The organism is uncultured Chitinibacter sp. (assembly GCF_945957625.1).
Taxonomy (GTDB): Bacteria; Pseudomonadota; Gammaproteobacteria; order Burkholderiales; family Chitinibacteraceae; genus Chitinibacter; species Chitinibacter tainanensis.
Genome location: NZ_CAMFLP010000011.1, coordinates 57,546 through 114,693 on the forward strand (window position 1 = coordinate 57,546; position 57,148 = coordinate 114,693).

The following is a 57,148-nucleotide window of genomic DNA, read 5'->3' on the forward strand; positions in this document are numbered from 1 at the left end:
GCACCCCCAGCAATTTGGCATAGGGTATCTGCTCCAACGCCTTTTCCAGATTATCGCAGGACACGATACCCCCCCTAGTTGTCTGTTGGTGATGAAGTTCGCGCAAAGGTCGCCACGCTGTGTGCCACCGGCTTGGTCGGATCATCCTGATAAGCCGTAGCCCGGGTAAAGGCCACCGATTCGGTCAGGCGATAACATTCTGCCGTGCAATACAGCGGTAGATCCGGCTTGGCCGGGCGCAGATAATCGATGCGCAAATCCAGTGTCGCGGCAGCTTCTGGTTGCATCAGCAAGGTATACAGAGCCACACCGCTACTGGTGTCGATTAGCGAAGTAACCACCCCACCATGCAAGACGCGCGTTTCCGGGTTGCCGATCAGTTCGGGCTTGAAAGGCAATTTGAGCGTGACTTTGCCCTTTTCGGCCGCCACCAGCTCCAGCCCCAAGGTTTTGCAATGCGGCAGCGCCATAAACCAGGGGCCGACTTGCGCAAAGAAAGCCGGATTTGCTACGGGTAACCACAAATCGTTCATCACCACCCCTTGTTAGCGCCGCCTGCGAGGCGGCCGATCAGATTACTCGCCGCTGGCTGGTGCCTCGTCAGCACCTGCAGTCGGCGCTTCGCCGTCCAGTGGCAGCTCGTCGCCGTCATCATCCGGCTCGCAGACTTTTTCCAGACCCGACAATTGCTCGCCATCATCCAGATTAATCAGCCGCACACCTTGGGCCGAACGGCCGGTTTCGCGGATTTCCGCCACTTTGGTGCGGATCAGCACGCCGCCGGTGGTAATCAGCATCACGTCATCGGTTTCATCGACCAAGCTCGCCGCAACCAGCTTCAGGCCGGTTTTGTCGGTGAGATCCATCGCGATCACCCCTTGGGTGCCGCGACCAGACAGACGGAAATCGCCTACCGGCGTACGTTTGCCATAACCGCCGTTGCTGGCGGTAAGTACCATTTGCTGATCTGAATTGGCCACCAGCAGAGAAATCACTTTCTGCTCGTCACCCAGCTTCATGCCACGCACGCCTTTGGAATTACGACCCATCGGGCGTACTTTACTCTGGCTAAAGCGGACCGATTTACCCGCATCCGAGAACAGCATCACTTGATCATCGTCGATGCTCAAGCTTTCCACGCTTTCGTCTTGGTTATCGTCATCCAGTACCGCATCGTCGTCAGCGGCCTCATCATCAATGACAGCCCCACCCGCGCCACGGGTTAGCGCTACGCCGACCAGATAATTACCTTCTTCCAGATTGATCGCAATAATGCCGCGCTTCATTGGGCGAGAGAAATCGGCCAATGGCGTTTTCTTCACTGTGCCGTCCGCCGTAGCCATGAAGACGTATTTGTCTTCGCTAAAATCCTTGATCGGCAGGATGGCGTTGATTTTCTCATCGTCTTCCAGCGGCAACAGATTAATGATCGGTTTGCCACGGCTAGTGCGACCGCCTTGTGGCAGTTCATACACCTTCAGCCAATACACGCGGCCGCGCGAGCTAAAGCACAGGATGTAGTCATGGGTATTGGCGACAAAGAGACTATCAATGAAGTCATCATCTTTGGTGGCCGCCGCCTGCTTACCGCGCCCGCCACGTTTCTGCGCCCGATACTCTTCTGCTGGCGTGGCTTTCATATAGCCACCGTGGGTTAGCGTAACCACCATGTCTTGCGGTGTAATCAGGTCTTCCAGGCACAAATCTTCACCATGAGCGATGATTTCTGATTTACGCGCATCGCCATATCCAGCTTTGATTTCGCTTAATTCGCCCTCAATGATGGCGGTGACACGCTCGGTGCGTGCCAGGATATCCAGCAAGTCGAGGATCTTATCCATGACTTCTTTATATTCACCAACGATTTTGTCTTGCTCAAGGCCAGTCAGGCGCTGCAATCGCATTTGCAGAATTTCTTGCGCCTGCACATCCGAGAGGCGATAGCCGGTGGCGGTCAAACCAAAGTCGGCACTCAAGCCATCCGGGCGTGAAGCGTTGATGTCGGTGCGCGAGAGCATGTCTTCCACCAAGGCGGAACGCCATTCGCGATTCATCAAGGCGATTTTGGCTTCCGGTGGGGTTGCGGCGGCTTTGATCAGCGCGATCATTTCATCAACGTTAGACAGCGCAACGGCCAAGCCTTCGAGCACATGGCCACGCTCACGCGCTTTGCGCAGCTCGAATACCGTGCGACGCGTCACCACTTCGCGGCGGTGCTTGAGGAAGCATTCCAGCACCTGCTTCAGATTCAACAAGCGTGGCTGGCCATCCACCAGCGCCACCATATTGATACCAAAGCTATCCTGCAGCTGAGTGTGCTTAAAGAGGTTATTGAGCACCACATCGGCAACTTCACCGCGTTTAAGCTCAATTACGACGCGCATACCGGATTTATCCGATTCATCGCGCAGATCTGAAATCCCTTCCAGCGTTTTTTCCCGCACCAGCTCGGCAATTCGCTCGAGCAGGCGGGCTTTGTTCACTTGATATGGCAGCTCATCCACGATGATGGCTTGACGGTCGCTGTTTTTACCGCAGTCTTCGATGTGCGTACGGGCGCGCATCACCACACGGCCACGGCCAGTACGATAGCCTTCGCGCACCCCCGCCACACCATAAATAATCCCAGCAGTCGGGAAATCAGGCGCCGGAACGAAATCAATCAGCTCATCAATGCTGAGCTCAGGATTAGCCAGCAAGGCCAAACTGGCATCGATCACTTCGCTAAGATTGTGCGGCGGAATATTGGTCGCCATACCTACGGCAATACCGGACGAGCCATTGACTAGCAGGTTTGGAATGCGGGTTGGCAGGACGGTAGGCTCGAGCTCTTTTTCATCATAGTTGGGCGTGAAATCGACCGTTTCTTTGTCGATATCAGCTAGCAACTCGCTCGATACTTTTTCAAGCCGACACTCGGTGTAGCGGTAGGCTGCGGCGCGGTCACCATCGATCGAACCAAAGTTACCCTGGCCATCAATCAGTGTGTAGCGCAGCGAGAAATCCTGCGCCATCCGCACCAAGGCTTCGTACGCAGCGAAGTCGCCATGCGGGTGATATTTACCCAGCACATCCCCGATCACCCGAGCGCATTTAACGTAGGGGCGATTCCAGACATTGCTGCTTTCGTGCATCGCGAACAAAATCCGCCGATGAACGGGCTTCAAACCATCCCGCACATCGGGAAGTGCCCGGCCTACGATGACGCTCATCGCATAGTCGAGATAGGAATGCCGCATTTCCTCTTCGAGGCTAACCGGAATCGTTTCTTTCGCGAAGCTAAATTGTTCTGACATTCGTAAGTGGCAACTTCAATAGGTGATCAAGATAAATGGTGCAAAAGGTATGCGGGCTTACGCCCCCTGCAGCTTGACACTGCTGCAGTAAGAGCTGGCGCTGAATAGTTTTTGCTAGCTGATTCTATCACAGCCCCGCGACACGACCAAAAAGGCTGTAGATGTAAGGAAATTGTGCATTTGTTTACAGAAATACCCTTGGCGTAAACAATGCGAAACCACTAAAATGACATTTATCTGAAATCAAGCAGAAACAAGCAACCTTGGATTCGGTGGCAAAGCCACACAGCCTGAAGCGTTGTGAATATTTATTTTGAATAAGTACTTCGATACTGCTAAATTTCGACGGTGTAGTCTATAACCGGCCAAAAGCCCACATAGGCCTTACTAAATTACAAATTTGAGCTTTACAAACGGAGAACCACTCATGATCAAGCAATCTATCGCTTCACTGGCCATCGTTGCTGCCTTTGCTTCATTCGGCGCTCAAGCTGCAACCGACGCTTATGTGACCAACAGCCAAACTAAATCTGAAGCCAATCCAGAAGGCGTGGTTAAAAACAACAAGGGTGAGTGCTGGCAAACCGGTTCTTGGACTGCTGAAAAAGCAAAAACTGTAAAAGGCTGCCCAGGTTATGTTGAGCCAACAGTTGCTGCTCCTGCGCCAACTCCAACTCCAGTTGCACCAAAACCAGCTCCTGTTGCAGTTAAGAAACAGTTCACTCTGAAAGCTGACACTCTGTTCGCCTTCGACAAAGCTACCCTGACTCCAGCTGGTAAAGACGCGCTGGACAAACTGGTAGGCGAAGTGAAAGATCTGGATCCAAAAGATGGCTCTGCTGTAATCGTTGGTTACACTGACCGTCTGGGTTCTGACAAATACAACCAAGCGCTGTCTGAGCGTCGTGCTGAAGCTGTGAAAGCTTACCTGGTATCGAAAGGTGCTCCAGAAGCGGCTCTGAAAGTTGAAGGTCGCGGTAAAGCTAACCCAGTGACTGGCAACGCTTGCGACGAGATCAAAAACACCAAGAAAACTCGCGCTAAACTGATCGAGTGCCTGGCTAACGATCGCCGCGTTGAAATCGAAGTGAACGGTGTTACCGTTGAGACCGTACAAGCTAAATAATTTTTAGCCTGCTATGCCAAAGGCCCCGCACTGCGGGGCTTTTTTTATGTCACAACTGCTCTATCCGTTTTTTGGAGGCTCTATGCGCCTTAGTTTGCTTGCCCTCAGCGCCGCATTAATACTTCAACCCGCTTTCGCTGACAATATTAGCGATCTGCAAAAATACCTCGCGGACACGAAAACGCTTGCTGCCAGTTTTAATCAGGTGGTGCGCAATAAAAATGGTAAACAAGAACAATCCAGCGGCCAGTTTGCCCTGCAGCGCCCGGGTAAATTCAAGTGGAGTTACAGCAAGCCATACCAGCAGGACATCATCAGCAATGGTCAATCGGTGTGGCTGTATGATGTCGATTTGGCGCAAGTCACCATCAAACCAATTGGCAAAGCACTGGATGCCAGCCCTGCGGCGATTCTCACCGGCAGCAATAACCTGGCCGCCAGCTATCAACTGCAAAATTTACCAACCCGTGGTGGTGCCGAGTGGGTTGCGCTCACCCCCAAAAGCAAGGATGGCAGTTTTGCACAGATTCGGCTGGGCATGGTCAAAGGCCAGCTTGAGCGGATGGAGCTGGATGATCACTTCAATCAAACCACCACCATCAGCTTGCAACAAATTCAGCGCAATGGCGGCCTCAATCCAGCGCAATTTACATTTACCCCCCCCGCGGGCACCGATATCATCCGTGAATAAGCAGCAGATCAATCGGATATGAGTGATTTATTTTCAGCGCCGCCTAGTGCGCCACTAGCTGAGCTATTACGCCCACAAAACATCAGCGAAGTGATCGGGCAAAGCCACTTGCTGGGGCCGGGCAAGCCTTTGCGACTCGCTTTTGAATCTGGCCGGCCGCATTCAATGATTTTGTGGGGGCCGCCCGGCGTAGGTAAAACCACGCTGGCACGCTTAACCGCCACGGCCTTTGCCTGCGAATTTATTGCGCTGAGCGCGGTATTTTCCGGGGTGAAGGACATCCGTGCCGCCATGGAGCAAGCCGAGCTGAATCTGCAGCTGGGTAAGCCCACCATTTTGTTTGTTGACGAGATTCATCGCTTTAATAAATCGCAGCAAGATGCCTTACTGCCTTACGCCGAATCCGGGCTGATTACGCTGATTGGCGCCACCACCGAAAATCCGTCTTTCGAGGTGAATTCCGCACTGTTATCCCGCGCGCAGGTGTATGTGCTGCAAGCACTTAGCTCGGCCGAACTGCGCAAGCTGATTGCTCGAGCGCACAGCGAAGCACTGAGCGACTTAAATTTGGCCGAGGATGCCATCGAGCAACTGATCACCTATGCAGATGGCGATGCGCGCCGCTTGTTGAATTTACTGCAGCAATGCCAGGCCGCCGCCCAGGCGGCGGGTACCACGGCCGTCGATGGCGAGTTTATTCGCAACGCCCTCAGTAGCGCGATGCGCCGCTTTGATAAAGGCGGCGATCAGTTTTACGACCAGATTTCCGCCCTGCATAAATCGGTGCGCGGCTCGCATCCCGATGCGGCACTGTATTGGTTTTGCCGCATGCTCGATGGCGGCGTGGATGCGCGCTATCTAGCGCGGCGGATTGTGCGCATGGCGTGGGAAGACATTGGTTTGGCCGATCCGCGCGCCTTGCAAATTGCCAACGATGCCGCCACCACCTTTGAGCGCCTAGGTTCGCCCGAGGGCGAACTGGCGCTAGCGCAGGCGGTGCTGTATCTGGCGGCGGCGCCAAAGAGTAATGCCGGCTATCTGGCCTATAAACAGGCCATGGCTTTTGTGAAGCAGGATCGCAGCCGCGAGGTGCCGGTGCACCTACGAAATGCCCCCACCAAGCTGATGAAAGAGCTGGGCTATGGCCATGCCTATCGTTATGCCCACGATGAGCCGCATGCCTATGCCGCGGGGGAACAATATTTCCCGGATGGCATCGCCGAGCCGGGCTGGTATCAACCGGTCGAGCGAGGGCTGGAAAGCAAAATCGCCGAGAAGCTGGCATTCTTACGTGAGTTGGATCGCAAGGCCGGCCAGAAGTAGGGGTATATTGCTGTAGAGCCTATATAAAATAAGCCAGCAGGCAATACCCCTACACATCTAGTGGATCGACATCCACAATCCAGCGCGCCCGCGCAGTTTTAATCGCCTCAACAAAAGGCATGGCCTGATGCAAAGCGCGCTGTAGCTGATTTTTATTTGCGGCGCTCAGCAGCCATTGCGCACGCTCCACTCCGGCCTTTTTCACCATGGTGGCCAGTACCGGCTGATTCAGAGTGAGGCCATCTAACTGCGGCGCCGGCAAACCCGCAAAGCAGGCGCGAATTTGCTGCAAGAGCGCCAGTGCTTCTTCTGCTTGCGGGGCTTCGGCCCGAAATAGCACCCAGGCAGCGGCCGGTGGTAAGGCTAACTCTTGCCGCTCGCGCCAGGTGCGCTCAGCAAAGGGCGCGTAATCCCGCCCGAGCAATTGATGGTAAAACGGGTGATCGGCAAACGCGGTCTGGATCATCACTTCGCCCGGCGTTTCGCGCCGGCCAGCCCGCCCAGCCACTTGGGTGAGTAGCGCAAATAATCGCTCTTCCGCGCGAAAATCAACGCTATATAAGCCTGTATCGGCATTGAGCACCACCACCAAATTTAGCCGGGCAAAATCATGCCCTTTGGCCAGCATTTGCGTGCCGATTAAGATATCGGCCTCGCCGGCATGCACTTGCGCCAACACCGCATCCAGCTCACCTTTGCGGCGAGTGCTATCGCGATCAATCCGCAAAATCCGTTTACCCGGAAAATGCACCGCCAAGGCGTCTTCCAGCCGCTGCGTACCCTGCCCGACTGGTTTGAGATCCTGATTGCCACAATCCGGGCAGCTGGCATCAATCTGCGCTTCGTGCCCGCAGTGATGGCAGCGCAAGCGCCGATCGCGCAAATGCAGCACCAAGCGCGCCGAACAATGCGGGCAGGCCGCCATCCAGCCACATTCCCCACACTGCATCACCGGCGAATACCCACGCCGATTGATAAACACCAACACCTGCTCATCGCGCGCCAATGCCGCATGCATCGCGGCCAACGCCATGCGATTCAGGCCATCGATCAAGCCAGCTTTTTTGACAGGCAACAGCGTAATTTTGGGCAAAACCGCACCCGGCACCGCCCGCTCCGGCAGGGCCAGCGTGGTATATCGCCCGGCGCGGGCATTGGCCCAAGTTTCGATGCTTGGGGTTGCGCTGCCCAACACAATCGGCACCTGCGCCTGCCGCGCCCGATACACCGCCACATCGCGCGCAGAATAGCGCAGACCCTCTTGTTGTTTGAATGAAGGATCGTGCTCTTCATCGATCACAATCAGCCCGAGCTTGGGCATGGGGGTAAAGACCGCTAGGCGCGTACCCAGCACAATTTGCGCTTCACCACGCAGCGCAGCCAGCCAGTTACATGCGCGCTCAGTGTCATTAAGCCCGCTATGCAAGCTGGCCATCTGCACGCCAGGAAAACGCGCCCGAAACCGCCCTTCTAGTTGTGGGGTTAGGTTGATTTCCGGAATCAGCACCAGCGCCTGCTGGCCGCGCGCCAACACGGCGTCGATGGTTTGCAGGTAGACCTCGGTCTTGCCACTACCGGTAATGCCGTACAACAAAAAGGCGGCAAAGCCGCGTGCTGCGCTCAATGCCGTGACCGCGGCCTGCTGCCCGGCATTCAGCGGCAAAGTGGAGCTCGCAGCGGCCAGCTGGGTAGATTCGGCGGCTACGGTAACCCAGCCCGCGTCGGCCCAGCGTTTGGCCCACACCACGCCCTGTGCGTGCACGCGCCGCAGGGCGGCGGCCGAATGCGGCTGCGCGAGGGCTTGGGCCACGCGGACTTGGGCGTGGGCCCGGCTCGAAAGCTGCGCCAATAGCCGTGGCACATCGGCAGCAAAATACACCACTGCCGGTGCGGGAGGCTTAAACGCAGGTACCGCGCGAAACACGGTGGGCAAAGCACTGGCAATCGCCGCGCCCAATGGATGATGATAGTAATCAGCCACAAACTGACACAGCGCCAAGGTGCTACTGGGCAAAGCCGGCAAATCATCGCGCACAGCCAGAATACTGCGCAGCTTTTGCCCATACTGGCCGTCGTTGGCCACCAGCGCCACCACTATCCCCGATAGCTGCCGCGGGCCGAATGGCACAATCACCCGTTGCCCGACCACGACCTGATGCTGTCCCAGGCTGTAATCAAAAACGCGGTTCAGTGGCACATCCAGCGCCACCTGGGCGAGTAGTTCAGTCATGCGGCCTTGGTTTGCGGTTTGGCACTGCAGCGCAGCAAAAGCATGCTTGGCGCGGCCTGCCCATTAGTAATATCCACGACAAAATCCGCCTAAAACGGTTATTCACATTTTCTGTGGATAATTTTGTGGACTAAGTGCTAAAAACTAGAAAAAACCCAATCGGGGCTTGATGATGTTTAGGTTGCACAAAAATTAAGCTAATACAAAATATATATAAAATTCAATAGCTTATATTTTGTCAATCTTTTGCAACTTTATTTTCCGCCCCTATTGACAAGGACAAAAACCATGCCAAAACAGTGTGCATAACTTGGCTGGCGTTCCCGCCCCATTACCTGAGAAAAACCAGCCAAGTCATTGATCTAACAACACATTACAAATCAATGACCATCTGTAAGCTTGTTAGTTTTTACCTGATAAACGATGGACGGCAGACACCAAAGCGGCGGCATGCTCAGGGTTGGTGTATTGCGATATACCATGCCCCAGATTGAAAACATGGCCGGTTTTAATCCCACTGCCATCATCGTAACAATCCAGAATGCGCTTAACCTCAGCCTCAATCGCCGCGGGCGGTGCAAACAGCGCCACCGGGTCAAAATTACCCTGCAGTGCCACTTTATCGCCCACGCGGCGGCGCGCTTGGCCGATGTCGGTGGTCCAATCCAAACCAATCGCGTCACACCCCGTTGCCGCGATGTCTTCCAGCCACTGGCCACCGCCTTTGGTAAACACAATGACTGGCACTTTGCGGCCTTCGTTTTCGCGTTTCAGGCCAGCCACGATGCGGGCCATGTATTGCAGCGAGAATTCTTGGTATTTGCCAAATGGCAGCGAGCCACCCCAGCTATCAAAAATCTGCACCGCTTGCGCGCCCGCTGCGATTTGCGCATTAAGGTAATCAATCACCGTGAGGGTATTGACCTCCAAGATACGGTGCAGCAGGTCTGGACGCGCATACATCATGGTTTTAATGTTGCGATAATCATCTGAGCTGCCGCCTTCGATCATGTAGCAAGCCAAGGTGTATGGGCTGCCGCTAAAACCAATCAGCGGTACGCGGTTATCCAAGCCCTTGCGAATCGAGCTCACCGCATCCATCACGTATTTCAGCTCAGTGCCCACATCCGGCACAAACAGCTTGGCGACGTCGTCGTCGGTGCGCACCGTGCGCTCAAATTTCGGGCCCTCACCTTCGGCAAAGTACAGCCCCAAACCCATCGCATCGGGAACGGTCAAAATATCCGAGAACAAAATCGCGGCGTCGAGCGGGAAACGATCCAGCGGCTGCAAAGTCACTTCGGTGGCGAGCTCGGTGTTTTTGCACAGCTGCAAAAAAGAGCCTGCCTGTTTGCGCGTGGCGCAGTATTCCGGCAAATAGCGACCGGCTTGGCGCATCATCCACACGGGGGTGTAATCAACAGGCTCACGCAAAAGCGCGCGCAGGAAAGTATCATTTTTCAGCATGGTATTCTCAGTGGCCCGTGGTAACGGGCATTTATTTAATTAATGCACTTGCTTATTCGAGTGGCGTTGACTCACAAGGGCTGCAGCGACCAACGCCCTTGGCCCAGACAATCCAGCGCCTGTTGGTGATATTCCACCAGCCCAGTGCGATGGCCAACGCTAATCATCACTCCTGCCCGCATCGCTTCGCGTACCGCCTGATACAGCTGCGCTTCGCCATCGGCATCCAGCGCTGAAGTCGATTCATCGAGGAATAAATAATCTGGCTTGAGCAAAATCGCGCGCAGGAGCGCAATTCTTTGCTGCTCCCCTAGGCTTAATACATGCGACCACGCATCGGTTTCATCCAGCCGCGGTAGCAAATGCGTCAAGCCAGCCAGCGCTAGCAGCTGCCGGATCTGCACCTCATCGTGCCCGACATCTTGCGGGTAAAACAGCGCCGCCCGGAGGGTACCTAAAGGCATATAGGGCTTTTGCGATAGAAACAGGGCCCGGGTATTGCTCGCCAGGCCAATACTACCTTGGGCATAGGGCCATATACCCGCAATAGCACGCAAAAGCGTCGATTTGCCCGCGCCTGATTTACCGCGGATTAACAAGCTATCGCCCGGCTGCAAAGTCAGCGCCAGATCGTCGAGCAAGACTTCACCATCGGGCTTACTCACCCGCAGCTGCTGAAAGCTTAAACCCGCAGCCTGCGCACTTGGCTGCAAACGTGGCAATTGCTCGGCGGCAGCCATGCTGTGCTCAAAGGTGGTTAAACGATCAATCACCGCTTTCCATTTGGCCAAGGTAGAAAAGCTGCTGATGATGAACTCCAACGAGTCATACACTTTGCCAAACGCTGAGTTAATCTGCATCAGCCCACCCAGCGGGATTTCCTTGGCAAAAAAGCGTGGCGCCGCCACGATCAGCGGGAAAATAATCGCCAGCTGCCCCCAGAAAGAGGTAAACCAGCTAAGGCGCTTATTCATGCGCATCAGCGACCAATAATTGCTCACCACCTGCACAAAACGCTGGCGCAGGCGCAGCTCTTCATCTTGCGCGCCGCGATACAAGGCCACAGATTCAGCATTTTCACGCACCCGGATCAGCCCAAAGCGAAAATCCGCTTCATAGCGCTGCTGCATAAAATTGAGCCCCACCAATGGGTAACCCAGCCACAACGTGATACCCGTACCCACTGCGGCATACACTAGCGCCACCCATACCATATAACCTGGGATGGTAAGCTGAGTGTTTCCCAGCATAAAGCTTAAGGGGCCAGAGAGCGTCCACAAGATGCCCACGAACGACACCAGCGTCACCACCGCACGCAATAAGCCCAAAGAGAGCGACAGCGAATAGGAAATAAACTGATCGACGTCTTCGGCAATCCGCTGATCCGGGTTGTCGGTGTTTTTGTCGGTCAGCTGCATGCGGTAAAAGGTGTTGTCACGCAACCAGCGCTGAGTGAAATAGGCGGTGGCCCATTTACGCCAGCGAATTTCCAGCATTTGCTGAAACCAGATCGCGTGCACGGCAATCACGATATAAGCCGCAGCCAGATAGCCAAACTTCCACAATGCCGCTTTAAACGCCGGCAGATTGTAGTCTTGCAGCGAGTTGTAAAACTCGTTGTTCCACTTATTAAACTGCACATTCATGAACACCACGCCCAGAGATAGGCAGATGATCACCAGCAGCAGCCCCCAGGCATAGTATTTGTCTTCCGACACCCAGTAGGGTTTGGCAATGCGCCAGAAATTACGGAACAAATGGCGCACGGTCGGCGCGCGTTCAACGTGGTCGGTCATGCGTAGCTCCGGGTGGCGAGATTAGCGGCAGGGTTTTTGCGTCCAAGCCTTTTTATTGCCCCGGCGGCATTGCCAGTCTTGGGTCACACTATTAATCAGCCACACCCCGGCCTGCGGCTCGAAATTAAGCACAAAGCGATAACGCTGAGTCGCCACGCTATCATCCAGCAGGCCCTCTTTGGTGAGGGTCAGATTCACCTGATTAAACTCTTCCGCGCTGGGGCTTTGCTGCTGGATATTCAAGCGCTGATATTCACCGATGCCATATTCATTGGCGACGCGATCGAGCAAATAGTCATACACCACCTGCACCGGCGCCTGGCCCTGTTTGCCTTTGGCAATGACCACGGCAGGGGTTGTGGCAGATTCAGCCGCCATGGCAAGACTAGACACACATACACAAGCGGCCAACAGGGAAGCGCGTAATACGTTCATCATTACTCCTTGGTCAATGGCAAACACAGGCCGGACAGCGATACGCTGCCCGGCCTTGAGGGAAACACCAGCGGTTTACTTCGCCCAGCTGTCTTTCAGGGTTACGGTGCGATTAAATACCACTTTTTCACCCGGCTGATGATCATAGCGATCGGTCACAAAATAGCCCAAACGCTCGAACTGATAGCGGGTTTCCGGGGCCGCATCACGCACGCACGGCTCCACAAAGGCCGTAACCGTCTTCAATGATTCAGCATTAATAAACTGCTTGAAATCGACATACTGGCCATCTTCACCGCGCACAGCATCCGGGCGTGGCTCGGTAAACAGGCGCTCATACAGGCGCACTTCGGCCTCGATGGCGTGCTCGGCCGAAATCCAGTGGATCACGCCTTTCACTTTGCGACCTTCTGGGTTTTGGCCCAGGGTATTCGGGTCGATCGAACATTTGAGCTCAATCACTTCGCCGTTGGCGTCTTTCACCACTTCATCGCACTTGATCACGTAGGAGTAGCGCAGGCGCACTTCGCCGCCCAAGGTCAGGCGTTGCCAGCCTTTCGGGGGCTCTTCGGCAAAATCATCACGCTCGATCCACAGCGTCGGTGCAATCGGGATTTCACGCTCGCCCATTGCTTCGTGATGCGGATGAAATGGCGCGCTGCGGCTACCGGTGACGCCCGGCTCGAAATTCGTCAGCGTTACTTTCAGCGGGTTCACCACCGCAATCACGCGTGGGCTTTCGCCCTCCAGCGTTTCGCGCACTGCGCCTTCCAGAATGGAAAAGTCGATGATGTTTTCACCTTTGCTCACGCCGATGCGCTGCGCGAACAGGCGAATACCCGCCGGGCTGTAACCACGACGACGCATACCGCTGATGGTGGTCATGCGCGGGTCATCCCAGCCATTAACCAGCCCTTCGGTTACCAGCTGATTGAGTTTGCGCTTCGAGGTAATCGAATACAGCAATTCGAGGCGCGAAAACTCGATCTGTTGTGGATGGCAGTCAATCGAAATATTGTCCAGCACCCAGTCATACAGCGGACGATGGTCTTCAAATTCCAGCGTACACAGGCTGTGCGTAATGCCTTCCAGCGCATCGGAAATACAATGCGAATAGTCGTACATCGGGTAGATGCACCACTGATCGCCGGTTTTGATGTGCGTGGCGCGTTTGATGCGGTAGAACACTGGGTCGCGCAAATTCAGGTTCGGCGAGCTCATATCGATTTTCAGGCGCAGAGTTTTGCTGCCGTCTTCGAATTCGCCGTTTTTCATGCGCTCAAACAGATCGAGATTTTCTGCAACCGAGCGATCACGGTAAGGGCTGTTGCGACCTGGCTTTTGAAAATCGCCACGGTATTCGCGCATTTGCTCGGCATTAAGCTCGCACACATAGGCTTTGCCAGCTTTGATCAGCTCGATGGCAAAGGCGTGCAGTTGCGGGAAATAATCCGAGGTATGACGCACATTGCCATGCCAGTCAAAACCCAGCCAGCGCACATCGGCTTCGATGGCTTTGGCGTATTCGTCGTTTTCTTTTTCCGGATTGGTGTCATCCATGCGCAGATTGCAGCGCCCCTGATAATCCTGCGCAATGCCGAAATTCAGGCAGATCGATTTGGCGTGACCAATGTGCAGATAGCCATTGGGCTCGGGCGGAAAACGGGTCTGGATGGCCTGATGCTTGCCACTGGCGAGATCACTATCAATGATTTGGCGAATGAAATTGCTCGGCGTCGCCGCTGCTTGTTCTTGGCTCATAGCACTCGGAAAGTCAAAAGTAGATTTAACCCGTGATTCTACCAAAGCCGCCGCTGCCCTGCCGAGCTGATCGCATCGGCGTGCACATTGGCGCGCGCAAAGCCGACGCTCCGGGCGGCTGTAGGCAAATCACACGGGCATAAAAAATGGCGGGCTGGGCCCGCCACACAGATACCACACAGGGTATCAACCCCAAGCGCTTATCTAATAAGCGCCACAGGGCTATACCCAACAGATTTAGATTTCAGCTTGCGGATCTTCCGGCACTTCGGCCGGCAGCACTAAATTGAGCACCATGGCCAGAATACTCACCAAGCCCACACCGATCAGGCTGAAATTACCCACCTGCACCATCAAACCACCAATCCCGCAGGTCAGCACCACCGACACAATCACCAGATTACGTGGTGCCATCAGGTTCACTTTGGCGTCGATCAGGGTTTTGAGGCCAATTGAAGCGATGGTGCCAAACAGCAGCACCATAATCCCGCCCATCACCGGCAGCGGAATCGACGTCAGCACCGCATTAAATTTGCCAAAGAAGGCCAGAATCACCGCCAGCACCGCGGCATAGGTCATGATTACCGGATTGAAATTGCGGGTAATCATCAGCGCACCGGTGACTTCGGCATACGTGGTAATCGGCGGGCCGCCGATCAGGCCGGCAAAACACACCCCTGCGCCGTCGCCACTCAGGGTGCGATGCAAACCGGGTGATTGGGTGTAATCAGTGCCGGTGACTTTACCCAGCGCCATCACACCGCCAATGTGCTCGATACACGGGGCAATTGCTACCGGCAGCATAAACAGCGCCGCGGCCCAATTCACCTCGGGCGAAACAAAATGCGGCATGGCAAACCAGGGTGCATTGATGATCTGCTCGAAATTCACCACGCCCATGAAGCAAGCGGCGATATAACCCACCACCACACCCGACAGAATCGGCACCAGTCGCAGCATACCGCCGGCAAATACCGACACTACAATCGTCGTCGCCAGCGAAATCGCCGCCAACAGCAGTGAGGTCGCATACGGCACCAGCTGTTTACCGCCGCCCTGCCCCATGGCCATGCCCGAAGCAGCCACCGCCACGGACAAACCAATTACCATAATCACCGGGCCAATCACCACCGGCGGCAGCAATTTATGAATAAAGCCCATGCCGCGCCAGCGAATCAGCCCCGCCACCACGAAATACATAAAACCGGCGAAAAACAGCCCGAACTGCGTCGCGCCCTGCCCCCAGGTTTGCATCGAAAAGATGATGGGGCCAATAAAAGCAAACGAAGAACCCAAGAAAATCGGCACTTCCCGGCGGGTAAGAAATTGGAACATCAAGGTGCCAACGCCAGCCCCCAGCAGGGCCATGGCCGGATTGAGGCCGGTGAGCAATGGCACCAGCACCAGCGCGCCGAAGGCCACAAACAGAATTTGCGCGCCGGAGATAAATTGTTTGAGTTGGGCGAACATGCTCAGTCCTTGTTGATGGTGCCGAAGATTTTATCGCCGGCATCACCCAGCCCCGGAATAATGTAGCCTTGCTCATTCAGATGCGAATCCAGCGAGGCCGCCACAATCTGCACATCGGGGTGAGCTTCATTCACCAGCTTCACGCCTTCTGGTGCCGCTACCATCACTACCGCAATAATCTCTTTGCAGCCTTTGCGCTTAAGCATATCGATGGTCGCCACCAGCGAGCCACCTGTGGCCAGCATCGGATCGATAATCAGCGCCAAGCGATCGTCAAGGCTACCGACAAATTTTTCGAAATACGGCACCGGTTGCAGGGTTTCTTCATCACGCGCCAGACCCACCACGCTGATCTTGGCCGAAGGCACCAGATCGAGCACCCCATTGAGCATGCCCAGACCGGCCCGCAAAATCGGCACCACGGTCAGTTTTTTGCCCTTGATCTTTTTCACCTGCACGTCGCCACACCAGCCTTGAATCGTGACGTCTTCCAGCGCCAGCTCACGCGTGGCTTCATAGGCCAGCAAACGGGCCAGCTCTTCGGTCAGCAGCCGGAATTTATTGGTCGAGACATCGGCTTCCCGCAATAGGGCCAGCTTGTGCTGCACCAGCGGGTGTTTCACTACGGTGATTTGCATGATTTTTATCCTTGTTTTGATGCCGCCATTGTAAGGATTTACGGCCGGAATACTATTGAGGAAATTCCTGTCATTGCAGGGGATTTGCGCCACATCAAGCCCGCCTGCGCCACCCTGCCAACTCAGCGCGCCAACCCCCAGCTCATCTTAGCAGGCGGCTTTGGCTCTGCCTGCGCTGGCGGCCAATACCCAATAAAAAACCTCCGCAAGCGGAGGTTTTTTATTGATTACAAGCCCCGCTCGCGCAGTGAGGCTCCCCGCAAGGAGGGGGCGGGTGTAGAACATCAAGGCTGCAGGGCACAGCCATATTTCCTAGGCTCGGCTTTGCCAAGACTTGATGAAGATTGCGCTTCCACTTTGGCCGCAGCCTGAAACCTCTGCCAGCGGAGGTTTGAAAGGCGATGAGATTAACCGTTGTGATCCAGTCGCTCGGCCAGCGGAATTTGGCTCGCCAAGACTTTATCCACCCGATGCCCATCCATATCGACCACTTCGAGCGACCAATCTGCCCACTGCGCAATATCGCCGGTACGCGGCAAACGGCCCAAGAGCAGCATTAACATCCCGCTCAGGGTGTGGTAGCTATTTTTGTCTTCATCCGGCACGCTGGCCAGTTGCAGGCGATCTTTCAATTCGGGCAGCGGGATCAGGCCATCGAGCAGCCATGAGCCGTCGGCGCGCTGTACTGCCCACGCGTCTTCCAGATTGGCTGGGGTAAATTCGCCAGTCAGGACTTCCAGTACGTCCTGCAAGGTCACCAGCCCTTGCAATTCGCCATATTCATCCACCAGAAATACCATTTCCACGCCCGAGGAGCGCATTTGCGCCAAGAGTTCCAGGCCCGTTAGCGTTTCCGGCACGAACACGCAGGGTTTGAGCTGCGCCGATAGATCTACCGCTTCGCCATGCAATACTTTTTTCAGGATTTCGCGGGTAGAGAGCACCCCCAGCAATTGCTCCAGCCCACCGCGGCACACCGGAAAGCGCGAATAATCGGCTTGCGCCACTTTGGCGAGGTTGTCTTCCAGCGGGTCGGCCAGATCCAGAAACACCATATCGCCGCGCGGGATCATCAGCGACGTCACCATCCGATCATCCAGCCGCAATACATTGCGCACCATTTCATGCTCATGCGCTTCAATTACGCCGGCTTGCGAGCCCTCCACCAGCACGGCATCGATTTCATCTTGGGTCACCGCTTGCCCGCCCTGCTGATCAGCGCCGAGGATTTTCAACACACTGGTAGTCGAGAAAGACAGCAGCCGCACAAACGGCCGGGTAATCAGGGCCAAACCGCGCAGTGGGCGCGACACCAGGCAGGCGATGGCTTCGGGGTTGAGCTGGCCCAAGCGCTTGGGCACCAGTTCGCCCAAGATAATCGAGAAATACGTCACCGAGACTACCACGCAGATGGTGGCGCTGTTGTCGGCCAGATGCTCCGGCACGCCAAAGGTCATCAGCCAATCGGCAAACGGTGCCGCCAGGACCGATTCACCGACAATACCACTCAGGACGCCAATCGAAGTAATGCCGATCTGCACGGTGGACATGAATTTGGTAGGGTCTGCGCCCAGCTCGAGCGCGACTGCTGCGCCGCGATTACCGCCTTCTGCCAGTTTGCTCAGCCGCGCCTTGCGCGCGGTGACCAGCGCGATTTCGGACATCGCAAACAGGCCATTCAGGACAATCAGGCCCAGCAGAATAAAGATTTCCATACGGGATATTCAATTAAACGAAGACGGAGTGGATATTGTTGCAGAAGTTCCCGTCTTCAAGTTTAAGTGGGCGCCAAGCGCCTAGATCTCACCCCATTTGCGCAACAGATTGTGATACACGCCCGTAAGGCCGATGGCGGTGGCGTTATCCCCCTGCTCCAGCCGCAATTGCCGGATGTGGGTATCGAGCTCAAACAGCAAGCCGCGCTCGCCCTGATCGCGGATCATGCTTTGCATCCACATGAATGAGGCCACCCGCTGGCCGCGCGTAATCGGCTCCACCCGGTGCAAGCTACTGGATGGATAAAGCACCATATCGCCGGCAGCCAGTTTCACTTCGTGCAGGCCATAGGTGTCTTCAATCACCAGCTCGCCGCCATCGTATTCTTCCGGCTCGCTAAAAAACAGCGTAGCCGATAAATCCGAGCGCACCCATTCGCCGGTGAGCGTCATACGGCGCATGGCGTTATCCACGTGCATGCCAAAACTCATGCCCTCGCCATAGCGGTTAAACAGCGGTGGGAAAATCCGCTTGGGCAAGGCAGCCGAGAAAAACAGCTCGTTTTTTTCCAGCGCCGCCAGAATAATCGCCCGCACAGCCTCGGCGGCCGGCTCGTCATTAGGCAATTGTTCATTGTTTTTTACCTTGGCCGACTGGCTACCCGCCGTGATCCGGCCATCCAGCCAGGCGGCGTTGTCCAGCAACTGGCGACAATGGCGCACCTGCTCGGCGGTGAGGACTTGCGGAATATGCAGCAACATGATGATTCTCCAATTTTTAAACTGTTTTTCTCAAGGCCCGCGCGCGCGGCAGACATTCAGAAAAACAGACCGGGAATGCACGCATTCCCGGCTGTGATTCAAACATACCTAGGCATGTATACCTAGATAACGCTTGATTTATATAGGCTTAGAACTTATACCCAACAGTCACACGCGCTGAGCGACCGGTACCTGGCACAGCAAAGCCAGCATACAGACCTTCATAGTGATCGGTATCAAACAGGTTGTACACGTTCAGCTGTACGCTCAGATCACGGTTAGACCATTCGGCCATCGCATCCCAGCGTACATAACTTGGCAGATACACCACATTATCCGTACCGGTATAGCGTTTACCCATGGCATTAAAGCCGCCGCCCAGTTTCCAATTGCCATCGATTTGATAAGTCGTCCAGACATTACCGGTATAACGCGGCGCATTATCCGGCATATTGCCTTCGCGTGATTTCGGCGTTGTACCGGCCACTTTATCAATTACCGGATCCATCAGTGCCACACCGGCAAAGACTTGCCATTTATCCGTCAGGCGACCGGCGGCTTCCAGCTCAACCCCGTCGGTATGGCGTTTGCCAGACAGCAGGAAAGGCTTGGGCACGCCGACTTCAATGTCGGTTTGCCGCTCGTTGGTTTTCACCGTGCGGAACAGCGCAGCACGCAGGGCTAAATCGCCATCAAACAGATTCCATTTCCCGCCCAACTCGTAGTTGGCGTTCTTTTCTGGATCGGTTTTCTCGCCGCGTGGATCGGTCGAGTAGGCTTCAGCCGATGGGTTGAACGAGGTACCGTAAGACAGGTAGTACGATTGCTGCTGATCTGGCTGGTAGATCAGGCCGGTACGCCAGCTCCATACATTGTCGGTACGGCCCAGACGGCTGGTTTGCACGCCGTTTGCATCGCGGTTTTCGGTATGGGCTTTGAAGTTGTCAAAACGAGCGCCCAGCAGGATCTTCCATTTGGTATCCAGATCAATCATGTCCTGGAAGTAGAAGGCCACGGTGTCGGCGGTGGATTCAGCTTCACCGGTTTTCACTGGCGCAGCGCAATTGGGTACGCCACCAGTCACCGGGTTACCCACCGTGGTGCTTGGTAGGGTGCAGTTGGAGGCAGTTCCATTCATAAGTTGGGCACGGCCTGTGCTCAGCAGGGTTTCACGGGTCAGCTCAACACCGGCCAGTACATTGTGGCGAATGGTGCCGGTTTCAAAATCCCACAGCAGATCCGTTACGTTGGAGAGGATTTCCTGCTCACGCTGACGCAGCTTGCGACCACGAGTAATTTTGGTGCTATCGCTGAGGACTTCATTTGGATTTGCAAACGAGAGGCCTGGCGCGCTCGCGCGCAGATCGAGATCATACTGGCCGTAGCGTGTGCTGTTTTTCAGCACCATATTCGGTGCCAGCTGATGCTGCACAATCGCGCTCAGCACATCGGTACGGGTTTTCTCGCTATCAAAGTCTTTCAGACCATAGAAAGTATCAACGCGATCGATTGGCTTGTTCGTACCATGCAATGACTCACTTGGCACGGGCTGCTGTACTGGCTTGCCATTCTTATCGAGTACGGTGCGAACGCCCGGTCCTTGTCGATAGTACGGCACGCCGTAGTCTGGCACGTTGTCTTCTTGATAGTGCAGGTAAGAGAGCGTGATTTCGGTTGGCTCACCGATGCCAATTTTCACCGAAGGCGCGAAACCCCAGCGATTCATCTCGGCGCCTTCGCGGAAGCTACCCGCTTTCTGGCCCATGACCGTCAGACGTGCGGCAGAGCTTTCACCGATAGCGCGGTTAAAGTCGCCTTCGGCACGATAGAAGCTATCAGTGCCAATGGTCGTGCTCAGCTGATTCAGATCGCCACGGAATGGCGCTTTGCTAACTTGATTAACAATCCCGCCGGTTGAGCCACGGCCATACAGCATGGAGGCTGGGCCACGCAATACTTCCAGCGTATCGGTGTTAAAAGTATCGCGGTTGTATTGCGCTGAATCGCGGAAGTTATCCAGATACAGATCATTGGAAGCACCAAAGCCGCGGATACGGATACCATCGCCGCTGGCGCCGCCTTCGGCCGCATTAAAAGTCACACCCACGGCATTGCGCAGCGCTTCTTTCAGGGTGTTGGCATCCTGATCGTGCATCACCTGATTCGTTACACTGGTCACCGACTGCGGTACATCGCGGGCTTCTTGCTTGGTGCGGCCCACGCTCACGGTTGGCGCCACATAGGTATCAGCAGTGCCATTTTGGCTGGCTTGGGTGGCTTTAACTTCAACCGTTTTCAGCTCAACCTCAGCAGCATGTGCAGTACCGGCAACAACGCCAAACAGGGCCGCAGCGGCCGGATATTTGGCCAGATGGCGGATACCCGCCGGTTTTTTCTTCGTGTCTTTCATGGTCATTTTGAGTTGTAGTTAGAGTGAATAAAACGGAAGCAGAGAGCACTTCCGGGTGATGAAAAAAACAGCAGCGCTAGAAACGACAATGGCGGGGTGAACCCGCCATGTCAGTGGTCTAGCGCTGAGATTTACGGCGTAGCCGCCCCCTACTCGCCTGGCCAATCGACCGGGATAGCAAAGTCAAACTCAGCGCATAGCCAGCCCCGACAGGCAGATTCACCGCGGTTCAAGCGCTTTGAACAGGAGCGCATGGCTATTTACCGCTGGCGGCCGTAGGCTCACCACTGGTCATCAGGCCGATGCGGGTCAGACCGGCGCGTTGCGCGGCGGCCATGGTTTGGGCAATCCGCTCGTATTGCACCGTTTTGTCGGCATATAAATGCACTTCGGTCAGCGGGTCGGCGGCAAAGGCAGCCGCAAAACGTGCATCGAGGCTGGCCGGATCCACCAACTGCTGTTCATCCAGCAGGCCGCCATCCGCCTGCAGCGTCAGCCGGATCGGTTGCTTGTTTTGCTCAACCACCGCTGCAGTGGCTTTGGGCAATTCCACCCGCACCGCATGCGTCATGACCGGCGCCGTAACGATAAACACCACCAACAGCACCAGCATCACATCCACCAGCGGCGTGGTATTGATTTCGGCCATCGGCGCGGCGTCTTGCTGATTAAAACTACCGAACGCCATGACCACCCTCCGTCAGCAACTGGGCATGCAGATCATGGGTAAAGCCATCCAGCTCTTGGCCAAAGCGGCGGTTGCTGCGCACGAAAGCGTTGTAGGCAATCACCGCCGGAATCGCGACAGCCAGACCGGCTGCCGTGGCCACCAGCGCTTCACCGATTGGCGCTGCCACCGTCGACAATGACGCATTGCCCGCAGTCGCGATACCGACCAGCGCGTGATAGATACCCCACACGGTGCCAAACAAGCCAATAAACGGCGCCACCGAGCCAGTCGTTGCCAGCCAAGTCAGACCACGTTCCAGCGTGGCGGTTTCCTGCCCCAAGCGGGTACGCAGTTTGCGTACCAGATAATCATCCAGCGACACCGCCTTGCCCAGGCCACCTTCCTGATGCGCGCGATAGTGACGCAGGCCATCGGCGCCAGCCCAAGCCAGTTTGGCCGCCGGCGCTGGATGTTTGCTGGCCAGATTTAAGGCTTCCTGCCAGTCTTTGGCTTCCCAGAAAGACTGCATAAATTGGGTTTGGTGGCGCTTAATTACCCACAGCTGCCGCGTGCGGGCCACGATCACCACCCAGCTCACAACCGACATCAAAATCAGCAGACCAAACACCGACTGCAAAATCGGGTCGCCTGAGTGCAATACCAGCGATAAATCCATTGCTTCAATCCTTACGACTTCTCAAGTGAAAAATTCATCGGCACGATCACGGTACCTACCACCGCTTCATCGCCCCGTTTGGCCGGCACAAACCGCCATTTTTTGACCGTAGCTTCGGCCACAGCATCCAGACGCTGGAAACCACTACTCTTATCGACTTCCACTTTGCTAGGCTGCCCGTCTGGGTTTACTACCACTTTCAAGCGCACCAGGCCTTGCTCACCCAACGCCCGCGAGGCCGGCGGATATGGCGGCTTGGGGTTATTAAGATAATTGGCGTGAAAACTGGGAGCGCTCACTACCGGCTCGGCATCGCGGGCCTTGCCTTCACGCCCCGCACTGGCTGCACCGGTATTGGCTTGCTCACTCGGCGCTGGCGCCGGCAGCTCTTTCAGCTCTTTCGTGCCTTCTTTCGCGGCCGAAACTTCAAGGGTGGCGGCTCGCTCGGGCGTGGCGGCCATGGCTTGCTTCACTACCGGTTTGGTGGGCTTGGCGATTTTTTCCTGCACTTTTTGCCGCACCTGCTGGATTTTTTCTTTCAGCTTGGGCAAAGGTGCCGGGGGTTTAGGTTCGGTTGGCGCGGCTTCCTGACCCATCGGCAGGGGGACCGCCTGCAAAAACACCGGCTGCGGCTCGGCCTGTGGGCGCTGCCAGTGGGCTGCGCCATACAACAAAACCCCGTGGGCCGCTAGTACGGCCAGCATTGTTTTTGAGTTATCGAGAATCATTCCCAAATATTACCGAGTTTGATTCTCATCTGCAACAGTTTTTGAGAATTATTACCATTAGCAAATAAAGACATAGCCATGCAAGCATACCGTCAGCATATGCCGGGTATTGCCCGCTATCGCTGATTGATATTAGTCTGGAAGCTTATACCCAGTGGGGGCAAGGTAGGCTGATTAGTGCGCTTGCAGCAACACCTGCTGCGCCACTTCCACCAGGCGCCGCGTGAGCCGTTCCAGCCGCGGGGATTGCACTTTCCAGTGATGCCAATGCAGCATCACATCGGTGGGCTGATCGGGCGCCAAATCAATCAGCTCACCCCGCGCGATCAGTGGATCGGCCTGCAGATGCGGCACCATCCCGCAGCCTAGCCCCAACAAAATCGCCTGCAGATACGGCTCGCTCGCCGGCACATGATGCTCAGGGTAAGCCCCGGGGCGCAGGCCAAAGCGCTGCTGCAGAAAATCGGCTTGCAGCGCATCCTTGCGGTTAAACACCATCACCGGCGCCAGCCGCGCCGCTTCGCGGCTGTAACCGCCAGCAAACCAGCGGGCATGAAACTGCGGCGAGGCCAACATGCGATAGCGCAAAATACCCAGCGGATGCACCAAGCAGCCTTGCATCGGTTGCGGCTCGGAGGCCACGCAGGCCAAGGCCTGCCCTTCCTGCATCAGGGCATGGGTGTGATCCTGATCGTCCACCGTAAGGCTGAGCAGCACATTCTCGCTGATCAAAAAATCACTGATCGCGGGCAATAACCACGTACTGAGCGTATCGGCATTCACCGCCAGCGGCACACTCAAGGTCGCCGAGGCGGCCCCAGAAAACCCGGCCAGAAAATCTTGCTCCAGCAAACGGGCGCGGCGCAAATATTGCACCAGCTGTTGCCCGGCCAAGGTGGCCCGACAGGGCCGCGAGCGCACCAGCAAGGGCGTACCCAACGCGGTTTCCAGCTGACGCACCCGCTGCGAAACTGCCGACGGGGTGAGATGCAGCTTGGCGGCGGCCTGCTCAAAGCTGCCGCTATCCATCACTGCCAGCAAGGCTTCGGTCTGTTTGTGATCAAACTGCATAGCGGCTCCGGCTGGGCTTAATATTTAATTATTTTAATGGTAAACAAAGAAATTTAAATATTCTTCATCTTTGGCCCGCCCTTGCGCACAATCATGCCAATTGGATCAAACAAACAATGTGTGTAGATGATGAATAGCAGTGTGTTTTTTCAAGGCATGGGCCTGTGCGCCAGCCTGATCATGGCCATCGGCGCCCAGAATGCCTTTGTGCTGCGCCAAGGAATTACCCGGCAATATATTTTCGTGGCCGCCATCACCTGCGTGCTGTGTGATTTCGTACTGATGGCCGCGGGTATGTTGGGCATGGGGAAAATGCTGCAAATGCTGCCGGGCCTGCAAGCCTGGATGGCGCTGGGTGGCGCACTTTTTGTGTGGTGGTTTGGCTGGGGCGCCTTGCAAAAAGCCTTTCGCCCCACTGCGATGCAGCTGGATACGCAAACCGAGCAGCAGCAAACCACCAAGAGCGTGATTTTGGCCGCACTGGGCTTTTCGCTGCTGAACCCGCATGCGATTCTCGACACAGTGGTGCTGGTCGGCGGCATTGGCGCGCAGCAAGCGCCGGCCAATCAGCCAATGTTTCTGCTGGGCGCGGTGAGCTTTTCCTGCCTGTGGTTTTTCTCATTGGCCTTTGGTGCCAGCAAGCTGGCCCCCCTGTTCGCTCGACCGCTGGCCTGGCGCATTCTGGATGGCCTGATTGCGCTGATGATGGGCGCGATCGGCTTGTCGCTACTGCGTTTAAGCGGTTTCTTCCCCTTCCTCGCCTAAGCCCTCGCGACTGAACCCGCACGACCAGCCCACAGCCCGCTGACCAAAATTTAGGCAGCGGGCTTTTTTTATTCCCAAACAAAGGTTTAAGCGGCTTACCCACAGTTTGCCCACGCTGGCATACCCGCTTTTTGTGTACGGCGGGGATAAACTCCCCTCATTGCCACCGGCCTTGAGCAAGGGCATATGCTATGCACTACTCTCCGACCGCCTAAAATCCGCACCAAACAACCTAACCCGGCCAGATCCAGCCGCTTGTTGGGCAAAAACACAGCGACCACACTCAGCGCCTAAAATTTAAGCAAGATCAAGATAAGCTGCCACATCAGCGACTTACCGCATTGCTCCACAGCTTATGCCCGCAACTGTGCCCGCTAGGCGGGGATAAAACGCAGGGCTTGGTGTTTAACCCCCTGATGCCGAGCTAGCCTCACAGCAGCCGGCGTCGGCTTGGTACGACATCACGCACACTGATTAAAAAATAGGCGCCACAACTAAACATCAAGCAATCAATCACTTAGCCCAACTACCCACAGCTTGCCCACCTGCCTGTGCCCGGCCGGCGTGGATGAATTGCTGCAGAGTGATTTCGTTGCCCATTTTTTAGTCAGAAGCATTTTATGCCAACAGATCAAGCTATTAGCTGGCTCATCCACAGCTTGTGCCCGCAGCTGCCCCCGTCTAGCGGGGATGAATTGCTCAGCAAGCTGGGCGCGGCTTAGTTTGCGGCGGGAATAAAGTCACCAGCGCGGCCGGTGGATGATCAGAATGAACATGACTGCATCCTCAATCCAGCCCAATTGCTTATTTTTTAATCACCAAACTTTTTCATTCTGGATTCAGCGGCTTAGCCTAGTTGCCCACAACTTACCCTATGCGCTATGCCCGCTGCGGGTGAGTAAATCACGGCGTACTGCCCGATTTTGCACCAATCTAGCACTTTTCCGGCAGATCAAGGGCTTAGCAACACTATCCACAAGCGCGGGCGCGCTTTATCCACGCGAGGGGTGGATAATTCACGATTTTGGTGGCCAAGGTTGAACTCCCGTCAGGGCTCGGCCACAATGCATACCAATAGCAGTATCGGGCGCTAAGCCCGCTAATCCGCCATTTCACAGCCATACCCCCGCGCGAGCCTTGCCATGAATATTGAAAAAGTCATTTTCGGTTTTTTTATCCTGCTGGCCTGCACGTTAAATTTCGGCTTTGTGCTCGGGCAGATCGATGTGCCGCACCAGCATGATGTGTTTGAGCTATTTGCCGCGATTGTGGTTAATTTCATCGCCACTGCGCTCAAGTTTGGGGACCGCACTCAGGTCGGCGCGCTGCATCTGGCCACGAGCCTAGTTGCCGATCTGCAGCTGGTGACGGCGGCGCTGGTATGGGGCCATGCCGAATATGTCAGCGGTACGGGCATGACGCCGGGTGTGACCTCAATGGTGGTCTCGCTGGCCGCTGGTGCCCTGGCCGCCAATGTGGTGTCGGTGGTGTTGCTGATCGGCGAAACGCTGCAACATCGCCGCTAAGTGGGTTAGCACGGCATGGATGGCATTTTCTTTTTAATGCTGCGGCGCTTGCGTGCGCCCATCGTGATGCTGATCGCGATTTACGGCATTGCCGTGCTGGGGCTGGTTTTGATTCCCGGCGTGGATGATCAGGGCCGGCCCTATCACATCGATTTTTTCCACGCTTTTTACTTTATTAGCTACACCGCCACCTCGATTGGCTTTGGCGAGATCCCCTACCCGTTTACTTATCAGCAGCGCTTGTGGGTGTTGTGCTGCATTTATCTGGCGGTGACCGGCTGGGCCTACGCGATTGGCTCGATCTTTGGGCTGATGCGCGATGAAACGCTGCGCAAAGCGATTGCACAGGCGCGCTTTCGCCGCAAAGTGCGCCAATTGGCCGAGCCGTTTTACCTGATCTGCGGCTATGGTCAGACCGCCCGCCTGCTGTGCAAGGTACTAGATGATCTGGATATCCGCTTTGTGATCATCGAGCAGCGCGAAGAGCGGGTAAACGAGATTGCGCTGGCAGATTTTCGCTTTGATACCCCCTGCTACGCCGGCGATGCGGCCAACCCGGAAATATTAAAAATCGCCGGCATTGAGCACCCGCAGTGCATAGGCATTTTGGCCATTACCGGCAACGAAGAGGCCAATCTGGCGATCGCGATTGGCGCTTATGTATTACGACCGAAATTACTGTCGATTTGCCGCAGCCGTAATCAATCGGTGGCAGACAATATGGCCTCGTTTGGCGCCAACAAGGTGATCAATCTGTTTCAAACGGTGGGGCGCAAATTCAGCCGCCGCCTGCAGCAGCCGCAAGTGACGCGGGTATGCGATATTCTGGCCGACTTTCCCGGCAACCCGATTGTGGAAGAGCCCAGCCCGCCGGTGGGGCATTGGGTGATTGTCGGCTACGGGCGCTTTGGCGCCGCCGTGCATGGCTCGCTGCTGCGCGCGGGCTGCACGGTCACGGTGATAGACCCAGAGCCGCAGGCGCAACTGGCGCCTGCCGAATTTATCCAGGCGCTGGGCGTAGAGGCCGCCTCGCTCAAAGCGGCTGGCATCGAGCGCGCGGTGGGGCTGCTAGTCAGCCATGATCACGATGCGAATAATCTGTCGGCGCTGGCCACCGCACGGGAAATCAACCCGCAGCTCTTTACCGTGGCGCGGCAAAACCTTACCCACAATCACCTGCTGTTTGAAGCCTTTAAACCCAATATCACCTCGATCCGGGCGCAGATTATTGCGCACGAGTGCTTGCGGGCGATGGAAAACCCGCTGCTGGCGGAGGCGATGGCGCTGATTCTGCAGCAAAGTGAAGACTGGGCGGCCGAGTTTTTGCCGCAGCTGCACCAGCTGTGCGCAGGCCAAGTGCCGGAAATCTGGCGGGTACGCTTTAATGCCCAAAACACCTCAGCCGTGCACGCCATGCTGGCGCAGCCCACGCCGCCACTGCAGATCGGCCATTACACCCACGATGCGCTCAATCATGGTGATACGCTGCGCTGCGTGGCGCTGTTGCACCGGCATGCGGGGGTGGATCAGCTCTTACCCGCCAGCAGCACGCGGCTGCAATTTGGCGATGAAGTGCTGTTTATTGGCGATCACCATGCGCGGCTAGCCCACACGGCAGTGCAAGAGAACATTGGCCTGCTCGATTACATCCGCACCGGCGAAGAGCAACCGCAGGGCTGGCTGTTCCGCCGCTGGGCCCAGTGGCAACAAGAGCGGCGGCGCGAACGGCAACGGAACCGCGAGCTGGATCAGGAACGGGATCCGGCAGCGGCTGCCGCCAACACACCGCCGAACGAAAATGCCTAAAAAACAGGCAGCGGCGTTTTCCCCTTGCAGATCAGGCCACTAAAGCGCTTGTCCACAACTTACCCCAGCAGCTGTGCGCAGCCCACGGGGATAAGCCGATTTTGCTGGGCGCACCTGCACAAAAATTAGGCACCATTAAAAAACATCACTGGCACAAGGGCTTAGCCGACTTACCCACAAGCTATACCAAAGCCTATGCACGCGGGCTGTGTACAGGGCCAGTGGAGCGCTGAAAAGCGCCATCTCAGCAAGCCTTTCGCCCACCTAGCGCCCGTGGGCGCATCTGTGAAAACGGTGGGCTTTCACTTTAGCGCCAGCCGCAGCTGGCCCCATAATTCACCACTGTTCACAACAAATTACGCGGTGCGCCGGTGAGATAACCAGCGATATTGTCGATCAGCTGATCGGCCAAGGTTTGCATGGTTTCCACGCTGGCCCAAGCCACATGCGGCGTGATCAGTAGATTCGGCAACTGCACGTCCAACAGTGGATTGCCCTGCCGCGGTGGCTCGCTACTCAGCACATCCAGCCCTGCGCCGGCAATTTGCCGAGTTTGCAGCGCAGCCAGCAGTGCCGCTTCATCCACAATGCCGCCGCGCGCGGTGTTCAGTACAATCGCCGAAGGCCGCAACAGTGCCAGCTCTGCAGCGCCAATCAGGCCGCGGGTGCCGTCGGTGAGCGGGCAATGAATGCTCAACACATCAGCGGTGCGCAGTGCCTCCTCCCAGGGCAAATAGCCGGGGCGGGTTTCGGGCTGGCCTTTGCGGCCAGCAAAAAACACCTGCATGCCAAAAGCCGCGCCCAATTTCGCCGTGGCCTGCCCCAGCGCCCCACTGCCCACCAGCACCAGCCGGCTTCCGGCCAGATCATGCGGCGGCTCCAGTGCCGGATTGGCGGGCAGGCAAAAACCGCTGGCGTTTTGCCACTCGCCCGCTTGCACCCGCTGCCGGTCGCTGAGTAATTGCCGCCGCAAAGCCAGCATCAGCATCAGGGTATGCTCCGCAACGCCATGAATGGCGTAGTCTCGGATATTACACACCCCCACCGTATGCGCGCGGCAGGCGGCGAGATCGATATTGTTAAACCCGGTGGCCGCCACGGCGATCAGCCGCAGCTGCGGCAGCTGGCTTAACATCTCGGCCGTGATCGCAACTTTATTGGTTACCGCCACCGTCGCCCCTTGCAAGCGCGCCACCACTTCATCGGCGCGGGTGTGGGCATGGTTGACCCAGCGATGGGGTAGCGGTAAGGATTTAAGCTGCACCGGCAAAGTAGCGGCATCAAGAAATACAATCAGCGGTTCGGTCATCGGGCATCCTGTCGGCGCGGCGGCGCCGAACTTAAAAATCGACAAGTGCACATTATTGCGCCGTTACCGGCTGCAAATGCTGCTGGGCAAAGGCCTGCAGCGCGGCGCCCAGTGCGCGGGCGGGGCGAGTTTGCCGCGCCCAGTGATGCCAATACAGCGGCACATTGGCCGCCAGCTCGGGCCAGGCTTGCAGCTGGCCGGCGGCCAAGCCGGCGGCTGCTTGCTGCCGTGGCACCACGGCGTAGGCCAGGCCCGCCTGCGCGGCGGCAAAGAGGGCATTACTTTCGGGAATCACATGGCAGGGATATTGGCCTTCCAGCAGGCCCCATCGTTCGCGTAGCAGGCGGCGGTGCAGGCTTTCTTTATGCCCAAAGACGGCTGCCGGCGCGGCGGCCAAGGTGCCGCTGCTAAGGCCCGCACTGAAGTAATCATGGCTAAAACCCGGCGTAGCCACGCCGATGTATTCCATACTCCCCAGCGGTATCACCCCACAGCCAGCCACCGGGCCTGCTTGCGTGCTAATACACCCAGACACTTCACCCGAGCGCAGCAGATCAAGCGTATAGGCTTCATCATCGACCACACAATCGAGCAAGAGCTGCGCCTCTCCCAGCGCCAGCGCCAAAGCGGGCAACAAACCCAGCGCCAGCGTATCGGCATTCACCCCCACCCGCAGGGTGAGCCAGCTACTGCTGGCAGGCTCGGCGCGTAATTGCTCGCTCAGCTCGCCTTCCAGTGCGCGCACTTGCCGCACATGGGCCAGCAGTTTTTCGCCGGTGGGCGTGGCCGAGAGCGGCGTATCGCGGCGGAGTAGCACTTCGCCGTGGCGCTCTTCCAGCTGGCGAATGCGCTGCGAAATGGCCGAGGGCGTCAGATGCAGGCGTTTGGCGGCGGCCTCGAAGCTGCCACAGCGCAGCACCATATCCAGCGCATCGAGCAATTTGTAATCCAACATAAGCCAATTTCGGGTGGGCAGAGAATTTATCGTTTTACCACGGATAAGGGCTCTGTTTGAATAGCCGCATCACCACTTGACTGCAATGATCTGGAGTTTGCCATGAAACCGCTGAATGGCCCGCAACTGGCCCGCCTCGCTGCCGAACACGGCACCCCCTTCTGGACTTACGACGCGGCAGTGATCCGCGAGCGCATCAGCCAGCTGCAGGTGTTCGACACCATTCGCTTTGCGCAAAAAGCCAACTCCAATACCCATATCCTGCGCCTGATGCGCGCGCAGGGCGTGAAGGTGGATTCGGTATCACTGGGCGAAATCGAGCGCGCACTGGCTGCCGGTTTTCAGGCCGGCCCCGACAGTGACGACATCGTGTTTACCGCCGATTTGCTGGATCGCGCCACATTAGCCCGCGTGGTTGAGCTGGATATTCAAGTCAATTGCGGCAGCCCGCAAATGCTGGAGCAGCTGGGGCAAGCGCATCCGGGCCACCGCGTGTGGCTGCGGATCAACCCCGGCTTTGGCCACGGCCATAGCCAGAAGACCAATACCGGCGGTGAGCAAAGCAAGCACGGCATCTGGCATGAGCAGCTGCCGCAAGCGCTGGCGCTAATCGAGCAATACCAGCTCGATCTGGTGGGCCTGCATATGCACATTGGCTCCGGCGTGGATTACAGCCATTTGCAGGAAGTATGCGCAGCGATGGTGGCGCAAGTGAAAGAATCGGGCCGCGATATTCGTGCGATTTCCGCTGGCGGCGGCTTGTCAATTCCGTATCGGGTGGGCGGCGAGCGCATTGATACCGCGCATTACTTCAGCCTGTGGGATGCGGCGCGTAAAGAAATCGAAACCCATCTGGGCCACCCTGTGCATCTGGAAATCGAGCCAGGCCGTTTCTTGGTGGCCGAAAGCGGCAAGCTGGTGGCCGAAGTGCGGGCGAAAAAAGATGTTGGCAATAATCATTTTGTGCTGGTGGATGCCGGTTTTTCTGATCTGATGCGCCCGGCCATGTATGGCAGCTACCACGAGGTGAGCGTACTGTGCGCCGATGGCAGCGCCGCCACTGGCGAGCTGCGCGCTACTGTCCTGGCTGGCCCTTTGTGCGAATCTGGTGATGTATTTACCCAGGAAGAAGGCGGCGTGGTCACCCCGCGTGCCCTACCTACCGCCGAAATTGGCGACTTAGTGGTGTTTCACGATGCCGGCGCCTACGGCGCGAGTATGTCGAGCAACTACAACACCCGCCCATTGATTGCCGAGTTGCTGCAAGAGGGCGATACCGCACGGCTGATTCGCCGCCGGCAAAGCATTGCCGAGCTGTTGGCGCTGGAAACCGAGCTGGCGGCCGACTAAGGCAAGGGCATTAATTAATAGCGGCCACGCGCCGCACTCCCCTACAATGGCTTGCATTATCTGCAAGCCATTGTCATGTCTACGGCCCGGTGGGCCGTTTGTTGGGAGTTTCTATGCCACCTATTTCGATTGGCCTTTATGGCACGCTGGTTGCCGCCTCGCTGGTGCTACTACTGGGCCGGCTATTAGTGGAAAAAACCGCACCGCTGAAAGCCTTTACCATTCCCGAGCCGGTGGCCGGTGGCCTCCTGGTGGCGGGCCTATTGCTGCTGGCCCAGCAAGTAGCCGGGGTAACCGTCAAATTCGATACCAGCATTCAAACCCCGCTGATGCTGGCCTTTTTTGCCACCATTGGCCTCTCGGCTAATCTCGCTAGCCTGCGTGCCGGCGGCAAAGTGATGATGAAATTCCTCGGCGTGGTGCTGGGCCTACTTTTGCTGCAAAACATCATCGGGATTAGCCTGGCCAATATCTTGGGTCTGCCCGGCCATTTGGGGCTGCTGGCCGGCTCGATTACCCTCTCGGGCGGCCACGGCACTGGCGCGGCTTGGAGCAAGGTCTTTAGCGAGCAATTTGGTATCAATGGCGCGACCGAGCTGGCGATGGCCTGCGCCACGTTTGGGCTGGTTTTGGGCGGGCTGATCGGTGGGCCGGTAGCGAAAATCCTGCTTAAAAAAGTTACCCCACCCGGCGCCGAGCATAATCAAGATCAAGACCCGGGCATGTTTGAAGAGCCGCAAGCCACGCGCCTGATCACTGTGAATTCCTTTATCGAATCACTGGCACTGATAGTCTTAAGTCTGGCCGGTGGGCATATGTTGGCCGAAGCGCTGGCCGGCACGGCATTTGAGCTGCCCACCTTTGTGTGCGTGCTGTTTAACGGCGTGTTGCTGCGCAATGTACTGTCGGGCCTGGGTTGGTATCAGGTCTTTGATCGTGAAATTTCGGTGCTGGGCAATGTAAGCCTGTCGCTGTTTCTGGCCATGGCGCTGATGAGTTTGCGCCTGTGGGAGCTAGCGAACCTTGCCTTGCCGATGCTACTGATCCTGCTGGTACAAGCCCTGGCGATGGGGGCCTACGCGATGTGGGTCACTTTCCGGGTAATGGGCGCCAATTACGATGCGGTGGTGCTGGCCGCCGGACATTGCGGCTTTGGACTGGGCGCCACGCCGACCGCGATTGCCAATATGCAAGCCGTTACCCATCGCTTTGGGCCTTCGCATTTAGCCTTTATTGTGGTGCCGATGGTGGGCGCGTTCTTTATCGATATTGCCAACGCCATCATCATCAAGCTGTTTATGGCTTTGCCAATTTACTAAACTGAGCACGATCCGCACTTTCACCGCTATCCCGCTAGGAGTACGCCATGCCTTTGGCTCATGTGTATGTGGCCCCCGGTTTTGAAGAAGTTGAGCTGATCACCATCGTGGACATCTTGCGCCGCGCCGACATCAACACCCATCTGGTCAGCACAGCTGCCGCCGGGCTGGTGGCTGGCGCGCACAATGTGGGTATTGCCGCAGACCTTAGCTTTGATGAGGCTGCCAGCGAGATACCCGATCTAGTGGTGCTGCCGGGGGGCGGACCGGGCACACAGCATATGCTGGCGCATCCTTTGCTCGCTGGGCGGCTGCACAGCCAATTTGCCGCCGGCCGGCGCGTGGCCGCTATCTGCGCCGCGCCAATGGTATTGGCCAAAGCTGGGCTGTTGCGCGATTTGGCCGCCTGCTGCTTTCCTGGTTGCGAAGCAACATTGAGCGAACATGGCGCCAAAGTTAGCGCCTTTAATGTGGTCACCGATGGACTGATCACCACCTCACGCGGCCCGGCGACCGCGGGCTTATTTGCGCTTGAGCTAGTTCGCCTGCTGCGCGATGACGCCACCGCCATCGCCGTTGGCCGCGCCATGCTATATCTCTAAAACGCCTGAATCCGCTGGGCAGATATCAGATACGGAGACAGGGTATTAGCATGAGGGCATTGATTTAAAGAGGCCTCCGAGCAATACCCTCGCTATCAATTGCACACCGTCGCCACCGGGCTTGCCCTCCCCGTGGGTGATATAATGAGCGCACTGTCTGTTTAGAGTTCGCCATCATGTCGCATATCCCGCTCCCCCACGCCCAAATCAGCGCCGCACTGGCTTTATTGCGCGCCGGAGAGCTAGTCGGCATTCCTACCGAAACCGTCTATGGCCTCGCGGCCGATGCCAGCCAGCCGGCAGCGGTGGCCAAGATTTTTGCCGCCAAAGGGCGCCCGGCCGATCACCCGGTGATTGTGCACATTGCCGGCGCCGCGCAATTGGCCGCCTGGGCACAGAATATTCCTGATGAAGCTTATCTGTTGGCAGAAGCCTTTTGGCCCGGCCCGCTCACGCTGATTCTGGAACGCCAGCCGCATGTCAGCCCTGCCGTCACCGGTGGCCAAGATACCGTCGGCCTGCGCGCCCCCGCCCATCCACTCACCCATGCCTTGCTCAGCGAATTTGGCGGCGGCCTTGCCGCCCCTAGCGCGAATCAATTTGGCCATGTCAGCCCCACCACGGCGGAGCACGTGCGTGGCGAATTCAGCCCCGAGGTGCTGCAATTGGTGCTGGACGGCGGCCCCTGCGCGGTGGGAGTGGAATCCACAATTGTCAGTTTGGTTGGCGATACGCCCAAGCTCTTACGCCCTGGCGGCGTCTCCCGCGCCGCCATCGAAGCGGTATTAGGCCATCCACTGGAGCATCACACCAATCAGCATTCCGCCAAGCAACGCGTCTCCGGACTGCTTGATTCGCACTACGCCCCCCGTACCACGCTGATTACCGGTCACGCCGAGCAGATCATGGCGGCTGCCGCCCAACGCCAAACGGCGGGCGAACGGATTATGGTACTGAGCTATTCGGCCATCCAATCAGCCACTTATCCGCTGCACCCGATGCCAACCGACAGCGACAATTATGCCCAAGCACTGTACGCCACCCTGCGCCAGCTGGATCTGGCCGGCTACGACGCCCTGCTGCTCGAGTTACCGCCACACACACCCGAATGGCTGGCGGTACAAGATCGGCTGCACCGTGCCGCACATCACAAGTTGTCTTAAACAGGCACCTAAAAATAACCACTTATCGTGCATAACTGACCGCTCTGCGCCTCAGATCACACCCACTCTTGCAGCTGTAAGGCAAAAACCTTACGATGCAACCAACCCAAATTGGAGAGCAGGCATGCCCCGCAAAGCTGGCGGTTTTACGCTGATTGAATTGATGATCGTTGTGGTGATTATCGGCATCTTGGCCGCAATCGCGATTCCGGCCTATCAGGACTACGTACGCAAAGCGCGCCGTACAGATGCAACGACAGCAATGAGCCGCATTCAGCAAGCTCAAGAGAAGTGGCGTGCCAATAACTCTAGTTACACTGTAAATCTAAATTCGGCAGGTTTGAATTTATTGCCCGCTGGTGCTACTGCCACAACTAACACATCTCAGACCTCTACCAATAACTTGAATGGTAATGGTTACTACACAATCAATATTTCTTCAGTGTCTGCAACAGGTTACGTGCTAACCGCGACCGCGGCAGGCAGTCAGCTAGCCGACACCAAGTGCAAGAAATTAATCATGACGATTAGTAATGGCAACATTAATCAAACTTCCACTGATAGTGCTAACGTGGCAAGCAGTAACTGCTGGAGTTCGTAATGAAGCACAAGATGTGTGGTTTTACACTACTGGAATTGCTAATTACAGTTGCAATTATTGGGATTTTAGCCGCGGTTGCTGTCCCTAGTTGGTCCAGCATGATTGCTTCGTCTCGAGCAAAGTCAGAAGTATTAAAAATACAGCAAGATTTATACCTGGCAAAGAACGAAGCCCTAAAAAGGAATTCGGCGGTCCATTTTATAATCAAAAGAACAAGCTCGACCGACTGGTGCATTGGCGTCGCAACTGACACCAGCTGTGACTGTGCCACAGGCACAAATTGCATTTACAATAGAAAAAATAACTCATCGAATATTCGCTTATCCGGCACAGACAATTCAAGTTATCGAATTACATTCGACAATATCCGCAATCTACCGACCGTTACAAATGGCACCTTCTCAATACCCGGAAACATTCAAATTTCAAGTGGTAGTGGTGATGCAGAAAGGTCGGGGGCTGCACGACTGAATCCTGTGGGCAAAGTCACCGTATGCTCTCCATCTTCCAGCACCGCAATCTCAGGACTTCCAGCATGTTAACTCTAAACTCGCAGCGGGGTGTTAGCCTGATTGAGATACTGATTGCGATTGCAATAGGCATGTTTCTTTTGTTAGGGCTATCCTCATTCTTGGTGAATAATATTCAAACTCAAGGTAGCAATCTGAAGACCAACACGTTAAATCAGGACATCCGCCAAATTGCATCACTAATCAGCAAAGACATTCGTCGCGCGGGTTACTCGGGCTCCACAGCAACTAATTCGTTTAACAACATTCGGAACTGCACGAGTGATAGTGACACATTACCATGCACTAACTCAGACCCAAGTACGACTACAAATCACTGCATCTTGTACACTTACGACCGCAACAAAAGCGGTGGAACACCTGAGAGCAATGAATTCGGCGGCTTTCGCCTAAACAATGGCACCATCCAAATGCGTACAGGCGGCGACACACTCAATTCATGTATTCCAGATACTAACAATACATGGGTAGACACGACTGACCGTAATATTGAAATTACCGACCTTCGATTTTGCTATATCAGTAATGCCACCAATAGCAACACCAATGCAAGCCAATTACCACCAGCAACTTGCAATGCACTACCAAGTACTGGACGCGTCAATCACATAGCTGTTTATATCGAAGGTCGACTTCGTTCTGACAACTCCGTATCAACACGCAATATTGAAGTTATTCGTTTATATAATTCACCCGTCAGGGCGGCAAGCTAACCATGAAATTTTCATTACAGCGCCAACAAGGGATTTCCACCCTACTTACATCCGTAATTTTTTTATTAATTATGGGTATCGCCACTCTGGCAACCAACAGAGCAAGCCTTGCGGAACAACGCATGGGTTCAAATGAGTTTCGGTCATTCCAAGCTCAACAAAGTGCGCAAGCGGGGCTTGATTTGTTTATCGCTCAATTGACGACAGCGAACGTTAGCGCTTTAGCCGACTACAGCGCCACAACAATCGATGCAAGTACCCAAACTGTAAAGGATAGCGTTTCAACATCATCAAATGCGGCTGAAGCTGGTGACGGATTGAACTATCAAGTCCGTGCAGTAAAAACAACGATCAGTGGCAACACTTACCTTTTTGTTACTAGTAAAGGCTTTTCGGATTGCGATAGCAGTGGAGCTAATTGCCAAGCACAATCGACGCTTAACTCACGTATTCAGTATTCACTAGTCACAGGTACTGCCCGAACACCAGCCACACTGTCTGCCAATCAAAATATTCAAGCTTGTGGTGCAGGACAAACGGGCAATCAATGCTCCTCTATCAACGCCTATATGAATACTTACGGTGGAACCCCAAAGTACACGACAGAAGCCGTTACTTATGGCGGCCAAATCAATGGTAGAGACAACCCCAAAGATAGCAATGGCCGCGATGTAATTGATGGCTCAAATACAACTGTATTTGGCTCCGATGCTGCGGGCCCAACGACAGACAAAACAGCAGCAAAAGATGTCGGGACCTTAAGTGGAGATGAATACTTCAAGCAATTCTTCGGGGACACCAAGAGTAATATCAAATCGGGCAGCACAACCCAAGTTATTACGCCCAGTCAGTTAAAGAATGTCACTATTCCTCCACGCGGAGCAGCAGATGACCAAGGGAAAAAACCCAAACCGCCAGTCTTGTGGGTAACGGGAAATGTCACAGAAGCTGACTTCGGTGCTTTCTGGAACTACAACTCTGGGTTACCTAAGGATGTTGTCGTTATCATTGAGGGCAATCTGTCGATTAATTCAAACAATCACGGTTTAACTGCTGGGTTTATGTACGTAACCGGGAATGTCAATGCCACAGCTGGCGGGACGTTCGACTTCTATGGGGCGATGGGTATTGAAGGTAGTCTGAACGCAAACACTTCTTTTGCTTTGCGCCCGCAAAAAGACCCGAATGATTTGCTCAATTCATTTCCAGTTTCAAGTAGCCTGACCCTCACTAGCGCGACCTGGAGTGACTTCTAATGCCTAGCAAGCAATATTCACGAGGCTTTTCTTTGCTAGAAGTTTTGATCTCACTGGTAGTAATTGCTGGAGGTCTGTTAGCTCTCGCTAAATTTCAAGGCCAAATCACATCTAATGAGTCCTACAATAAGCAACGGGTACAGGCAACTCACCTAGCACAAATTGCTCTCGATAAACTGAGAATTAGAGCCAATGAAATAACACTAGCGAATCCTTCAATCACTGCGGCTGCGCTCAGTACTCAACTAAGTACTTTTGCAACCAGCCTAACCACTTCAATGAATGGTGACAGTAGTAACTTAAATTCTGTCCAAAGTGTGATTACACCAAATACAAGTTATACCGTCACGATTAGTTTCCCGACCGGATACGCGACCAGTATCACTAACGTTGCTATTCCTGTGAACGCAGTAGTGAGCTGGCAAGATCATACAAATAGTACTTGTAGTAACAATGCCAATAACTGCAGCGTACAATTTAGAACCATAGTAAGTAAGGCAAGCCAAGGCTTGTACTAGTATGTCTTGATTCATCTGCTATAAGCATTACATTGTAAAATGTGTTCAGTTACACTACGCCCCTGCCCTATTGCAGGGGCGTTTATCTTTGGCAAGGAACCACCATGCGCTTCTACTTCCCCCTCGTCATTATTGACGAAGACTTCCGCTCGGAAAACACCAGCGGCTCCGGTATCCGTGAATTGGCGGCGGCCATCGAGGCCGAGGGCATGGATGTGGTGGGTTATACCAGCTATGGTGATTTAACCTCGTTTGCCCAACAGCAAAGCCGTGCTTCGGGCTTTATTTTATCGATTGACGACGAGGAATTTGGCGGCGGCTCAGCGGAGGAAACCGCCGAGGCGCTGGCGCAGTTACGCGGCTTTGTGGAAGAAATCCGCCGCCGCAATCCGGATATCCCAATCTATCTGTATGGCGAAACCCGCACCGCGCGCCATATTCCCAACGATATCCTGCGCGAGCTGCATGGCTTTATTCATATGCATGAAGACACGCCCGAATTCGTGGCGCGCCATATCATTCGCGAAGCTAAATCGTACCTCGATAGCCTCGCGCCACCGTTTTTCCGCGCGCTGACGAATTACGCGCAAGACGGCTCGTACTCATGGCACTGCCCTGGTCACTCGGGCGGCGTCGCGTTCTTGAAATCACCCGTTGGCCAGATGTTCCACCAGTTCTTTGGTGAAAACATGCTGCGCGCCGACGTGTGTAATGCGGTGGAAGAACTCGGCCAGCTGCTCGATCACACCGGCCCGGTAGCGGCATCAGAGCGCAATGCGGCGCGCATTTTTAACGCCGACCATTTGTATTTCGTGACCAACGGCACGTCTACCTCGAACAAAATCGTGTGGAACTCGACCGTTGCGCCGGGCGATATCGTGGTGGTGGATCGTAACTGCCACAAATCAATCCTGCACGCGATCATGATGACTGGCGCGGTGCCGATTTTCCTGATGCCAACGCGCAATCACTACGGCATTATCGGCCCGATTCCACGCAGCGAATTCGAGCCGGAATCGATTCGCCAAAAAATGCTGGCCAACCCATTCTGCCGTGAAAAACTGGCCGAAAACCCAAATATCAAGCCACGCGTACTGACCATCACCCAGTCTACCTACGATGGTGTGCTGTACAACGTGGAAGAGATCAAAGGCCTCCTGGACGGCGTGATCGAAACGCTGCACTTTGACGAAGCCTGGCTGCCGCACGCGGCTTTCCATGATTTTTACGGCGATTATCACGCGATTGGCGAAGACCGCCCACGCTGTAAAGACTCGATGATTTTCTCGACCCAATCCACGCACAAACTGCTGGCAGGGATTTCGCAGGCCTCGCAAATCTTGGTGCAAGATGCCACTGATAATAAGCTGGATCGCGATATCTTCAACGAAGCGTATTTGATGCACACCTCCACCAGCCCGCAATACGCAATCATCGCTTCGTGCGACGTGGCGGCCGCGATGATGGAAGCGCCAGGCGGCACCGCACTGGTGGAAGAATCACTGGCTGAAGCGCTGGAATTTCGCCGCGCGATGCGCAAAGTGGATGAGGAATACGGCAGCGACTGGTGGTTTAAAGTCTGGGGCCCAGATGATCTGACCGACGAAGGCCTGGATCACCGCGACGCATGGATGCTCAAAGCCGGCGAAAACTGGCATGGCTTTGGCGATATTGCCGAAGGCTTTAACTTACTCGACCCAATCAAGGCCACAATCCTGACCCCCGGTCTGAATGTGGATGGTGACTTTACCGAGCAAGGGATTCCAGCGGCGATCGTAGCCAAATATCTGGCCGAACACGGCGTGGTAATCGAAAAAACCGGCCTGTATTCCTTCTTTATCATGTTTACCATCGGTATTACCAAAGGCCGCTGGAACACGATGGTGACGGCGCTGCAGCAGTTTAAAGACGATTACGACAAAAACGCTCCGCTGTGGCGCATTTTGCCGGAGTTCATCGCGCAATTCCCGCAATACGAGCGCGTTGGCCTGCGTGATCTATGCCAGCAAATCCACGGCATTTACAAAGAAAACAACGTGGCCAAACTGACCACCGAAATGTATCTGTCGGATCTGGTGCCCGCGATGAAGCCATCGAAAGCGTTTGCCAAGATGGCACACAAAGAGATCGAGCGTGTGCCGCTGGATGAGCTAGAAGGCCGCGTGACTGCGGTGATGCTGACCCCTTACCCACCAGGCATTCCGCTGTTGGTACCGGGCGAAGTCTTCAATAAAACGATTGTCGACTATCTGAAATTCGTGCGCGCCTTCAATAGCCGCTTCCCGGGCTTTGAGACCTACACCCATGGCTTGGTGGCCGAGAAAGATGCCAGCGGCACGCATTACTTTGTTGATTGCGTGGCGGCCAGCTAAGCCAGTGACTCAGCAGGCGCAAACAAAAACCGGCCACTTGGCCGGTTTTTTACTTCAAGGGGTATGTCATCAAAATCATCACCAAATAATCAATGCAGAGCAATACCCTACCAGAGTATTACTTCACTTCTTTCGCCCCACTCACCCAATCCTGCACCCCATAGCGCTGTAAAATCCGCGCCAATTCGCCACTCTTACGCATTCGCTGCATCCCTTCATCCAAAAGCTGCGCCAGTTTGGCACCTCCCGGCTGTTGCGGTGAAAACGCCAGAAACAAAGCATCTGCAGTCTGGGTGCAACCGGCATTGCGCAGCTTCAGGCCGCTGCTGAATTGCTGGTATTGCGCCACCAATTCGTATTCGACCAGGGCCTGCACGCGCCCAGCCTGCAGCTTGGCCATATTGCGGCGTAGCGCATCCACACCGCTGATCTCATCACGATGGGCCAGCGGCAACAGCGGCTCGAGCTCCGGCCCGTAGTTGTAGCCCCGAATCACCCCAAGGCGCAGGCCTTCGAGCGAGGCTAAACCGCTAAACTGCCAGCGTTGGCCAGGTAGCGTATAAAAACATACGCGCGAAACGGCTTGCGGATGCTTGGGAAAATGCCAGCTTTGGCGCTTAGGTAGTTGCAACACGCCGATAAAGCCGCTGACCTCGCCACGGTTGACCAGCATTTCCGCGCGGGAAAACGGCACAATCTGATACTGCACCGGATAGCCCAAGGGCTCGAAAATCGCCTGCGCCAGCTCCACTACATAGCCCGGGCGAGGGTCTTGCTCACCGCAGGCCACCGGGCACCAGGGATCACTCACCAGCACCAGCGGCTCAGCCGCCTGCGCCCGCGGCATAAGTGCTAGCCATGGCATCAGGAATCCGGCACAAAGCGAATTAAGCAGCCAGCGCATGCGCAACCTGTCAGCAATCGAGGTGCTTCAATATAAGCGAGCGCCCTAGCAGCTGGCAAATCAGGGCTGAGTGGGCGCTAAACAATCCAGCGCCGCCAGTACCGCGTCGGCCACCAAGGCGCGATGTGCCGGCGTTTTTAGCCGGGTGGCTTCATCCGGATGCGGCAAGACGCCACCTTCGTACAAAATCGCCGGCACGCTGTTATGCCGCAGCACGGCAAAATTGGCCTGATAAATTCCGCGCGGCTCATCTAGCAGCGCTCGATTGCTGCCGGCAATCCCAAAGGCATGATGCCAAGTGGGCCGCTCACCCCGCGCCTGTAATTCATCCGCCAGCCGACGGGCGCAGGACAGGCTCACAGCCAAATGCCGGCCCGTGCCCGCCGCCGGATGGCTAGGGCTGCTGGCAGTGGTGGTATTGGCGTATTGCGGATCGGCGTTAAACACAAATAAGGAATAACCGGCAAACATGCGGCTCATTTTCAGCCGCTGGCCCTGCCATTCCCATTCGTCGAGGTACGCTTCCTGCATCGAATCATGATGAAACGAGATAAACAGATCATGCCCGCTGGCCGCAGCCGCGCGCGGCTTGAGCTCGGTTTGCAGGCCATCGGCGCCAATCACAGTCACGTGATGGCCCGCCGCCCGCAAGCGGGCCGCCACCACATCAACGACAGCGAGGTTGTAGCTAAACTCGGTTTCGCCAAAGGCGCTGGTGGTGCCTGGTGCACTGAGGCTATGCCCGACATCAAGGGCAATTTTGGCGGCGGGTGCAGCAGCAGAATAAAGACAGGGTATTGCGATTAGGGCTAATTTAATTAAGGCCTGCAAGGCAATACCCTCATGATGTATTAATCTAGCCAGCGATATAAATTGCCTAGCGGGCTGGCGCAGCAACCACCGCAGCTGCCGCCGCTACTGCAGCTGCCCGGGGTCATCGTCAGTTTACCGCGGCGCAGCCATTCCTGCGCCATTTGCTCAATGGCCGAGGCCTCGACCGCAAAATGCTCGGCCAGCTGCCGCGTGCTTACCTCGCCCCGCCCTTTAAGATAATCGCGTAATTCAAGCAAACCCATGGTTGCCTCCCATACCCGGAGTGGGTTTAAGCCACTGCGGCTTGTAGTTTCGGGTTTCTGGCCACATACCGGCCAGCCACAATCACCACCGCCCATGCCAGCGCCACTGCCGCCACCACCGGATACGATAGGCTCTGCCAATGGCTAAGCTGGTAATACAGCGTGGATACCGTGTAGGCCAAAAATAAAGTCCAGCCCGCCGCAAAGGCCATCCAGCCCGTGCCTAATTCCACTTTCAGCGCGCCCAGAGCGGCCAAGCAGGGCGTGTACAACAAGATAAACAGCAGGAAGGCAAACGCTCCGCTACCACCGGCGAATTTCTGCTGCATGCTGCCAAAGGTGGCGGTACTGGCTTTGAGTTCTTCCGCCGCCGCCGCTTGGTTGCTGACATCGCCAATGCTGATCCCCAGTGGGTCGCTGAGCTTGTTGGCAATATCGGCCAAATTGGCCGGGATGGTCGCCAGCGCCGCAGCGAGTTTTTCCATCAGCTGTGGCTCGGGCTCGTCGCTGGCGCTGCTGGCCGGGGTGTAGAGGGTATTGAGTGTGCCCACCACGGCTTCTTTAGCCAGCACGCCGGTAAATACGCCGACGGCCGCCTGCCAATTGTCTTCGGCAATCCCCAGCGGCGCAAACGCGGGCACCAGCTGCTGGCCAATCCGCGCCAGCACGGATTCTTCGGTATTTTCATGCCCGAAGGTGCCCTCGGTATTTACCGAATTCAGCAGTGACAGCACCATCACCATCGGCACAATCATTTTGCCGGCATTGAGCACGAAATCGCGCAGCCGATCCCAAGCGCGGCGACATACCGTGGCCAAGGTTGGCCGATGATAGAGCGGCAATTCCATCACCAAGGGCGCGCCATCGCCTGGCAGCAGGCTTTTACGCAGCAAAAACGCCGTCAGCACCGCAGCCACCAGCCCTGTGAGATAAAGGGCAAACACCACGCTTTGCCCATTGCGCGGGAAAAACGCCGCAGCAAAGAGCGCATACACCGGCAGGCGCGCACCGCAAGACATAAACGGCGCCATCATCGCGGTCAGAATGCGATCACGGCGGGTTTCCAGTGTACGGGTGGCCATAATCGCCGGCACATTGCAGCCAAAGCCGATCATCAGCGGCACAAATGATTTACCCGGCAAACCGAGCGAGCGCATGGCTCTATCCATCACAAAGGCCGCGCGCGACATATAGCCCGAATCTTCGAGTGCCGACAAAATCAAATACAGGCAGCCCACCACCGGAATAAAGGTCGCCACCGTTTGCACGCCGGCGCCCAAACCCTTGGCCAGCATCACCACCAGCCATTGCGGCGCTTGCCAGTGGGTGAGCCAGTTACCCAGCTCATCAACAAAAATAGCGCCAAAGCTTTGATCGAAGAAATCAATAAAGGCCGAACCGAGATGAATGGTGGCCAAAAACATCAAATACATAATGCCCAGAAAAATCGGCAAGCCCAGCCAGCGATTGAGCACCCAGCGATCAATTTGCTCGGTCACATGCCGTGACACGCGGCCCTTATCGGTGCGCACCTGGGCGCACAGCTGATTGGCAAAACGATAGCGCGCATCGGCAATCAGAATATCGGCGTCTAAATTCAGCGCCGTCACAATCTGCTGCTGCCATTGCTGCACGCTTTTACGTAGCGAGGGGCAAAGCGTTTCGGCCAGATGATCGCCCTCGAGCAATTTCAGCGCGAGCCAAGCGGGGCTGAGATTTTGCGCGGTGTGGATCGGCGCCACTTCCTGCGTTAGGGCGGTGACCGCTGCGCTGATTTCGGCCGGCAAATCCAGCTGCATACCCGGCGCGCTGGCTTGCTGGGCAAAGATGGCTTGTTTGAGCTGCTCGATGCCGCGTTTACGGCTCGCCGAGATTGCCAGCACCGGGCAGCCAATCCGCTCGGCCAGCGCCAACGCATCAATCTCGATGCCCTGCGCTTCGGCCACATCCATCATATTCAGCACCAGCAGGGTGGGTACGCCCAGCTCGAGCAATTGCGTGGTGAGGTAAAGATTACGCTCCAGATTGCTGGCATCGACAATATTGACAATAAATCGCGCCGCACCAGACAAAATGTAATCGCGGGTCACTTGCTCGTCGGCCGAGCTATCCGGCGCCGCATTCAGCGAATACACGCCGGGTAGATCGACGACTTCTACCTGCTGCGGGCCTTGGCGCAGCTGGCCGCTTTTGCGCTCGACAGTCACACCGGGCCAATTGCCGACTTGCTGCCGGCTGCCGGTCAGGGCATTAAACAGCGTGGTTTTCCCGCAGTTCGGGTTGCCCAAGAGCGCAATGGTAAATGGGGTGCTCATGCCGCAACCTCCAGCAAGGCCACGGTGAGCATGGCGGCTTCATGCTTACGCAGAGTGAGCGTATAGCCGCGGATGATGATTTCGTAAGGATCGCCCAAAGGCGCCACCCGCACCACCTTAAACGCGGCGCCCGGCGTGACCCCCATGGCCAATAAGCGTTGCCGGTAACTGCGATTGCCGGGGGCAAAACCGGCGATGGTGCCGGCTTGACCGGCGCTAAGCTGAGCCAATTGCATGGCAGATCCTTTCTGATACAGGGCAGCATTCACTATAGGGTATGAATGGTAATGAGAATTTGCCGCACATCAAGAAGAAATGAGAATGGTTAACAATCTTTAACGCAATGCGTCCCGCGCGCAACGCGAGCGAAAAGCACAGAATTGCTGCGCCATAGCCCCAGCCGCAACAAGGGGGCGTAGCTCAAGGGGCCGAGTCTAGGTCGCTCAGCCCCGCCGCACGGCCTGGCACGGCGCTCAGCGCTAGTCAGCTCACCGCACAGCGCACGGGCTTAATGGCCCCAATCGATCCATGGCTGAAACACCAGCACTGGCGGCCGGGCTTGCGGCTGGCCCGGGCGAGCCTGCTGCAGTAATTCATACAAGCGGGGTTTGTTTTGCGGCACCAACATCAAGGCATTCTGCCCGCGCTGATCTTCCTGCAGCACATCAGCCCCAGCTTGCAATAAACGCAGCACGACAGCTTCATGGCCATTGGCCGCAGCCTGATGCAAGGCCGTACGCCCATCATGCTTGCACAGCGCCACTTCAGCGCCAAAATCAAGCAAGACCTCCACCACCGACAAATACCCGGCGGCAGCGGCCAGCAAGAGCGGGCGTGATAAGCGCCGGCTCGGCGGATCCACCTCGGCCCCGGCCGCAAGCAAAGCTCGCGCCACTTCGGCGTGGCCCTGCATGGCTGCCAGATGCAAGGCCTGATAGCCATCGGCATCGGTTTCACCCAACCCGAGGCCTTGCTGGATATCGAGTAAACGCTCCACTTCGGTCAGCCGGCCCATAAAGCTGGCCTGCATCAGCGGGCTCCAGCGCACTAAATCCTGCTCTTGTGGCATGACAGTGGCTGGGCCATCGTGATAGATCGTAGGTGTATACGCCGCGACTGCTTTCATATGCTGGCGTTGACGCAAATACCCATCAGCGTAGGTTTGCGTATTGGCTTGCTCACGCTCGCTGGCCCATAAAGCCTGCTGTTTGGCGCATAAATCGGCATACACAATCGAAATGCGCATCAGCTCCTGCGCAGCCGCGGCGGACAAGGGCGTGGCCGTCTGTTGATCGGCAGTAAGAAAAGCCAGCAGCTCATCGCCCAGCGTTTCCTTACCCCAGCGCTGCACAATCCGTGCCACCAAGGTGGGCTGCTCTTGCTGCAGGCGCACAGGAACCAGTTCGGGATAACCAAGTTGGTGCAATAGCTGGGCAAGATCAGACATACGCGGGGCTCACGGAAAATTCAATGAGACCAGCATATCGCCGCCCGCCCCTCGCGCGCGTGGCAGCAATACCACAGTGGCATGGTAGTTTTACCGCGCGGTTTGCATGCGCGCAGGCAGGTCATTAACGGGGTTGGACTGGCGTTTAGCCGCGCTGATCGCGCGCGAGCCACGGTGGCGGCAAGCCACGGGCGGCCCAGTTGGCCTCTAGGCGCTGCCAGATGGCTTCTTTCTCATCCGCGGGCAAAGCCACCCACATCGCCACTTCGCGCACGGTGCGCCCGCAGCCGCGGCAGACTTCATCGCCCAAGGCAGTTGAACACACCGCAATACACGGCGAATCAGGGCGGTAGTTTTGGCTCATGCAGGTTTTTCCAGTTCGGTAGGTCATTGATCCGTCGTCACATTTCCTTCATGCGGCGGTCGCACATTTGTCATTTTGGCTGTGCATGATCATTTTACACCGATCACGGAGTGCATTAATGGCGAATGAATTACGCTTTCGCAGTATCTGGATTTCGGACGTCCACCTCGGCACTTCGGGCTGCCAAGCCGAGTATTTGCTGGACTTTCTCAAGCACACCGAATGCGATCACCTGTACTTGGTCGGCGATATCATCGACGGCTGGGCGCTGCAGCGCAGCTGGTACTGGCATCAGAGCCACAACGATGTCATCCAGAAAGTGTTGCGTAAAGCCCGCAAAGGCACGCAAGTCACGTTCATTCCCGGCAATCACGATGAAGCCGCTCGTCAGTTTATTGGCCTGATGTTTGGCGAGATCAAGATCGAAGACGAAGTGATCCACACCGCCGCCAATGGCAAACGCTATCTGGTCCTGCACGGTGATCAATTCGATGCCGTGGTGCAATGTGCCAAGTGGCTCGCGATTGTCGGCGATCGCGCCTATGGCATCACGCTTAAACTCAATCAATGGTTTAACCGTCTGCGCGCCAAGCTGGGCCTTGGGTATTGGTCCTTGTCGCAATACTTAAAGCACAAGGTGAAAAAGGCGGTGAATTTCGTCAATGATTTTGAAGAAGCCGTAGCCGCCGAGGCCAAAAACCGCGGGCTGGATGGCGTGATCTGTGGCCATATCCATAAAGCCGAAATGCGCGATATCAACGGCATTTTGTACTGTAACGACGGCGATTGGGTCGAAAGCCTAACCGCCTTGGTTGAACTACCTTCTGGCGAGCTCAAGGTCATTACCTGGCAAAAAATGTATGCCGAACAGACCGAACAGCTACGCGCCCTGTTTCCTACCCCTGCTCTGACCCCTGCCATTTCACTTAATCGAGGTACAAACGCATGAAAATCATGATCGTGACCGATGCCTGGGAGCCGCAAGTTAATGGCGTGGTTCGCACCCTCAAGCAAACACGGGCCGAACTGCAAAAGATGGGCCACACTGTGGACCTACTCACGCCGCTGGAATTCAAAACCATCCCTTGCCCTACTTACCCAGACATTCGCCTGTCGATTTTCCCAGGCAGCAAGGTCAATCAGCGCCTGCGCGAATTTGCGCCTGATGCCATTCACATCGCTACCGAAGGCCCACTGGGCCTGGCGGCGCGCAAGTACTGTCTGAAAAATAAACTGCCGTACACCACTGCCTATCACTCGCGCTTTCCAGAGTATGTGCAGCTGCGTTTTGGCATTCCGCTGGCGTGGACTTACGCCTGGCTTGGCCGCTTTCACAATTCGGCACAGGCTGTGATGGCGCCGACCCGGGTTGTGGTCGAAGATCTGGAAGCGCGCGGGATTAAAAACGTGGTGCTGTGGTCACGCGGTGTGGATCTGGAGATCTTCAAACCGGGCCGCCGCGACAAGCTGGCGTCACGCGCACCGATTTTTGTCTATGTCGGCCGGGTGGCGGTCGAGAAAAACGTGCAGGCCTTCCTTGAGCTGGATCTGCCCGGCAGTAAATGGGTGGTGGGCGATGGTCCGGCAGCCGCGGGCCTGAAAGCTCAATACGGCAATATGCCGAATGTGCACTGGCTGGGCGTGCTCAATCAAGCCGAACTGGCCGAGGTGTATAGCAGCGCCGATGTGTTTGTATTCCCGAGCAAAACCGATACCTTTGGCTTGGTGCTGCTCGAAGCCATGGCCTGCGGCTGCCCGGTGGCCGCATATCCTGTTACCGGCCCGATTGATGTAATTGGCGCCGACGGCCCCGGCTCGCTGCACGAAGATTTGCGCGAGGCCTGCATTGGCGCGCTGAAGCTGGATCGCGCCGAAGTACGCCGCTTTGCCGAGCGCTACTCGTGGGCCGCCGCAAGCCGCCAATTCCTCTCGCACCTGCATCCGTTTACCCAGACGGCGCAGCAAGAGCTACAGCTGATCGAGCAAGGCGCGGGCGGCGAATAAGACGCCAACACCGCATGTGCACCCAAACAAAAACCCGGCCTAGGCCGGGTTTTTAAATGCTGCCGAGATGAGATACGTCACAGGGTATCTGCAGCGAAGACAATACAATCAAGGCTTGGCTATATATACCCCTAGAAGCGATTAATCCGCGCTACATCCGCAAAGCGACGGGCTGCTTCTTGGGCGGTCATATTGTCATTGCGCCAGAAGGTGTGCACCACCTCAAACCAGCCCATCCGCACATCATCCTGCACCGCCATATTGTGCGCCCATGATGGCACCAACACGCCTTTGTGCGCCGCATCGGCAAATTCGCGCGCCGACTGGCGGGCGTAATCATCGTAACGTGCCAGATCCACATCCGTACGCGCCGGGATATTACCTTTGTACAGGTTGAATACTTCCTGCCCTTCACGGCTCATCAACAGGCTCACAAAATCTTGCTGCGCGGCGATGGCTTTTGGCTCTTTCAGGCGGAACATGGTGAGCGTATCGGCGGCAAAGCTGTATTCACCATTCAAGGTAGGCGATGGAATGCACAGATAATCCACGCCCTGCTCTTTGCCGGCCTGCACAAACTCACCCTTGGCCCAATCCCCCTGAATAATCAGCGCGGCACGGCCATTCACCACATCGGCGGTGGCCAGATTCCAATCGCGGCCGGCGCTATCTGGCGTGCAATACGGCTTCATCCGGCGCAGGGTTTCCAGCGCTTTGAGCATGGCCGGGCCAGTTAAGGCGCTTTGATCCAGCTGGCTAAAGGCCTTCACATAAAAATCAGCCCCACCCTGCCCCAAGGCCAAGGCTTCAAAAATGGTGGCCACTTGCCAATGCTGATCGCCCAGCGCCAGCATCGGGATATTGGCCTGCGCAAACCGCTCGGCCACGGTGAAAAAATCATCCCAGGTTTTGGGCACATTCATGCCCATGCGTTTGAATAGCGCGGCGTTAATCCACATCATATTCACCCGCGCCACCCCCAGCGGCACCGCGACATACTTGCCATCGGCCTGCATCATCCGATCCAGCACCGCCGGCAAGAGCTCGGACCAGCGCTCGCGGCGGGCGATTTCGGTGAGATCGGCCAGTACACCATCTTTGGCCCAGTTCTGGATTTTGACCCCACCAATCGCCGCGGCGGTCGGCGGATTACCGCCAGCCACCCGCTGCTTGAGCGAGCCCATCGGGTTATCGCCACCGATTTGTGCATCCACCCAGTGGTGATCGCGCTGATTCAGTAGCTCTTTAATCGCCGATACGGCTTTGGCCTCACTCGAAGCCTGCCACCAGTGCAGGACCTCAATATCGGCCAAACGATAACTACCCACGATTTCCAGCAAGCGCTTGGCGCGGTCATCCAGCGACAGAATCGTTTTGCTTGCTTGCTGCAAGGCCGAATCGGTGGCCATGGTCATCACATTAATTTGCTCGGCCGAAGTCGCCATCGACACCGCCGCGGATGATTGCTCGGTGGTCGAATCGGCAATCTGGCGCACCAAGCTCACCACATGATCCATGCGCTGGCGAATATCCAGCATGTGCGAGCGCGCATCATCGGCCAGCGTCACGCTTTGGCCAACTTGTTTGGAGGTGACGGCCATATTGCTGACGGCGCGGTCGGTTTCCAGCCCCACCGATTCAATTTTGCGCGCGATTTCGATCGTGGCCTGACTGGTGCGCTCGGCCAGTTTACGTACTTCATCGGCCACCACCGCAAAGCCGCGGCCTTGTTCGCCGGCGCGGGCGGCTTCAATGGCGGCATTCAGCGCCAGCAGATTGGTTTGATCGGCAATATCTTTAATCACACCGATAATGCCGCTGATCTCGATCGAACGCTCGCCCAAGCCATCCATGGTCGTGCCCAAAGCCACCATGGCATTGGATACCTTGCCGACTTCTTCCGACACCCGCTGCACCGATTCAGCGCTTTCGGTGGAAATATGCTGGGTTTCGGTGGCGACCGCATCCATATCCCGGGCGCTATCGGCAATGTGGTTGATACTGACGGTGATTTGCTCCACCGTGGCGGCTGAAGACGCGGCAAAATCCGACTGGCTGCGCGTGTCTTTGGCCATTTGCGCGGTCACAGCGCTTAATTCATGCAGGCTGATCGCCAGCCCTTCCATTTCGCGCTGCACATCGCGCAATACGCGTTGAAACTTGGCCACAAACTGATTGTAGGCCTCGGCCATTTCGCCTACTTCCCCCGGAAACACCGGCAAGCGCTGGGTGAGATCACCATGCGCGCCCGCCTGCTGGCGAATCGCATCGCGCAGTTCCTGCAGCTGCCCCAGATTACGCCGGGTGGCCAACCATAGCCCCCCCAAGAGCGCGGCCAAACCCACGAGACCAATCAGCCACAAGGTGCCTTGTTGAGTCTCAAGTAGCAGGCTCATCGCCAGCAGGCTCACAAAATACACCCCGCCAGCCAGCATCAGGATCAGAGTACGAATCGGCATATTGTTATTTCCCAGGTCATTCGTTGGTTTTGCGCAGATACGGCGGCCAAGCCGCCAAGGCAAGAGAATAATCGATCTGGCAATTGGGGATCATCGCAAGTCAGCACTTGGCGTGGCAATTGTTGCGCCAATCCCGCAATGCAGCATCCGGCCGCACGATTAATTATGGTTGAGGAATATTGAAAAGAAAGGCCGAGAGGCCATTTGCTAGTAAGAAAAGACGACCGAGACCTGCCATGCTGCAACTGCTTCGCCACCACTACCGCCAATGGTGGCTTAAACGCCACCCGATCGAGGATGCGCTATGGCAACCACTCTCTACCATGCCGATTTTACGCGGGCTGGATGAAGGCGAGATGAAACGCCTGCGCGAGCTGGCGGCCTGGTTTTTGCGCACCAAAACCATCACTCCGGTGGCGGGCATCGAGCTGTCCGACCCGATGCGGGTCATTCTGGCCATGCAAGCCTGTTTGCCGATCTTAAATCTGGGCTTTGATGCCTATGACGACTGGCATGAAGTGATCATTTACCCCAGCCAATTTATTAGTCAGACCCGCGAGCGCGATCTCTCGGGCCTTGTGCACGAAGGCGAGCAGATTTTAGCCGGCCAAGCCCGCAGCGATGGGCCGGTGCTGCTGTCCTGGCATGATGTGATGGAAAGCCCGTGGCTGGATGGCTTTAATGTGGTGATTCACGAGTTGGCGCACAAACTGGATATGCGCAATGGCTACCCCAATGGCGAGCCACCGCTGCATTACGGCATGAATCGCGATGACTGGAAAGCGGCGTTTCAAGCGGCTTATCAAGATTTGCAATGGCGGGCCAATGCCGGCCACCCCAGCGAGATCGATCTGTACGCCGCCACCGATCCGGCCGAATGCTTTGCCGTCTTGAGCGAGATGTTTTTTGAATCACCGCAGGTTTTAAACGCCAATTACCCGCAGGTTTACCGGCAATTACAGCTCTTTTATCGGCAAGACCCCATCGCCCGTCTGAGTCGTGTACGCTATCGCCCCGTCTCTGATCTGGAAGCCTTTGCCGCCGTATGACCGACCTCACCTTAAGCGGCTTGCTCACCGCACACGCCCCAGCCGAACTCATTGCCGAAGCCCAAGCGCTGGGCCTGCCGCTGTGGACTGACATTCCTCCTGAGGCCAGCCATGTATTGTGCTGGCAGGAAGACAGCCTGCGCCTGCAAGCCGTGCATGAAAAAGCCCCGGTGTGGGTTGACCTGGTGGGCGGGGCGGCGGCGCACCGGCGGCAATTTGGCGGCGGCCGCGGCCAACCGGTGGCCAAAGCCGTAGGCATCAAAGGCGATTATCTGCCGCGCGTGCTCGATGCCACCGCCGGCTTGGGGCGGGATGCCTTTGTGTTAGCGAGTTTAGGCTGTCAGCTCACGCTCATCGAGCGTACCCCGGTGGCGTATCTACTACTAAAGGATGGCCTACGCCGCGCAGCGGCCGATACCCAGGTGGCCGACATTGCCCAGCGCATGCAATTGCATTTTGGTGATGCACGCAGCTGGCTGACCGAGCTGGCCGCGGGCAGCGGGCCATTGGCAGCGCAAAGCTTTGATGTGGTTTACCTCGACCCGATGTTTCCCGAGCCGGGCAAACGCGCCAAATCCAAAAAAGACATGGCCGCCTTTCAAACCCTGATTGGTGGCGACCCGGATGCCGACGCGCTACTGGCCCCGGCGCGGCAAATTGCCCGCAAGCGGGTGACCGTGAAGCGCCCGCGCCTGGCGCCCGTACTGGCTGGGGTGAAACCGGATTTTTGTCTGGAGGGCGATAGTACCCGCTTTGACGGCTATTTACCCACTCGCCCGGCCGAGGCCGCGGCCAGCTAAATACTGACCAGCGCAAGGCGGTGATGATGGCATGGCCGGTGATGAGCGCCCGATGCCTGTGCGCTTAAGCCACTAATCCAGACTCAGCTCCAGATCCGCCAGGTGCCGGTGCGCTGCGATGCGCTCGGCATTGGGTTCATCGGTGCTCAGCACCCAGGCTTCGGCTTCAGCCGGGCTGCGCCCAAATTGCTGATGGCGCCAACACAGGCGCTCGCGCCGCACCAGATCGGGCACCGCCAGATAGCAGCTTAAATCCAGCAGCGGGCGCACCTGCTGCCAGCCTAGCTCGGGCAAGAGCAGATAATTCCCCTCGGTAATCACCAGCGGAGTGCGCTCGAGGATCGGAATCGCGCCCGCAATCGGCTCTTCGATTTCGCGGCGAAACGTGGGTGCGTAGATGATCTCATCTGCACCTTGCCGGCGTAGGCGCTGCAGCAGCGCCACATAGCCCGCCACATCGAAGGTATCGGGCGCACCTTTGCGCGCACTGCGCCCCAGCCGCGCCAACTCGACATTGGCCAGATGAAAACCATCCATCGGCACCAACACCGCCTGCTCGCCCAGGGCTGCCAGTAGCCGCTCGGCAATGGTGGATTTGCCCGCGCCGGGCGCGCCCACTAACCCCAAAATCCGCCGCTGCCCGCTCTGGGCCAGCGCTTGCGCCTGATGCACCAAGGCCATGAAATCCATGCTGCACTCCTTGCTGAACAATAGGCTCAGGCTAAAAGTCCTTCGTGCAGCGCACAACAAGGTCTTGCATACACCCCCAGGGTATATAAATAAAACCCATTAAAATTAATAACCAGAACAACATACCCCAACAACTCAATCAGCCTTGCGCTTGCTTCAGCAAATCCCGACCTGCCGCCAGCTGATTGTCTATTTTTGTCCGCTCATTTCACCGCTTTTGCCCTTATCTACGCCAATTACCTCGCGCATACTGGCTTCACCCCATCAACCCAGGAGTCACAAAATGTCCACCGCCTTATTGGTGATCGATGTCCAGCAATCGTTTGAACACCGCCCCTTCTGGAGCACGGCCGATTTACCCGCCTATCAGGCCAATCAGCTCGCGCTGATTGACGCCTGCGCGGCAGCGGCGATTCCGGTAGTGAATATCCTGCATGTCAGCCCCGAGGGCGTCTTTGCCAAAGCCAGCGGCTGGGTGCGGCCGATGCAGTTTTTGCGCCATCAGCCCGCCGCCACCTTTGAAAAAGGCGTGCACAATGCGCTCACCGACTCGGGCCTGCTCGCGTGGCTACAAGCGGGAAACATCAAGCGGCTGATTATCAGCGGCATGCGCACCGAGCAATGCTGCGAAACCACCGCGCGAGTTGGCGCAGATCTGGGCTTTGCGATCGAATTTGTTACCGATGCCACGCTCACCTTCGCCATGCAGGGGCCCGATGGCCGCCACTACAGCGCCAGCGAAATTCAGGCCCGTACCGAGCTGGTCTTGGCGCAGCGCTTTGCCCGACTCTGGACGAGTGCAGCGCTGTGCGCCACACTGCAAGCCAACCCTCACGCGCTGGAGACTTGCCATGCTTGAAATGCGCCCCCATTGCGAGCGCTGCGCGCTAGCGCTTCAGCCCAGCGGCGAAGCCTGGATTTGCAGCTATGAATGCACGTTTTGCCCGGCCTGCGCCCAGCACGATCTGGCGCAGCAATGCCCCAACTGCCGGGGCGAACTGGTGCGCCGCCCGCGCCGCCTAGCTAGCGAGCCCAATTATGCGCTGGCGTGATTACCTATTGGCGCTGGTGGTGGTCAGTAGCTGGGGCTTTAATTTTGTGGTGATCCGCTGGGGGCTGCACGGTTTGCCGCCGATGCTGCTGGGCGCGCTGCGCTTTTTATTGGTGGCGGTACCAGCGGTGTTTTTTATCCCGCGCCCGGCCCTCGCCGCGCGCTACTGGCTAGCTTATGGCGTGGTGTGGGGCGTGGGGCAATTTGGCTTTCTGTTTACCGCCATGCAGGTGGGCATGCCGGCGGGCCTGGCTTCGGTGGTGCTGCAATCGCAGGCCTTTTTCACTCTGCTGTTTGCCGCGCTGTGGCTGGGCGAGCGCTGGCGCTGGTTTCAGCTGGCGGGGCTGCTGGTGGCGGCCGGCGGGCTAACGCTGATTGGCCTCTCGCATGGCGTAGGCTTGGGCGCGATGAGCCTGCTTGGCTTTAGCCTCACCTTGTGTGGCGCGGCAGCCTGGGCGCTGGGCAATATTTTGATTCGCCAGCTTAGCCGCCAGGGTATTGCCTTCCAAGCCAGTCATTTTCTAATCTGGGCGGCGATACCCCCGATTATTATTTTCTCGCTACTGAGTCTGTGGCTAGATGGCCCAACCGCCATCGCCACCGCCATTCGCGATATTTCACTGCGCTCGATTTTGGCCGTGCTGTATCTGGCCTGGGTGGCCACGATCTTGGCCACCTCGATCTGGAACCGGCTGCTGCAGGACTATTCGGCCAATCAGGTAGCGCCGTTTAGTTTGCTGGTGCCGTGGTTTGGCCTCGCCAGCGCGGCCTTATTGCTAGATGAAGCACTGCTGCCGCAGCAATGGCTGGGGGCGGCGATTTTGATGCTGGGTTTGCTGCTGAATGTGTTTGGCGGGCGCTTAGCAGGCTTGCCCACATTGGGGCGCGGGCTGGCCAACAAGCTGGGCTGGGCCCCGCGGCAGGGTTAAAACATGCGCGATGTGTATTTTGTCCTCAGCCCACACTTTATGTTGCTGGATCTGGCCGGCCCCGCCGAAGTGCTGCAAATCGCCCGCGAACATGGTGCGGCGCTCAAGCTGCAGCTGGTAGCGGCCGAGCCTGAGCTGCGCTCGTCGATTGGGCTGATGCAACACCGGCTCGACCCGCTCCCCAGCCCGCTACCCGCCGGCGCCTTGGTGATGCTGATTGGGGTGCAAAATTCGCGCGAGAATCTGCGCCTGCCGGCCGCGCAAGCCATTGTGAGCTGGCTGCAGCGCGAATTTGATCCTCAGCAGCACCAGCTGGCCGGGATTTGCTCGGGCACCATGCTGGCCGCGCAGGCCGGCTTGCTGGCGGGGCGACGCTGCACCACCCACCATGCGCTGATCGAACGTCTACGCCAAACCGCGCCACAAGCCTTGGTGGAAGAAAACCGGCTGTTTGTCGAAGACGGCCCCATCGCAACCAGCGCCGGAATTACCGCCGGCATCGATCTGGCGCTGCATATTTTGGCGCGCGAGTTTGGCCCGGCGCTCACACAAAGCGTAGCGCGGGAAATGGTGATCTGGCTGCGCCGCAGCGGCAATGATCCGCAGCTCTCGCCTTGGCTCGCACACCGCAATCATTTGCAGCCGCTGGTACACAAAGCGCAAGATTTACTCAGCGCCGAGCCGCGCCAGCGCTGGACTTTAGCAACCCTGGCCAATACATTGCACACCACGCCGCGCACCCTTAGCCGGCAATTTGCCCAGGCCACCGGCATCAGCCCGCATGCGTATCAGCAAAGCCTGCGCCTGGCGCTAGCGCAGCAATTATTGGGCAATCCGGCCTTGAGCATTGAAACCGTGGCGCTGGAAAGCGGCTTTAGCTCGGCGCGCGATTTTCGCCGGGTGTGGCAGCAGCAATTTGGCCGCTTACCCAGCGCAAGTCGCGGCGAAGCTGGCGAGCTGGATAGCCAGGTATAGCGCTAAGATCCATACTCGATAATGCCTACAGACGT

Annotated in this window: 52 protein-coding genes (1 of these 52 running past the window's edge); 24 read left to right on the top strand and 28 right to left on the bottom strand. The window is 56.6% G+C overall.

All coding sequences use genetic code 11. The features are described 5' to 3' along the window. The 3 genes in view from QV747_RS12710 to gyrA are tightly spaced (at most 42 nt apart) and all read right to left on the bottom strand, a layout consistent with a single transcriptional unit that may run on beyond the window. Nucleotides 1-64: the start of a PaaI family thioesterase gene (locus QV747_RS12710; protein WP_231550473.1), read on the bottom strand. It extends 338 nt beyond the left edge of the window; only the first 64 of its 402 coding nucleotides appear in the window; it begins with the start codon at nt 62-64; its stop codon lies beyond the left edge, outside the window. 10 nt (nt 65-74) lie between these two features. Then, nucleotides 75-533 (bottom strand): PaaI family thioesterase, encoded by a 459-nt coding sequence (locus QV747_RS12715; RefSeq protein ID WP_028450924.1) that lies wholly within the window; start codon nt 531-533, stop codon nt 75-77. 42 nt (nt 534-575) lie between these two features. Further along, complete coding sequence (gene gyrA, locus QV747_RS12720; RefSeq protein WP_273431410.1) at nt 576-3,296, bottom strand: DNA gyrase subunit A; 2,721 nt, start codon at nt 3,294-3,296, stop codon at nt 576-578. A gap of 427 nt (nt 3,297-3,723) precedes the next feature. On the opposite strand from gyrA, the gene QV747_RS12725 reads away from it, so the two are divergent. The 3 genes from QV747_RS12725 to QV747_RS12735 all read left to right on the top strand — a co-directional run bounded on the left by QV747_RS12725 (nt 3,724) and on the right by QV747_RS12735 (nt 6,436). Further along, nucleotides 3,724-4,422 (top strand): OmpA family protein, encoded by a 699-nt coding sequence (locus tag QV747_RS12725; protein ID WP_047392149.1) that lies wholly within the window; start codon nt 3,724-3,726, stop codon nt 4,420-4,422. An 82-nt stretch (nt 4,423-4,504) separates the two neighbouring features. Continuing rightward, complete coding sequence (lolA, locus tag QV747_RS12730; protein WP_273431412.1) at nt 4,505-5,113, top strand: outer membrane lipoprotein chaperone LolA; 609 nt, start codon at nt 4,505-4,507, stop codon at nt 5,111-5,113. 18 nt (nt 5,114-5,131) lie between these two features. Beyond that, on the top strand, nt 5,132-6,436 hold the full coding sequence (locus QV747_RS12735) for a replication-associated recombination protein A (RefSeq protein ID WP_273431414.1): 1,305 nt from the start codon (nt 5,132-5,134) through the stop codon (nt 6,434-6,436). Between the two features lie 49 nt (nt 6,437-6,485). On the opposite strand, the gene QV747_RS12740 is transcribed toward QV747_RS12735, so the two are convergent. The 14 genes from QV747_RS12740 to QV747_RS12805 form a co-directional block, all read right to left on the bottom strand. Then, complete coding sequence (locus tag QV747_RS12740) at nt 6,486-8,666, bottom strand: primosomal protein N' (protein ID WP_273431416.1); 2,181 nt, start codon at nt 8,664-8,666, stop codon at nt 6,486-6,488. Between the two features lie 402 nt (nt 8,667-9,068). After that, nucleotides 9,069-10,133 carry a uroporphyrinogen decarboxylase gene (gene hemE / locus QV747_RS12745; protein ID WP_273431418.1) on the bottom strand — a complete coding sequence of 355 codons (1,065 nt, stop codon included), beginning with the start codon at nt 10,131-10,133 and terminating at the stop codon, nt 9,069-9,071. A gap of 71 nt (nt 10,134-10,204) precedes the next feature. Then, nucleotides 10,205-11,929 (bottom strand): ABC transporter ATP-binding protein/permease, encoded by a 1,725-nt coding sequence (locus tag QV747_RS12750; RefSeq protein WP_273431420.1) that lies wholly within the window; start codon nt 11,927-11,929, stop codon nt 10,205-10,207. 21 nt (nt 11,930-11,950) lie between these two features. Then, a complete protein-coding gene (locus tag QV747_RS12755) occupies nt 11,951-12,364 on the bottom strand; it encodes a hypothetical protein (RefSeq protein ID WP_156128967.1) in 414 nt (137 codons plus the stop codon). Between the two features lie 75 nt (nt 12,365-12,439). Beyond that, nucleotides 12,440-14,125 (bottom strand): glutamine--tRNA ligase/YqeY domain fusion protein, encoded by a 1,686-nt coding sequence (locus QV747_RS12760; protein ID WP_273431422.1) that lies wholly within the window; start codon nt 14,123-14,125, stop codon nt 12,440-12,442. 237 nt (nt 14,126-14,362) lie between these two features. Next, nucleotides 14,363-15,595: a uracil-xanthine permease family protein gene (locus QV747_RS12765; RefSeq protein WP_028450934.1), complete on the bottom strand. Its 1,233-nt coding sequence runs from the start codon at nt 15,593-15,595 to the stop codon at nt 14,363-14,365. A gap of 2 nt (nt 15,596-15,597) precedes the next feature. Beyond that, entirely contained in the window at nt 15,598-16,233 is a 636-nt protein-coding gene (upp, locus tag QV747_RS12770; RefSeq protein ID WP_028450935.1) for a uracil phosphoribosyltransferase, read from the bottom strand. 407 nt (nt 16,234-16,640) lie between these two features. After that, entirely contained in the window at nt 16,641-17,948 is a 1,308-nt protein-coding gene (locus tag QV747_RS12775; RefSeq protein ID WP_273431424.1) for a hemolysin family protein, read from the bottom strand. A gap of 81 nt (nt 17,949-18,029) precedes the next feature. Then, a complete protein-coding gene (locus QV747_RS12780) occupies nt 18,030-18,710 on the bottom strand; it encodes a Fe2+-dependent dioxygenase (protein ID WP_028450938.1) in 681 nt (226 codons plus the stop codon). A gap of 148 nt (nt 18,711-18,858) precedes the next feature. After that, nucleotides 18,859-21,120 carry a TonB-dependent siderophore receptor gene (locus QV747_RS12785; protein WP_273431427.1) on the bottom strand — a complete coding sequence of 754 codons (2,262 nt, stop codon included), beginning with the start codon at nt 21,118-21,120 and terminating at the stop codon, nt 18,859-18,861. A 256-nt stretch (nt 21,121-21,376) separates the two neighbouring features. Continuing rightward, nucleotides 21,377-21,808 carry a biopolymer transporter ExbD gene (locus QV747_RS12790; RefSeq protein WP_273431429.1) on the bottom strand — a complete coding sequence of 144 codons (432 nt, stop codon included), beginning with the start codon at nt 21,806-21,808 and terminating at the stop codon, nt 21,377-21,379. Beyond that, entirely contained in the window at nt 21,795-22,466 is a 672-nt protein-coding gene (locus QV747_RS12795; protein WP_273431431.1) for a MotA/TolQ/ExbB proton channel family protein, read from the bottom strand. Before QV747_RS12795 ends, QV747_RS12790 begins: the two co-directional genes overlap by 14 nt. Nucleotides 22,467-22,477: 11 nt before the next feature. Further along, the gene (locus QV747_RS12800; protein ID WP_273431433.1) at nt 22,478-23,170 is read right to left on the bottom strand and encodes an energy transducer TonB; all 693 of its coding nucleotides are present in this window, start codon (nt 23,168-23,170) and stop codon (nt 22,478-22,480) included. A gap of 198 nt (nt 23,171-23,368) precedes the next feature. Continuing rightward, complete coding sequence (locus tag QV747_RS12805) at nt 23,369-24,265, bottom strand: LysR family transcriptional regulator ArgP (protein ID WP_273431435.1); 897 nt, start codon at nt 24,263-24,265, stop codon at nt 23,369-23,371. Between the two features lie 126 nt (nt 24,266-24,391). Between QV747_RS12805 and QV747_RS12810 the strand changes: the two genes are divergently transcribed. The 3 genes from QV747_RS12810 (at nt 24,392) to QV747_RS12820 (ending at nt 28,362) form a co-directional block, all read left to right on the top strand. Further along, nucleotides 24,392-25,030, top strand: a complete 639-nt coding sequence (locus tag QV747_RS12810) for a LysE/ArgO family amino acid transporter (protein ID WP_245575304.1) — start codon at nt 24,392-24,394, stop codon at nt 25,028-25,030. A 1,142-nt stretch (nt 25,031-26,172) separates the two neighbouring features. Next, a complete protein-coding gene (locus tag QV747_RS12815) occupies nt 26,173-26,556 on the top strand; it encodes a DUF6394 family protein (protein ID WP_028450945.1) in 384 nt (127 codons plus the stop codon). Nucleotides 26,557-26,571: 15 nt separating this feature from the next. Then, complete coding sequence (locus QV747_RS12820) at nt 26,572-28,362, top strand: potassium channel protein (RefSeq protein WP_273431439.1); 1,791 nt, start codon at nt 26,572-26,574, stop codon at nt 28,360-28,362. A 346-nt stretch (nt 28,363-28,708) separates the two neighbouring features. On the opposite strand, the gene QV747_RS12825 is transcribed toward QV747_RS12820, so the two are convergent. Next, nucleotides 28,709-29,671 (bottom strand): D-2-hydroxyacid dehydrogenase, encoded by a 963-nt coding sequence (locus QV747_RS12825; RefSeq protein ID WP_273431442.1) that lies wholly within the window; start codon nt 29,669-29,671, stop codon nt 28,709-28,711. A gap of 52 nt (nt 29,672-29,723) precedes the next feature. Next, entirely contained in the window at nt 29,724-30,626 is a 903-nt protein-coding gene (locus tag QV747_RS12830) for an ArgP/LysG family DNA-binding transcriptional regulator (protein ID WP_273431444.1), read from the bottom strand. A 102-nt stretch (nt 30,627-30,728) separates the two neighbouring features. On the opposite strand from QV747_RS12830, the gene lysA reads away from it, so the two are divergent. From lysA to QV747_RS12880, 10 genes are all read left to right on the top strand, one after another. Beyond that, nucleotides 30,729-31,976, top strand: coding sequence for a diaminopimelate decarboxylase (gene lysA, locus QV747_RS12835; RefSeq protein ID WP_273431446.1), 1,248 nt, complete (start codon nt 30,729-30,731; stop codon nt 31,974-31,976). A 113-nt stretch (nt 31,977-32,089) separates the two neighbouring features. Then, on the top strand, nt 32,090-33,295 hold the full coding sequence (gene gltS, locus QV747_RS12840; protein ID WP_273431448.1) for a sodium/glutamate symporter: 1,206 nt from the start codon (nt 32,090-32,092) through the stop codon (nt 33,293-33,295). A 47-nt stretch (nt 33,296-33,342) separates the two neighbouring features. Continuing rightward, nucleotides 33,343-33,897, top strand: a complete 555-nt coding sequence (locus tag QV747_RS12845; protein ID WP_273431450.1) for a DJ-1 family glyoxalase III — start codon at nt 33,343-33,345, stop codon at nt 33,895-33,897. 176 nt (nt 33,898-34,073) lie between these two features. Then, on the top strand, nt 34,074-35,060 hold the full coding sequence (locus QV747_RS12850) for an L-threonylcarbamoyladenylate synthase (RefSeq protein WP_273431452.1): 987 nt from the start codon (nt 34,074-34,076) through the stop codon (nt 35,058-35,060). A gap of 124 nt (nt 35,061-35,184) precedes the next feature. Next, nucleotides 35,185-35,661: a type IV pilin protein gene (locus QV747_RS12855; RefSeq protein WP_273431454.1), complete on the top strand. Its 477-nt coding sequence runs from the start codon at nt 35,185-35,187 to the stop codon at nt 35,659-35,661. After that, the gene (locus QV747_RS12860; protein WP_273431457.1) at nt 35,661-36,203 is read left to right on the top strand and encodes a GspH/FimT family pseudopilin; all 543 of its coding nucleotides are present in this window, start codon (nt 35,661-35,663) and stop codon (nt 36,201-36,203) included. Before QV747_RS12855 ends, QV747_RS12860 begins: the two co-directional genes overlap by 1 nt. Then, nucleotides 36,197-36,904, top strand: coding sequence for a prepilin-type N-terminal cleavage/methylation domain-containing protein (locus QV747_RS12865; RefSeq protein WP_273431459.1), 708 nt, complete (start codon nt 36,197-36,199; stop codon nt 36,902-36,904). The genes QV747_RS12860 and QV747_RS12865 overlap by 7 nt, the downstream gene beginning before the upstream one ends. 2 nt (nt 36,905-36,906) lie before the next feature. Continuing rightward, nucleotides 36,907-38,160, top strand: coding sequence for a pilus assembly PilX N-terminal domain-containing protein (locus QV747_RS12870; protein ID WP_273431461.1), 1,254 nt, complete (start codon nt 36,907-36,909; stop codon nt 38,158-38,160). Continuing rightward, nucleotides 38,160-38,678: a prepilin-type N-terminal cleavage/methylation domain-containing protein gene (locus QV747_RS12875; protein ID WP_273431464.1), complete on the top strand. Its 519-nt coding sequence runs from the start codon at nt 38,160-38,162 to the stop codon at nt 38,676-38,678. The genes QV747_RS12870 and QV747_RS12875 overlap by 1 nt, the downstream gene beginning before the upstream one ends. Nucleotides 38,679-38,782: 104 nt before the next feature. Then, nucleotides 38,783-41,050: an arginine/lysine/ornithine decarboxylase gene (locus tag QV747_RS12880; protein WP_028450955.1), complete on the top strand. Its 2,268-nt coding sequence runs from the start codon at nt 38,783-38,785 to the stop codon at nt 41,048-41,050. A 118-nt stretch (nt 41,051-41,168) separates the two neighbouring features. On the opposite strand, the gene QV747_RS12885 is transcribed toward QV747_RS12880, so the two are convergent. From QV747_RS12885 to QV747_RS12915, 7 genes are all read right to left on the bottom strand, one after another. Continuing rightward, nucleotides 41,169-41,915 carry an ABC transporter substrate-binding protein gene (locus QV747_RS12885; RefSeq protein ID WP_273431467.1) on the bottom strand — a complete coding sequence of 249 codons (747 nt, stop codon included), beginning with the start codon at nt 41,913-41,915 and terminating at the stop codon, nt 41,169-41,171. 99 nt (nt 41,916-42,014) lie between these two features. After that, nucleotides 42,015-42,785: an N-acetylmuramoyl-L-alanine amidase gene (locus QV747_RS12890; RefSeq protein ID WP_273431469.1), complete on the bottom strand. Its 771-nt coding sequence runs from the start codon at nt 42,783-42,785 to the stop codon at nt 42,015-42,017. Between the two features lie 20 nt (nt 42,786-42,805). Next, a complete protein-coding gene (locus QV747_RS12895) occupies nt 42,806-43,030 on the bottom strand; it encodes a FeoC-like transcriptional regulator (RefSeq protein WP_034619899.1) in 225 nt (74 codons plus the stop codon). A gap of 26 nt (nt 43,031-43,056) precedes the next feature. Then, on the bottom strand, nt 43,057-45,345 hold the full coding sequence (gene feoB, locus QV747_RS12900; RefSeq protein WP_273431472.1) for a Fe(2+) transporter permease subunit FeoB: 2,289 nt from the start codon (nt 45,343-45,345) through the stop codon (nt 43,057-43,059). Continuing rightward, complete coding sequence (locus QV747_RS12905; RefSeq protein ID WP_028450958.1) at nt 45,342-45,581, bottom strand: FeoA family protein; 240 nt, start codon at nt 45,579-45,581, stop codon at nt 45,342-45,344. The genes feoB and QV747_RS12905 overlap by 4 nt, the downstream gene beginning before the upstream one ends. A gap of 272 nt (nt 45,582-45,853) precedes the next feature. Continuing rightward, on the bottom strand, nt 45,854-46,792 hold the full coding sequence (locus QV747_RS12910; protein WP_273431475.1) for an ankyrin repeat domain-containing protein: 939 nt from the start codon (nt 46,790-46,792) through the stop codon (nt 45,854-45,856). Nucleotides 46,793-46,937: 145 nt separating this feature from the next. Further along, complete coding sequence (locus QV747_RS12915) at nt 46,938-47,156, bottom strand: DUF1289 domain-containing protein (RefSeq protein WP_051259131.1); 219 nt, start codon at nt 47,154-47,156, stop codon at nt 46,938-46,940. 118 nt (nt 47,157-47,274) lie between these two features. Between QV747_RS12915 and QV747_RS12920 the strand changes: the two genes are divergently transcribed. Together QV747_RS12920 and QV747_RS12925 are read left to right on the top strand one after the other, a co-directional pair. Next, nucleotides 47,275-48,105 (top strand): UDP-2,3-diacylglucosamine diphosphatase, encoded by an 831-nt coding sequence (locus QV747_RS12920; RefSeq protein ID WP_034619901.1) that lies wholly within the window; start codon nt 47,275-47,277, stop codon nt 48,103-48,105. Beyond that, the gene (locus QV747_RS12925) at nt 48,102-49,160 is read left to right on the top strand and encodes a glycosyltransferase family 1 protein (protein WP_047392224.1); all 1,059 of its coding nucleotides are present in this window, start codon (nt 48,102-48,104) and stop codon (nt 49,158-49,160) included. The genes QV747_RS12920 and QV747_RS12925 overlap by 4 nt, the downstream gene beginning before the upstream one ends. A 131-nt stretch (nt 49,161-49,291) precedes the next feature. On the opposite strand, the gene QV747_RS12930 is transcribed toward QV747_RS12925, so the two are convergent. Continuing rightward, nucleotides 49,292-51,619 (bottom strand): extracellular solute-binding protein, encoded by a 2,328-nt coding sequence (locus QV747_RS12930; RefSeq protein WP_273431480.1) that lies wholly within the window; start codon nt 51,617-51,619, stop codon nt 49,292-49,294. Nucleotides 51,620-51,855: 236 nt separating this feature from the next. Here QV747_RS12930 and QV747_RS12935 point away from each other — a divergent pair, with 236 nt between their 5' ends. Further along, entirely contained in the window at nt 51,856-52,668 is an 813-nt protein-coding gene (locus QV747_RS12935; RefSeq protein ID WP_273431482.1) for a zinc-dependent peptidase, read from the top strand. Beyond that, nucleotides 52,665-53,468, top strand: a complete 804-nt coding sequence (locus QV747_RS12940; protein ID WP_273431484.1) for a class I SAM-dependent methyltransferase — start codon at nt 52,665-52,667, stop codon at nt 53,466-53,468. The genes QV747_RS12935 and QV747_RS12940 overlap by 4 nt, the downstream gene beginning before the upstream one ends. A gap of 72 nt (nt 53,469-53,540) precedes the next feature. Here the strand turns inward: QV747_RS12940 and QV747_RS12945 are convergent, their stop codons facing one another. Next, complete coding sequence (locus tag QV747_RS12945; RefSeq protein ID WP_273431486.1) at nt 53,541-54,158, bottom strand: nucleoside/nucleotide kinase family protein; 618 nt, start codon at nt 54,156-54,158, stop codon at nt 53,541-53,543. A 283-nt stretch (nt 54,159-54,441) separates the two neighbouring features. Here QV747_RS12945 and QV747_RS12950 point away from each other — a divergent pair, with 283 nt between their 5' ends. Genes QV747_RS12950 through QV747_RS12965 form a run of 4 tightly spaced genes read left to right on the top strand, consistent with a single transcriptional unit; the run spans nt 54,442 to nt 57,113 of the window. Then, nucleotides 54,442-55,017 carry an isochorismatase family protein gene (locus QV747_RS12950; protein ID WP_273431489.1) on the top strand — a complete coding sequence of 192 codons (576 nt, stop codon included), beginning with the start codon at nt 54,442-54,444 and terminating at the stop codon, nt 55,015-55,017. After that, entirely contained in the window at nt 55,010-55,210 is a 201-nt protein-coding gene (locus tag QV747_RS12955) for a DUF1272 domain-containing protein (RefSeq protein WP_273431491.1), read from the top strand. Before QV747_RS12950 ends, QV747_RS12955 begins: the two co-directional genes overlap by 8 nt. Next, nucleotides 55,197-56,138 (top strand): EamA family transporter, encoded by a 942-nt coding sequence (locus tag QV747_RS12960; RefSeq protein WP_273431493.1) that lies wholly within the window; start codon nt 55,197-55,199, stop codon nt 56,136-56,138. The genes QV747_RS12955 and QV747_RS12960 overlap by 14 nt, the downstream gene beginning before the upstream one ends. Nucleotides 56,139-56,141: 3 nt before the next feature. After that, on the top strand, nt 56,142-57,113 hold the full coding sequence (locus QV747_RS12965) for a GlxA family transcriptional regulator (protein WP_273431495.1): 972 nt from the start codon (nt 56,142-56,144) through the stop codon (nt 57,111-57,113). The last annotated feature ends 35 nt before the right edge of the window (nt 57,114-57,148 follow it).

What these genes read in the sequence shown, in the direction of transcription:
- QV747_RS12805 (WP_273431435.1), bottom strand. Translation starts at nt 24,265, where the DNA reads ATGCAGTTTGATCACAAACAGACCGAAGCCTTGCTGGCAGTGATGGAT.
- lolA (WP_273431412.1), top strand. Translation starts at nt 4,505, where the DNA reads ATGCGCCTTAGTTTGCTTGCCCTCAGCGCCGCATTAATACTTCAACCC.
- QV747_RS12885 (WP_273431467.1), bottom strand. Translation starts at nt 41,915, where the DNA reads ATGCCATGGCTAGCACTTATGCCGCGGGCGCAGGCGGCTGAGCCGCTG.
- upp (WP_028450935.1), bottom strand. Translation starts at nt 16,233, where the DNA reads ATGCAAATCACCGTAGTGAAACACCCGCTGGTGCAGCACAAGCTGGCC.
- QV747_RS12785 (WP_273431427.1), bottom strand. Translation starts at nt 21,120, where the DNA reads ATGAAAGACACGAAGAAAAAACCGGCGGGTATCCGCCATCTGGCCAAA.
- QV747_RS12910 (WP_273431475.1), bottom strand. Translation starts at nt 46,792, where the DNA reads ATGTCTGATCTTGCCCAGCTATTGCACCAACTTGGTTATCCCGAACTG.
- feoB (WP_273431472.1), bottom strand. Translation starts at nt 45,345, where the DNA reads ATGAGCACCCCATTTACCATTGCGCTCTTGGGCAACCCGAACTGCGGG.
- QV747_RS12880 (WP_028450955.1), top strand. Translation starts at nt 38,783, where the DNA reads ATGCGCTTCTACTTCCCCCTCGTCATTATTGACGAAGACTTCCGCTCG.
- QV747_RS12945 (WP_273431486.1), bottom strand. Translation starts at nt 54,158, where the DNA reads ATGGATTTCATGGCCTTGGTGCATCAGGCGCAAGCGCTGGCCCAGAGC.
- QV747_RS12870 (WP_273431461.1), top strand. Translation starts at nt 36,907, where the DNA reads ATGAAATTTTCATTACAGCGCCAACAAGGGATTTCCACCCTACTTACA.
- QV747_RS12795 (WP_273431431.1), bottom strand. Translation starts at nt 22,466, where the DNA reads ATGGATTTATCGCTGGTATTGCACTCAGGCGACCCGATTTTGCAGTCG.
- QV747_RS12895 (WP_034619899.1), bottom strand. Translation starts at nt 43,030, where the DNA reads ATGGGTTTGCTTGAATTACGCGATTATCTTAAAGGGCGGGGCGAGGTA.
- QV747_RS12905 (WP_028450958.1), bottom strand. Translation starts at nt 45,581, where the DNA reads ATGCAATTGGCTCAGCTTAGCGCCGGTCAAGCCGGCACCATCGCCGGT.
- QV747_RS12850 (WP_273431452.1), top strand. Translation starts at nt 34,074, where the DNA reads ATGTCGCATATCCCGCTCCCCCACGCCCAAATCAGCGCCGCACTGGCT.
- QV747_RS12865 (WP_273431459.1), top strand. Translation starts at nt 36,197, where the DNA reads ATGTTAACTCTAAACTCGCAGCGGGGTGTTAGCCTGATTGAGATACTG.
- QV747_RS12920 (WP_034619901.1), top strand. Translation starts at nt 47,275, where the DNA reads ATGGCGAATGAATTACGCTTTCGCAGTATCTGGATTTCGGACGTCCAC.
- QV747_RS12930 (WP_273431480.1), bottom strand. Translation starts at nt 51,619, where the DNA reads ATGCCGATTCGTACTCTGATCCTGATGCTGGCTGGCGGGGTGTATTTT.
- QV747_RS12750 (WP_273431420.1), bottom strand. Translation starts at nt 11,929, where the DNA reads ATGACCGACCACGTTGAACGCGCGCCGACCGTGCGCCATTTGTTCCGT.
- QV747_RS12755 (WP_156128967.1), bottom strand. Translation starts at nt 12,364, where the DNA reads ATGAACGTATTACGCGCTTCCCTGTTGGCCGCTTGTGTATGTGTGTCT.
- QV747_RS12950 (WP_273431489.1), top strand. Translation starts at nt 54,442, where the DNA reads ATGTCCACCGCCTTATTGGTGATCGATGTCCAGCAATCGTTTGAACAC.
- QV747_RS12965 (WP_273431495.1), top strand. Translation starts at nt 56,142, where the DNA reads ATGCGCGATGTGTATTTTGTCCTCAGCCCACACTTTATGTTGCTGGAT.
- QV747_RS12790 (WP_273431429.1), bottom strand. Translation starts at nt 21,808, where the DNA reads ATGGCGTTCGGTAGTTTTAATCAGCAAGACGCCGCGCCGATGGCCGAA.
- QV747_RS12780 (WP_028450938.1), bottom strand. Translation starts at nt 18,710, where the DNA reads ATGTTGCTGCATATTCCGCAAGTCCTCACCGCCGAGCAGGTGCGCCAT.
- lysA (WP_273431446.1), top strand. Translation starts at nt 30,729, where the DNA reads ATGAAACCGCTGAATGGCCCGCAACTGGCCCGCCTCGCTGCCGAACAC.
- QV747_RS12955 (WP_273431491.1), top strand. Translation starts at nt 55,010, where the DNA reads ATGCTTGAAATGCGCCCCCATTGCGAGCGCTGCGCGCTAGCGCTTCAG.
- QV747_RS12875 (WP_273431464.1), top strand. Translation starts at nt 38,160, where the DNA reads ATGCCTAGCAAGCAATATTCACGAGGCTTTTCTTTGCTAGAAGTTTTG.
- QV747_RS12820 (WP_273431439.1), top strand. Translation starts at nt 26,572, where the DNA reads ATGGATGGCATTTTCTTTTTAATGCTGCGGCGCTTGCGTGCGCCCATC.
- QV747_RS12775 (WP_273431424.1), bottom strand. Translation starts at nt 17,948, where the DNA reads ATGGAAATCTTTATTCTGCTGGGCCTGATTGTCCTGAATGGCCTGTTT.
- QV747_RS12735 (WP_273431414.1), top strand. Translation starts at nt 5,132, where the DNA reads ATGAGTGATTTATTTTCAGCGCCGCCTAGTGCGCCACTAGCTGAGCTA.
- gltS (WP_273431448.1), top strand. Translation starts at nt 32,090, where the DNA reads ATGCCACCTATTTCGATTGGCCTTTATGGCACGCTGGTTGCCGCCTCG.
- QV747_RS12960 (WP_273431493.1), top strand. Translation starts at nt 55,197, where the DNA reads ATGCGCTGGCGTGATTACCTATTGGCGCTGGTGGTGGTCAGTAGCTGG.
- QV747_RS12845 (WP_273431450.1), top strand. Translation starts at nt 33,343, where the DNA reads ATGCCTTTGGCTCATGTGTATGTGGCCCCCGGTTTTGAAGAAGTTGAG.
- QV747_RS12940 (WP_273431484.1), top strand. Translation starts at nt 52,665, where the DNA reads ATGACCGACCTCACCTTAAGCGGCTTGCTCACCGCACACGCCCCAGCC.
- QV747_RS12740 (WP_273431416.1), bottom strand. Translation starts at nt 8,666, where the DNA reads ATGACTGAACTACTCGCCCAGGTGGCGCTGGATGTGCCACTGAACCGC.
- gyrA (WP_273431410.1), bottom strand. Translation starts at nt 3,296, where the DNA reads ATGTCAGAACAATTTAGCTTCGCGAAAGAAACGATTCCGGTTAGCCTC.
- QV747_RS12765 (WP_028450934.1), bottom strand. Translation starts at nt 15,595, where the DNA reads ATGTTCGCCCAACTCAAACAATTTATCTCCGGCGCGCAAATTCTGTTT.
- QV747_RS12915 (WP_051259131.1), bottom strand. Translation starts at nt 47,156, where the DNA reads ATGAGCCAAAACTACCGCCCTGATTCGCCGTGTATTGCGGTGTGTTCA.
- hemE (WP_273431418.1), bottom strand. Translation starts at nt 10,133, where the DNA reads ATGCTGAAAAATGATACTTTCCTGCGCGCGCTTTTGCGTGAGCCTGTT.
- QV747_RS12935 (WP_273431482.1), top strand. Translation starts at nt 51,856, where the DNA reads ATGCTGCAACTGCTTCGCCACCACTACCGCCAATGGTGGCTTAAACGC.
- QV747_RS12760 (WP_273431422.1), bottom strand. Translation starts at nt 14,125, where the DNA reads ATGAGCCAAGAACAAGCAGCGGCGACGCCGAGCAATTTCATTCGCCAA.
- QV747_RS12715 (WP_028450924.1), bottom strand. Translation starts at nt 533, where the DNA reads ATGAACGATTTGTGGTTACCCGTAGCAAATCCGGCTTTCTTTGCGCAA.
- QV747_RS12800 (WP_273431433.1), bottom strand. Translation starts at nt 23,170, where the DNA reads ATGCTGGCCGTACTAGCGGCCCACGGGGTTTTGTTGTATGGCGCAGCC.
- QV747_RS12830 (WP_273431444.1), bottom strand. Translation starts at nt 30,626, where the DNA reads ATGTTGGATTACAAATTGCTCGATGCGCTGGATATGGTGCTGCGCTGT.
- QV747_RS12925 (WP_047392224.1), top strand. Translation starts at nt 48,102, where the DNA reads ATGAAAATCATGATCGTGACCGATGCCTGGGAGCCGCAAGTTAATGGC.
- QV747_RS12825 (WP_273431442.1), bottom strand. Translation starts at nt 29,671, where the DNA reads ATGACCGAACCGCTGATTGTATTTCTTGATGCCGCTACTTTGCCGGTG.
- QV747_RS12810 (WP_245575304.1), top strand. Translation starts at nt 24,392, where the DNA reads ATGATGAATAGCAGTGTGTTTTTTCAAGGCATGGGCCTGTGCGCCAGC.
- QV747_RS12860 (WP_273431457.1), top strand. Translation starts at nt 35,661, where the DNA reads ATGAAGCACAAGATGTGTGGTTTTACACTACTGGAATTGCTAATTACA.
- QV747_RS12855 (WP_273431454.1), top strand. Translation starts at nt 35,185, where the DNA reads ATGCCCCGCAAAGCTGGCGGTTTTACGCTGATTGAATTGATGATCGTT.
- QV747_RS12725 (WP_047392149.1), top strand. Translation starts at nt 3,724, where the DNA reads ATGATCAAGCAATCTATCGCTTCACTGGCCATCGTTGCTGCCTTTGCT.
- QV747_RS12815 (WP_028450945.1), top strand. Translation starts at nt 26,173, where the DNA reads ATGAATATTGAAAAAGTCATTTTCGGTTTTTTTATCCTGCTGGCCTGC.